General features: G+C 65.1%; 57 protein-coding genes (2 of these 57 running past the window's edge). 32 read left to right on the top strand and 25 right to left on the bottom strand.

The genetic code is table 11. The annotated features are described in order from the left end of the window. The 3 genes from TZ00_RS02685 to TZ00_RS02675 form a co-directional block, all read right to left on the bottom strand. A protein-coding gene (locus tag TZ00_RS02685) for an ATP-binding cassette domain-containing protein (protein WP_044439007.1) crosses the window boundary here: on the bottom strand, positions 1-342 show its beginning. The gene continues 453 nt to the left of window position 1, outside the view; the window shows 342 of its 795 coding nt (coding positions 1-342); its start codon is at positions 340-342; its stop codon lies beyond the left edge, outside the window. Further along, entirely contained in the window at positions 339-1385 is a 1047-nt protein-coding gene (locus tag TZ00_RS02680; RefSeq protein WP_152631056.1) for an ABC transporter permease, read from the bottom strand. The genes TZ00_RS02685 and TZ00_RS02680 overlap by 4 nt, the downstream gene beginning before the upstream one ends. 69 nt (positions 1386-1454) lie before the next feature. Continuing rightward, entirely contained in the window at positions 1455-2555 is a 1101-nt protein-coding gene (locus TZ00_RS02675) for a substrate-binding domain-containing protein (protein WP_044439005.1), read from the bottom strand. 109 nt (positions 2556-2664) lie between these two features. On the opposite strand from TZ00_RS02675, the gene TZ00_RS02670 reads away from it, so the two are divergent. Both TZ00_RS02670 and TZ00_RS02665 read left to right on the top strand, forming a co-directional pair. Next, entirely contained in the window at positions 2665-3714 is a 1050-nt protein-coding gene (locus TZ00_RS02670) for a LacI family DNA-binding transcriptional regulator (protein WP_044439004.1), read from the top strand. Between the two features lie 57 nt (positions 3715-3771). Beyond that, on the top strand, positions 3772-4347 hold the full coding sequence (locus TZ00_RS02665; RefSeq protein WP_044439003.1) for a dihydrofolate reductase family protein: 576 nt from the start codon (positions 3772-3774) through the stop codon (positions 4345-4347). Between the two features lie 14 nt (positions 4348-4361). On the opposite strand, the gene TZ00_RS02660 is transcribed toward TZ00_RS02665, so the two are convergent. Continuing rightward, entirely contained in the window at positions 4362-5192 is an 831-nt protein-coding gene (locus tag TZ00_RS02660; protein ID WP_044439002.1) for a class I SAM-dependent methyltransferase, read from the bottom strand. A 47-nt stretch (positions 5193-5239) separates the two neighbouring features. On the opposite strand from TZ00_RS02660, the gene TZ00_RS02655 reads away from it, so the two are divergent. Beyond that, entirely contained in the window at positions 5240-5824 is a 585-nt protein-coding gene (locus TZ00_RS02655) for a helix-turn-helix domain-containing protein (RefSeq protein ID WP_044439001.1), read from the top strand. Between the two features lie 19 nt (positions 5825-5843). Here the strand turns inward: TZ00_RS02655 and TZ00_RS02650 are convergent, their stop codons facing one another. The 4 genes from TZ00_RS02650 to TZ00_RS18600 are packed head-to-tail and all read right to left on the bottom strand — an operon-like array spanning position 5844 to position 9024. Beyond that, positions 5844-6329, bottom strand: coding sequence for an SRPBCC family protein (locus TZ00_RS02650; protein WP_044439000.1), 486 nt, complete (start codon positions 6327-6329; stop codon positions 5844-5846). Beyond that, on the bottom strand, positions 6326-6676 hold the full coding sequence (locus tag TZ00_RS02645; RefSeq protein ID WP_044438999.1) for an ArsR/SmtB family transcription factor: 351 nt from the start codon (positions 6674-6676) through the stop codon (positions 6326-6328). The genes TZ00_RS02650 and TZ00_RS02645 overlap by 4 nt, the downstream gene beginning before the upstream one ends. A 51-nt stretch (positions 6677-6727) precedes the next feature. Further along, entirely contained in the window at positions 6728-8209 is a 1482-nt protein-coding gene (locus tag TZ00_RS18605; protein ID WP_052521215.1) for a transglycosylase domain-containing protein, read from the bottom strand. After that, positions 8140-9024, bottom strand: coding sequence for a biosynthetic peptidoglycan transglycosylase (locus tag TZ00_RS18600; protein WP_084605862.1), 885 nt, complete (start codon positions 9022-9024; stop codon positions 8140-8142). Before TZ00_RS18600 ends, TZ00_RS18605 begins: the two co-directional genes overlap by 70 nt. A 108-nt stretch (positions 9025-9132) precedes the next feature. On the opposite strand from TZ00_RS18600, the gene TZ00_RS02635 reads away from it, so the two are divergent. Both TZ00_RS02635 and lpdA read left to right on the top strand, forming a co-directional pair. Beyond that, positions 9133-9705, top strand: a complete 573-nt coding sequence (locus tag TZ00_RS02635; RefSeq protein WP_078714941.1) for a flavin reductase family protein — start codon at positions 9133-9135, stop codon at positions 9703-9705. Between the two features lie 78 nt (positions 9706-9783). Continuing rightward, positions 9784-11184, top strand: a complete 1401-nt coding sequence (gene lpdA, locus TZ00_RS02630; RefSeq protein ID WP_044438998.1) for a dihydrolipoyl dehydrogenase — start codon at positions 9784-9786, stop codon at positions 11182-11184. Between the two features lie 18 nt (positions 11185-11202). On the opposite strand, the gene TZ00_RS02625 is transcribed toward lpdA, so the two are convergent. The 3 genes from TZ00_RS02625 to TZ00_RS02615 are packed head-to-tail and all read right to left on the bottom strand — an operon-like array spanning position 11203 to position 17113. Then, on the bottom strand, positions 11203-12768 hold the full coding sequence (locus tag TZ00_RS02625; protein ID WP_078714939.1) for a deoxyguanosinetriphosphate triphosphohydrolase family protein: 1566 nt from the start codon (positions 12766-12768) through the stop codon (positions 11203-11205). Between the two features lie 10 nt (positions 12769-12778). Next, on the bottom strand, positions 12779-14911 hold the full coding sequence (locus tag TZ00_RS02620) for a RecQ family ATP-dependent DNA helicase (RefSeq protein ID WP_044439349.1): 2133 nt from the start codon (positions 14909-14911) through the stop codon (positions 12779-12781). Positions 14912-14956: 45 nt separating this feature from the next. Further along, the gene (locus TZ00_RS02615) at positions 14957-17113 is read right to left on the bottom strand and encodes an Ig-like domain-containing protein (RefSeq protein ID WP_161793717.1); all 2157 of its coding nucleotides are present in this window, start codon (positions 17111-17113) and stop codon (positions 14957-14959) included. 128 nt (positions 17114-17241) lie between these two features. Here TZ00_RS02615 and TZ00_RS19570 point away from each other — a divergent pair, with 128 nt between their 5' ends. The 8 genes from TZ00_RS19570 (at position 17242) to TZ00_RS02575 (ending at position 25369) form a co-directional block, all read left to right on the top strand. Then, a complete protein-coding gene (locus TZ00_RS19570) occupies positions 17242-17829 on the top strand; it encodes a TetR/AcrR family transcriptional regulator (protein WP_052521213.1) in 588 nt (195 codons plus the stop codon). After that, positions 17826-19091, top strand: a complete 1266-nt coding sequence (locus tag TZ00_RS02605) for an MFS transporter (protein WP_044438995.1) — start codon at positions 17826-17828, stop codon at positions 19089-19091. Before TZ00_RS19570 ends, TZ00_RS02605 begins: the two co-directional genes overlap by 4 nt. Before the next feature lie 3 nt (positions 19092-19094). Beyond that, positions 19095-20327, top strand: coding sequence for an alanine racemase (locus tag TZ00_RS02600; RefSeq protein WP_044438994.1), 1233 nt, complete (start codon positions 19095-19097; stop codon positions 20325-20327). Then, complete coding sequence (locus TZ00_RS02595) at positions 20324-21658, top strand: D-arabinono-1,4-lactone oxidase (protein ID WP_044438993.1); 1335 nt, start codon at positions 20324-20326, stop codon at positions 21656-21658. The genes TZ00_RS02600 and TZ00_RS02595 overlap by 4 nt, the downstream gene beginning before the upstream one ends. Beyond that, complete coding sequence (locus TZ00_RS02590; protein WP_044438992.1) at positions 21655-23097, top strand: glycoside hydrolase family 1 protein; 1443 nt, start codon at positions 21655-21657, stop codon at positions 23095-23097. The genes TZ00_RS02595 and TZ00_RS02590 overlap by 4 nt, the downstream gene beginning before the upstream one ends. A gap of 18 nt (positions 23098-23115) precedes the next feature. Beyond that, entirely contained in the window at positions 23116-23826 is a 711-nt protein-coding gene (locus tag TZ00_RS02585) for an esterase/lipase family protein (protein ID WP_044438991.1), read from the top strand. Between the two features lie 61 nt (positions 23827-23887). Beyond that, entirely contained in the window at positions 23888-24454 is a 567-nt protein-coding gene (locus TZ00_RS02580) for a LemA family protein (protein WP_044438990.1), read from the top strand. An 18-nt stretch (positions 24455-24472) separates the two neighbouring features. Beyond that, complete coding sequence (locus tag TZ00_RS02575; protein WP_044438989.1) at positions 24473-25369, top strand: M48 family metallopeptidase; 897 nt, start codon at positions 24473-24475, stop codon at positions 25367-25369. On the opposite strand, the gene TZ00_RS02570 is transcribed toward TZ00_RS02575, so the two are convergent. Continuing rightward, positions 25366-26556, bottom strand: coding sequence for a winged helix-turn-helix domain-containing protein (locus tag TZ00_RS02570; RefSeq protein WP_044439348.1), 1191 nt, complete (start codon positions 26554-26556; stop codon positions 25366-25368). The genes TZ00_RS02575 and TZ00_RS02570 overlap by 4 nt on opposite strands. A 155-nt stretch (positions 26557-26711) precedes the next feature. Here TZ00_RS02570 and TZ00_RS02565 point away from each other — a divergent pair, with 155 nt between their 5' ends. The 6 genes from TZ00_RS02565 to ilvA are packed head-to-tail and all read left to right on the top strand — an operon-like array spanning position 26712 to position 32978. Further along, on the top strand, positions 26712-27851 hold the full coding sequence (locus TZ00_RS02565; protein ID WP_044438988.1) for an ABC transporter substrate-binding protein: 1140 nt from the start codon (positions 26712-26714) through the stop codon (positions 27849-27851). Continuing rightward, on the top strand, positions 27851-28726 hold the full coding sequence (locus tag TZ00_RS02560; RefSeq protein ID WP_044438987.1) for an ABC transporter permease: 876 nt from the start codon (positions 27851-27853) through the stop codon (positions 28724-28726). Before TZ00_RS02565 ends, TZ00_RS02560 begins: the two co-directional genes overlap by 1 nt. Continuing rightward, positions 28723-29529, top strand: a complete 807-nt coding sequence (locus TZ00_RS02555; protein ID WP_044439347.1) for an ABC transporter permease — start codon at positions 28723-28725, stop codon at positions 29527-29529. The genes TZ00_RS02560 and TZ00_RS02555 overlap by 4 nt, the downstream gene beginning before the upstream one ends. Further along, positions 29526-30584: an ABC transporter ATP-binding protein gene (locus TZ00_RS02550; protein WP_044438986.1), complete on the top strand. Its 1059-nt coding sequence runs from the start codon at positions 29526-29528 to the stop codon at positions 30582-30584. Before TZ00_RS02555 ends, TZ00_RS02550 begins: the two co-directional genes overlap by 4 nt. Before the next feature lie 37 nt (positions 30585-30621). Further along, on the top strand, positions 30622-31725 hold the full coding sequence (locus TZ00_RS02545; protein WP_044438985.1) for an AI-2E family transporter: 1104 nt from the start codon (positions 30622-30624) through the stop codon (positions 31723-31725). Then, positions 31722-32978, top strand: coding sequence for a threonine ammonia-lyase (gene ilvA, locus TZ00_RS02540; RefSeq protein ID WP_044438984.1), 1257 nt, complete (start codon positions 31722-31724; stop codon positions 32976-32978). Before TZ00_RS02545 ends, ilvA begins: the two co-directional genes overlap by 4 nt. On the opposite strand, the gene greA is transcribed toward ilvA, so the two are convergent. Then, positions 32979-33470, bottom strand: coding sequence for a transcription elongation factor GreA (greA, locus tag TZ00_RS02535; RefSeq protein ID WP_044438983.1), 492 nt, complete (start codon positions 33468-33470; stop codon positions 32979-32981). Between the two features lie 56 nt (positions 33471-33526). Next, positions 33527-33925: a DUF4307 domain-containing protein gene (locus TZ00_RS02530; RefSeq protein ID WP_052521212.1), complete on the bottom strand. Its 399-nt coding sequence runs from the start codon at positions 33923-33925 to the stop codon at positions 33527-33529. 87 nt (positions 33926-34012) lie between these two features. Here TZ00_RS02530 and mca point away from each other — a divergent pair, with 87 nt between their 5' ends. After that, positions 34013-34888, top strand: a complete 876-nt coding sequence (gene mca, locus TZ00_RS02525; protein WP_174436056.1) for a mycothiol conjugate amidase Mca — start codon at positions 34013-34015, stop codon at positions 34886-34888. Then, complete coding sequence (locus tag TZ00_RS02520; RefSeq protein WP_078714928.1) at positions 34875-35129, top strand: hypothetical protein; 255 nt, start codon at positions 34875-34877, stop codon at positions 35127-35129. Before mca ends, TZ00_RS02520 begins: the two co-directional genes overlap by 14 nt. Here the strand turns inward: TZ00_RS02520 and TZ00_RS02515 are convergent. Then, on the bottom strand, positions 35126-35695 hold the full coding sequence (locus TZ00_RS02515; RefSeq protein WP_044438980.1) for a TetR/AcrR family transcriptional regulator: 570 nt from the start codon (positions 35693-35695) through the stop codon (positions 35126-35128). The genes TZ00_RS02520 and TZ00_RS02515 overlap by 4 nt on opposite strands. A gap of 150 nt (positions 35696-35845) precedes the next feature. On the opposite strand from TZ00_RS02515, the gene TZ00_RS02510 reads away from it, so the two are divergent. The 3 genes from TZ00_RS02510 to TZ00_RS02500 are packed head-to-tail and all read left to right on the top strand — an operon-like array spanning position 35846 to position 39176. Beyond that, complete coding sequence (locus TZ00_RS02510) at positions 35846-37180, top strand: MFS transporter (RefSeq protein WP_084605859.1); 1335 nt, start codon at positions 35846-35848, stop codon at positions 37178-37180. 41 nt (positions 37181-37221) lie between these two features. Then, positions 37222-38049 carry a sugar phosphate isomerase/epimerase family protein gene (locus TZ00_RS02505; protein ID WP_044438978.1) on the top strand — a complete coding sequence of 276 codons (828 nt, stop codon included), beginning with the start codon at positions 37222-37224 and terminating at the stop codon, positions 38047-38049. Beyond that, entirely contained in the window at positions 38046-39176 is a 1131-nt protein-coding gene (locus tag TZ00_RS02500) for a Gfo/Idh/MocA family protein (RefSeq protein ID WP_044438976.1), read from the top strand. The genes TZ00_RS02505 and TZ00_RS02500 overlap by 4 nt, the downstream gene beginning before the upstream one ends. Before the next feature lie 17 nt (positions 39177-39193). Here the strand turns inward: TZ00_RS02500 and trhA are convergent, their stop codons facing one another. Further along, entirely contained in the window at positions 39194-39895 is a 702-nt protein-coding gene (trhA, locus tag TZ00_RS02495) for a PAQR family membrane homeostasis protein TrhA (protein ID WP_044438974.1), read from the bottom strand. Positions 39896-39965: 70 nt separating this feature from the next. On the opposite strand from trhA, the gene TZ00_RS02490 reads away from it, so the two are divergent. The 3 genes from TZ00_RS02490 to TZ00_RS02480 all read left to right on the top strand — a co-directional run bounded on the left by TZ00_RS02490 (position 39966) and on the right by TZ00_RS02480 (position 43016). Next, complete coding sequence (locus TZ00_RS02490) at positions 39966-40751, top strand: isoprenyl transferase (RefSeq protein WP_044438972.1); 786 nt, start codon at positions 39966-39968, stop codon at positions 40749-40751. A gap of 272 nt (positions 40752-41023) precedes the next feature. Further along, on the top strand, positions 41024-42352 hold the full coding sequence (locus TZ00_RS02485; RefSeq protein ID WP_044439342.1) for a PhoH family protein: 1329 nt from the start codon (positions 41024-41026) through the stop codon (positions 42350-42352). A gap of 88 nt (positions 42353-42440) precedes the next feature. Then, a complete protein-coding gene (locus tag TZ00_RS02480) occupies positions 42441-43016 on the top strand; it encodes a prepilin peptidase (RefSeq protein WP_152631054.1) in 576 nt (191 codons plus the stop codon). Positions 43017-43047: 31 nt separating this feature from the next. Here the strand turns inward: TZ00_RS02480 and TZ00_RS02475 are convergent, their stop codons facing one another. The 5 genes from TZ00_RS02475 to xseA form a co-directional block, all read right to left on the bottom strand. After that, the gene (locus tag TZ00_RS02475) at positions 43048-44463 is read right to left on the bottom strand and encodes a class II fumarate hydratase (RefSeq protein ID WP_084605858.1); all 1416 of its coding nucleotides are present in this window, start codon (positions 44461-44463) and stop codon (positions 43048-43050) included. A gap of 67 nt (positions 44464-44530) precedes the next feature. Further along, positions 44531-45166 (bottom strand): carbonic anhydrase, encoded by a 636-nt coding sequence (locus tag TZ00_RS02470; RefSeq protein WP_044438969.1) that lies wholly within the window; start codon positions 45164-45166, stop codon positions 44531-44533. Beyond that, a complete protein-coding gene (locus TZ00_RS02465) occupies positions 45163-45828 on the bottom strand; it encodes a DUF4245 domain-containing protein (RefSeq protein WP_044438967.1) in 666 nt (221 codons plus the stop codon). The genes TZ00_RS02470 and TZ00_RS02465 overlap by 4 nt, the downstream gene beginning before the upstream one ends. 2 nt (positions 45829-45830) lie before the next feature. Continuing rightward, complete coding sequence (locus TZ00_RS02460) at positions 45831-46061, bottom strand: exodeoxyribonuclease VII small subunit (RefSeq protein ID WP_044438966.1); 231 nt, start codon at positions 46059-46061, stop codon at positions 45831-45833. Between the two features lie 10 nt (positions 46062-46071). Beyond that, the gene (gene xseA, locus TZ00_RS02455; protein ID WP_044438965.1) at positions 46072-47334 is read right to left on the bottom strand and encodes an exodeoxyribonuclease VII large subunit; all 1263 of its coding nucleotides are present in this window, start codon (positions 47332-47334) and stop codon (positions 46072-46074) included. Between the two features lie 93 nt (positions 47335-47427). Here xseA and TZ00_RS02450 point away from each other — a divergent pair, with 93 nt between their 5' ends. Next, positions 47428-48468 carry a 4-hydroxy-3-methylbut-2-enyl diphosphate reductase gene (locus TZ00_RS02450; RefSeq protein ID WP_044438963.1) on the top strand — a complete coding sequence of 347 codons (1041 nt, stop codon included), beginning with the start codon at positions 47428-47430 and terminating at the stop codon, positions 48466-48468. A 6-nt stretch (positions 48469-48474) separates the two neighbouring features. Here TZ00_RS02450 and TZ00_RS02445 read toward each other — a convergent pair whose 3' ends face one another. Next, the gene (locus tag TZ00_RS02445) at positions 48475-49002 is read right to left on the bottom strand and encodes a DUF6264 family protein (protein WP_044438962.1); all 528 of its coding nucleotides are present in this window, start codon (positions 49000-49002) and stop codon (positions 48475-48477) included. Positions 49003-49015: 13 nt separating this feature from the next. Beyond that, on the bottom strand, positions 49016-50044 hold the full coding sequence (gene fbaA / locus TZ00_RS02440; protein WP_044438960.1) for a class II fructose-bisphosphate aldolase: 1029 nt from the start codon (positions 50042-50044) through the stop codon (positions 49016-49018). A gap of 163 nt (positions 50045-50207) precedes the next feature. Between fbaA and glpX the strand changes: the two genes are divergently transcribed. Beyond that, positions 50208-51194 carry a class II fructose-bisphosphatase gene (gene glpX / locus TZ00_RS02435; protein ID WP_044438959.1) on the top strand — a complete coding sequence of 329 codons (987 nt, stop codon included), beginning with the start codon at positions 50208-50210 and terminating at the stop codon, positions 51192-51194. Between the two features lie 30 nt (positions 51195-51224). Here glpX and TZ00_RS02430 read toward each other — a convergent pair whose 3' ends face one another. Together TZ00_RS02430 and TZ00_RS02425 are read right to left on the bottom strand one after the other, a co-directional pair. Continuing rightward, a complete protein-coding gene (locus TZ00_RS02430; protein ID WP_044438957.1) occupies positions 51225-52469 on the bottom strand; it encodes a DNA recombination protein RmuC in 1245 nt (414 codons plus the stop codon). Positions 52470-52520: 51 nt separating this feature from the next. Continuing rightward, positions 52521-53111: an exonuclease domain-containing protein gene (locus TZ00_RS02425; protein ID WP_044438955.1), complete on the bottom strand. Its 591-nt coding sequence runs from the start codon at positions 53109-53111 to the stop codon at positions 52521-52523. 74 nt (positions 53112-53185) lie between these two features. On the opposite strand from TZ00_RS02425, the gene ychF reads away from it, so the two are divergent. The 3 genes from ychF to TZ00_RS02410 form a co-directional block, all read left to right on the top strand. Beyond that, complete coding sequence (gene ychF / locus TZ00_RS02420; RefSeq protein ID WP_044439338.1) at positions 53186-54259, top strand: redox-regulated ATPase YchF; 1074 nt, start codon at positions 53186-53188, stop codon at positions 54257-54259. A 201-nt stretch (positions 54260-54460) separates the two neighbouring features. After that, positions 54461-55447, top strand: coding sequence for a phospholipase D-like domain-containing protein (locus tag TZ00_RS02415; RefSeq protein WP_084605856.1), 987 nt, complete (start codon positions 54461-54463; stop codon positions 55445-55447). Positions 55448-55720: 273 nt separating this feature from the next. Further along, positions 55721-56028: the 5' portion of an alpha/beta fold hydrolase gene (locus TZ00_RS02410; protein ID WP_044438951.1), read on the top strand. 244 nt of this gene lie beyond the right edge of the window; 308 of the gene's 552 nt are visible here — the first part of the coding sequence; the start codon lies at positions 55721-55723; the stop codon falls past the right edge of the window.

Raw genomic sequence — 56028 nt, 5'->3', positions numbered from 1 at the left:
GTAGAGATTCGATGCCACGTCGAGGGCGGGGGAGACGGCGAGGTTCTGATAGACGGTCTCGATGCCGGCCACGCGAGCATCCTGCGGGCGTTTGAAAGAGACCCGCTTGCCGTCGAGGAAGATCTCGCCCTCGTCGGGAATCTCGGCGCCGGTGAGGCACTTGATGAGCGTCGATTTTCCGGCTCCGTTGTCGCCGATGATGGCGAGTACCTCGCCCGGGTAGAGCTCGAGGCTCACACCGTCGAGGCCCACGACGCGGCCGAAGGTCTTGACGAGCCGACGAGCCTGCAGAACGGGCGTGCGCGTCTCGGCCTCCGGAACGACGTTGTCTGTGATGGTCACTTGCGTACCTTTCGAATCCACTGGTCGACGCCGACCGCGACGATGATGAGAATGCCCACGGCGAGCGTCTGGTAGAGCACGTCGAGTCCGGCGAGCGACAGCCCGTTGCGGAAGACACCCACGATGAGTGCGCCGAGCAGGGTGCCCCAGATTGTTCCGCGTCCACCGAACAGACTCGTTCCGCCGATCACGACGGCCGTGATCGAGTCGAGGTTGAGGTCTGCGCCGGCGTTCGGGCTGGCCGCGTTGCTTCGGCCGATCTGAATCCAGGCGCCGATGGCCAGGATGGCGCCGGCAGCGATGTAGACGCTGACGAGCACGCGGTTGACGCTGATTCCGGCGAGGCGCGCGGCCTCTTTGTCGTCGCCCACCGCGTAGACGTGGCGTCCCCAGGCCGTCTTGCCCAGAATGAAGGCGACGACGATGTAGAGCGCGAGCATGATGACTACGCCGAAGCTGACCCGCACACCGAAGAGGTCGAAGGTCTGGCCCGTCGACGGCAGCAGTGCCGGCATGTCGGAGCCGCGAACGGTGGAGCCGGACGAGTACAGCAGGGTGAGAGCCACGAAGATGTTCAGGGTTCCCAGGGTCACGATGAACGGAGGCAGCCTGAGCTTCGTGACGAGCAGGCCGTTGAACAGTCCGGCGGCAACGGCGACCAATACGCCGATCAGCAATGCCAGGAACGCCGGAACACCGTTCTGCGTCGCGGTCTGGGCCATCACCATCGACGCCAGCACCATGACCGCGCCGACCGAGAGGTCGATGCCCGCGGTGAGAATGATCAGCGTCTGCGCCACGGCGAGGGTTCCCACGACGGCGACCTGCTGCGTGATCAGCGACAGATTGGCGGGGGCGAGAAACCTGTCATTGAGGATGCCGAAGACGATGACGGCGATGACGAGTACCACGGCCGGGCTGACGGCCGGGTAGCGGTGCAGAACGCCTCGCACACGATCGATGGGTGTGCGGCGGTCGAGAAACTCAGAAGCGAGGGCGAGTGAAGACGTCGGTGGGTTGGTCACCGGATTGGGAGAAGTCACGAGGGCCTTTCTGGGGGAGGAGAAGCAGAGTTGGGCCGGGGGTGGAGAGCTCCACCCCCGACTGTCGGACTATTTGCCCCAGCAGATTTCGGTCGCCGCGGCGGCCGTGATGCTGTCGAGTCCGTCGACGGGCTTCTCGGTGACCAGCGCTGAGCCGGTGTCGAAGAAGTCGAGTCCGGCGCTGGTCGAGGGCTTGGTGCCGTCGGTGGCGAGCTTGGCGATGGCTTCGACGCCGAGCTGGGCCATCTTCACCGGGTATTGCTGTGCCGTCGCTCCGATGACGCCGTCGGCCACATTCTTGACACCGGCGCATCCGCCGTCGATCGAGACGAGCAGCACGCCCTTCTCTTTGCCCGCAGCCTGGAGCGCCTGGTATGCGCCGTAGGCTGCCGGCTCGTTGATCGTGTAGACCACGTTGATGTCGGAGTTCTTCGACAGCAGGGTCTCCATGGCCGTGCGGCCGCCGTCTTCGGCTCCGTCAGTCGCCTCGTTGCCGACGAGCTCGTAGTCGCCGCCGCTGTACTTGCCGGTCTTGGCCTCGTCGCCGTTCTTCTTGTCGTCGGCGGTGTCGATGCCCATTCCCGTCAAGAAGCCCTGGTCGCGGTTGTAGTCGACCGAGACGACCTTGTCGTTGAAGAGGTCGAGCATGGCGATGGTGGCTTTCTTGCCGCCGAGCTGAGCCGCGGTCCACTTGCCGATCGACTCTCCTGCCTTGAAGTTGTCGGTGGCGAAGGTGATGTCGACGGCATCGGCCGGGTCCGGGGGAGTGTCGAGCGCGATGACGTAGAGCCCCGCGTCACGAGCCTTCTTGATGGCGTCGACGACCGAGGGGCCGTTGGGCGTGATGAGAATGCCCTTGTCTCCCTTGGAGATCGCGTTCTCGATGGCCTGGATCTGCGTGTCCTCGTCGCCGTCCTCCTTGCCGGCCGCCAGGGTCAGCTTGACGCCGGCCTTGTCTGCCGCTGCCTTCGCTCCGTCTTCCATGGCGACGAAGAAGGGGTTGGTCGTGGTCTTCACGATGAGAGTGACGCCGACGTCACCGCCGCTGCCCGCTGAGTCGGTGCTGGTGGATGCGCCGCCGCTCGAGCAGGCGGCGAGACCCACGGATGCGACGAGCGCGATGGTGCCAAGGCCGGCAAGCCGGGCGATGGGCGATGTGCGTGTGTTCATGGAGTCCTCATTGGCTCAGGGGGCGATCTGCCCGACAACGATGTCAGGTATAGGTATAGGCGCCTTCGATTAGTAGAGTCAAGTTAATCGTCGAAGAAGAAGAGCAGTTATGACATCGTTATCAGATCCCAAGCGAAGCGACGCCCTTCGCCGCCGTCCCACTATGAAGAACGTGGCCGACCTGGCCGGGGTGGGGATCAAGACCGTTTCGCGAGTGATCAACCGCGAACCGCATGTCTCGGAGGAGACCATCGCTCGGGTGCGTCGGGCCGCCGAACAGCTTCAGTACCAACCCGACATCCACGCAGGCAATCTGCGGCGGGCCGACCGCCGAACCGACACGCTCGGATTGCTCGTCGGCAGTGTCGCCAACCCGTTCTCCGCTGCGGTTCACCGTGCGGTCGAAGACATCGCCCTCGAGCGCCATGTCGCGGTGTTCGCATCGAGCCTCGATGAAGATCCCGAGCGCGAGCTCTCGTCGGTGAACGCGTTTCTTCGCAGACGGGTCGACGGGCTCATCCTCACGACGATCCAGCCGAGTCAGGCCTATCTCGGGGCTCAACTCGACCAGGGAATCCCCATTGTGTTCGTCGACCGCAGGCCCCACGGCATCGAGGCAGACACGGTGATCACGGAGAACGCCGAGGGGGCCTCCGGCGCAGTCGAGCATCTTCTTGCGATGGGTCACCGCCGCATCGCCTATCTGGGCGACGACGCGAAGATCTTCACCGCGAGAGAGCGTAAGCGCGGCTATCTCGATACGCTGCGGCGCGCCGGCGTTGCTCCGGATGCCCGGCTTATGATCGACAATCTCGATGACGAGGCGAAGGCATCCGCTGCAGTCGCCGATCTGCTTGCGCTCGACGACCCGCCCACTGCCATTTTCAGTGCCCAGAACCTCATCACGGTCGGGGTGATCACGTCGCTGAGATCGGCAGGGGCGTCGACGCGGGTCGCTCTTGTGGGGTTCGACGATGTGCCGATGGCGGCCCTGCTCGAACCTGCCGTCACGGTGGTGGCGCAAGATCCGGCATCCATCGGAGAGATCGCGGCCCGCCGCGTTTTCGATCGTCTCGACGGGCTCGACGAGCCGGCGCGGGACTTCGTTGTTCCGACCCGGCTTATCGTGCGAGGCTCTGGAGAGATCCGTCCGTCATGAGTCGCCACACAGGCGACCCAGGTCGCGGACTATGCCGAATAGCCTGAGGAGGCACCCATGGGCAAACTGATCTACTCGATGATCATCTCCCTCGACGGCTATGCCATCGATGCCGAGGGGCGGTTCGACTTCCTAGAAGCAGGCGAAGAGGTGCACGACTTCTTCGGTGAGCAGCTGCGCTCGGTCGGCACGTACCTCTACGGCCGGCGCATGTACGAGACGATGCTCTTCTGGGAGACCGCGCACCTGCTCGAGAACGCACCGTCGTTCATTGTGGACTTCGCTCGCGCCTGGCAAGCAGCCGACAAGGTGGTCTACTCGACGACGCTGCAGGAGGTTGCGAGTGAACGAACACGCATCGAGCGCTCGTTCGATGTCGACGCGATTCGCACCCTCAAGGCAGCCTCCGACAAGGACATCACCATCGTCGGCCCCAATATCGCTGCGCAGGGCATTCGAGCCGGGCTCGTCGACGAGTACCATCCCGTTCTCAGCCCGAAGGTCGTCGGTGGGGGTACACCCTTCTTTCCGGCCGACATCCGTCTCGATCTCACGTTGCTCGACGAGCACCGTCTGGCGAGCGGAGGGATGTGGCTTCGCTATGTGCCCTCGGCGCCGATGGCAGAGGTCTGACACCACCCGGTCGGCTACTCGGTGACCTCGGGTCGCACGGCCACCCAGATGGCGCGGCCGGATGCGACAGCGACTCTCGAGTGGCCGGTTCTCAGCGTCGTCATCGCCGCGTCGACGGCGGCGAGGTTGTCGGAATCCATGCCATCGCCGAGCAAGACGCGATTGAAGGTCAGCTGCAGTTCGAGGTAGCGGGATCCCTCGCGGGTGTCGGCCGACGCTGAAAAACTGGCCTCGCGGCGGTTCACCGGCGCGAAACCGGCGGAGTCGAGAGCGTCCGTCCAGTCTGCGGTGACCGGGTAGCCGCGTGCGGCGAGGACGCGCACGATTCGGTCTCCGAGCCCGGCGCGTTCGGTGCCCAGGTCTGCCGGTTCATACGTCGTCTCGCCTGTCATCTCGATCACGACCAGCACCCCTCCCGGGCGCAGCGCGTGGAAAACCTGGCGGAGAAGGAGGGCGGGGTCGCCGACGTGGTGCAGGGAGAGCGCAGCCCAGGCCAAGTCGATGCTTTCTGGCAGCTCAGCGACCCACTCGCCGTCGAGATCGGCCAGATGCGCCTGCACGTTCTCGGACACGCCCGCCGCGGCGGACGCCTCGCGCAGGCGGTCGAGCATGCCAGCGGAGGCGTCGATGCTGTGGACTCGGGCTGTGCTGAAGCGATTTGCGAGGGCGACAGTTCCCGTTCCGGTTCCGGCCCCGAGATCGACGATCGTGCGGGGCTCGGTCTTGAGTGCCTGCGACGCGTCATCCATGGCCCGCGATAACACCGATGCGCCGAGCTTCGCGTCGAGATCGAGCAGCTCTTCGAGCTCGGCATTGTGTGCGGGTGCGTGGGCGGCGTGCGTCATACGACAACGCTACGCGAATCATCCGAATTCGACATATGCTCTTGCGTATGACGCAAGAAATGATCGACGATGTTGTGCGCCAGCGCATCCGGAGCCTTCGGCTCTCGCTCGGCTGGACTCTCGACACGCTCTCGAGTCGGTGTTATCTCTCGCCGTCGACCCTGAGCCGCATCGAGACAGGTCACCGGCGCATCGCCCTCGACCAACTGGTGCCGATCGCTCAGGCGCTTGGAACGACCCTCGATCAGCTCGTCGAACCGGAAGGCGACGACGACGTGGTGATCAGGCCGGAGCCGGAGACCGGCGTCGGGTCGACGATCTGGCTTCTCTCTCGCGAGCGTGACCGGAGGGGCGTCATGATTGCCAAGATGCGCATCACAGCTGAGCGCGAGAAGACCGAGCAGCAGGTGCACCCCGGCTACGAGTGGTTCACGGTTCTTCAGGGAGTCCTCACGCTGCGCCTCGGCGAGCGAACCATCCTCGTGCGCGAAGGCCAGGCCGCAGAATTCTCGACGATGACGCCGCACGCGCTCGAAGCGAACGATGGGCCTGTCGAACTGCTCACGATCTTCGATCACGACGGGGAGCGTGCGCACCTACCCGGTCATCGACCCGCGAAACGGCAGTCCTGACACGCCTGGCCGGCCGTCGTCAGGCGGCCAGCACCTCGTCGATCTGCCCCATGGCCAGCGTCATGCCCTCCTCCATGCCCATCTCGACCATCTTCTCGAGCTGCTCGATGCTTGCGAACCGGGTCAGGGTGGTCATGCGTGTCTCGCCGTCGATCGATTCGAGCGTGACCGTCATCGTGACGGCTTCGATCGAGTCGTCTGGTTCGCCGTTCTCGTCTGCGAAGCCGTCGTCGAATTCGAGGAGCGTGGGTGCGTCGACCGCGGTGACCAGCCACCACCCGTGGGCCTTCGTGCCGTCGGGGCCGGTCATGTAATACGACGAACGCGAGCCGACCGAGAGCTCATGCCGCGTGAACGTCGCCGGCCACGTAGGCGGACCCCACCAGCGTTCGAGCTGGCGCGGGTCTTCCCAGACCTGCCAGACCCGATTGACATCGGCCGCGAATTCGGCGGCGAACGTGAGGGTGAGTGCGTCGGTGTCCTTCTCAACGCTGATGACGGTCATGACTGCTCCTTGAGGGTGTCTTCGGCGAGAATGTCGTCGATGCGGAGGGCGCGCTGGGCCCAGATCTGCTCGTAAGCCTGCAACAGCGTCGCTGCGCGGCCTATCGTGTCGATTCGGCTGTTTACGAGTTGCTCACGGCCATGCCGTTCCTTCGTGACAAGGAGGGCGCGCTCGAGAACCTGCACATGCTTCTGCACGGCGGCGAAGCTCATGTCGTAGTGCTCGGCGAGGGCGGTCACCGAGTGCCCGGCCGTGAGCACTCGGCTCACGATGTCGCGCCTGGTCGCATCCGCCAGTGCCTGGAAGATGCGGTCGATCTCGGAATCCGTCAGTTCATATACAACCATTTGGTTGTACGTTATAGCGTGCAGAACGCGGAAGCAAGGGCGTAGGTGACTCTAATTGCCGCCGTTGCCGTTGCCGATACCGGGGACGATGCCCGTTCCGGTGCCATTGTCTCCTGCTGGTGGCGCGACGGTCGGATCGGGTGTCGGCGCGACGCCCGTGGGGGTTGGCTGGATTGAGGGCGCCGGGGTAGGCGTCGGAGTGTTCGTTGCGCTGCCGGAATCCGAACCGGAACTCGATCCCGAACCGTAGACGAGGGTGTTGTCGGGGTCGGGGAAGTCGGCCGCCCCGGGAAGCACCTCGTCGTTCGCCGTCATCACCGACTTCCAGATGCGATGCCTCACGCTGTAGCCCGAGTATCCGTTGGTTTCGACATCGGTCATCGAGACATCGCCCGAGACGTTGCCGACCCAGACGGCCGTGGCCGCCTTCGTGCTGGCCCCGATCATCCAGGTGTCTTTCTCGTTGTCGGTCGTTCCCGTCTTGCCGATGTGCTCGATGTCGTCATAGGGGTTCGATGCCGTCGCCGTTCCGCTCTGGATCGGACCCTTCATGGCGTATGCCAGGGTGGCGGCGATCTTCGGGTCGAGAGCCTGAGTGCACCCAGCCTGGGGCGGCTGCAGTTGGGCACCCGTCGCATCCACGATGCGGTCGATCGCGATCGGCTTGCAGTAGATGCCGTTGGCGGCGATGCCGGCATAGGCAGCGGCCATCGTGAGTGGGGCGATGGTCTGCGTACCGATCACGTCGGCCAGATCAGATCCGAGTTCAGCGCCGTCGGCGCGGTGCACGCCCAGAGCCTGCGCATCGTTGCGAATCTGGCAGAGGTCGAGCTTCTGTGCCATGGCGAAGAAAGCGTTGTTCACTGAGTCGGTGAGCGCCGTCTGCACCGAGATCGTTCCGGGCCGCTCGCCGCTGTCGTTGCTGGGCGAGTAGTCGGGTCCGCTGACGTCGGCACAGGTGTTGGTGAAGTTCGCCCGCTTGAAGGTCTGGGGGTTGCCGTTGACTCTTTCGCTGAGCGTGTGACCCTGCTTCAGCCATTCGGCGAGCGTGAAGACCTTATAGGTCGAGCCGACCTGGAATCCGGTCGAACCGCCATAGCCCTGATCGGTGTTGTAGTTCAACGATGTGCTGCCCGGGTCGGTTGTGTCGCCGGCCACGTAGTTCTTGTTCTGCGCCATCGCGAGGATGCGCCCCGTTCCGGGTTCGACGGTGACGATCGTCGAGCCGAGGTCGAGTTCGTCGCTCGACGCTGGAATGTACTCGGTCATCGTCTCGTGGGCGTTGGCCTGAAGTTGTGGATTGAGCGTCGTATAGATCTGAAATCCGCCGGTCTTGAAGTTCGACCAGCGTTCGTCGGCCGTGGCGCCGAACGTGGGATCGTTCTTGACGATCCAGGTCACGTAGTCGCAGAAGTAGGCTGCCCCGTCGGCCGCCGTCTGGCATCCGGTCGACGGCTCGGTGATCACGGGGGTGACGGGGGTCGCGACGGCCTCGTCGTGCTGGGCCTGCGTGATCGTGTGGTGCTTGAGCATCGATGCGAGAACGTCGACGTCGCGCCGAGCCTTGTTGGCGTCGATGTTCTCGGGCTCGTCGATGCGCAGCCCATTGGGCTCGTTGACTGTGGCGATGAGGCTCGCCGCTGGGCGACCGTCAGCTGAGCCGCCGTCGTGCCGTAGTAGTAGTTCGCCGCGGCCTCGATGCCGTAGACCGAGCCGCCGAAGTTGGCGATGTTCAGGTAGCCGAGCAGAATCTGGTCTTTGCTGTACTTCTTCTCGAGGCCGATGGCGAGCCGCATCTCGGACAGCTTGCGATCGAGCGACGTGTCGGTCGCCTCGGCGTAGGCCTTCTCGCGGTCGGCCTCGTTGTCGAGGGCTTCGGCCCGCTGCACGAGGATGTTCTTCACGTACTGCATGGTGATGGTCGATGCGCCGCTCTCGACGCCGCCGGAGGTGACGTTTTTGAGCGCCGCACGGAGCGTCGACGTGAGGTCGACACCGTTGTGCTCATAGAACCGCGGATCCTCTGTCGAGACGACGGCATCTTTCACCGCGGGAGCGATCTCATCCCAGCCCACTTCTTGGCGGTTTTGATCGAAGACCGTGGCGAGCAGGGTGTTCGATCCGTCGGTGTTCGTCGAGTAGATCTCGGACTTCTGCGAGAGTGCGCCGATATCGAGGGTCGAGGGCAGATCCTCGAAGAGCCCGACCGAGCGCGACACCGTGGCGCTCGTGAGCGAGACGGCCGGCACGGCGAGAGCGGTGACCAGGACACCGGCGACGACGCTCGCCCCGAGCAGCTTCAACCAGGGCTTCGCCGCAGACATAAGACGTGACGAGGAATCAGGCATAACAGTTGAGGATACGTTCGCGCACCTCCGAAGCGCCTGAATCGGCGCCGGCGTCACATGAAGTCACAGAACTTCCTCACGAGGCATCCCGGGTAAAGGCTGGTGCACATGACACTGCACTCCTCCGCTCGCGGTCCCCAGCAGACCGGCTCCGTCGACTCCATCGCAGAGCACGCCGGACTCGACGCCGACTCCTTCAAGGCCGTATTCCGCAATCATCCGGCCGGCGTCGCTGTGATCACGGCGGATGCCGGAGACGGACCGGTGGGCCTCACCGCCACCTCAGTGTTCTCGGTCAGCGCGGAGCCGCCGTTGCTCGTGTTCTCCGTGTCGGGGCAGTCCTCCAGTGCCCCGACGATCTTGGCCGCCGACACGGTCGTCGTGCATTTACTCGGTTCGGAACAGCTCGATCTCGCGACTCTGTGCGCCACCAGCGGCATCGATCGCTTCGCCGACACATCGATCTGGGATCGGTTGATTACCGGCGAGCCCTATTTTCCTGCGGCTCAGTCGTGGATCCGAGGCAAGGTCATCGAGCGCATGGATGCCGGTGGCTCGACCGTGATCGCCGTGCACGCGCTGCAGGCGGGCATTTCAGAGGACGTCGACTCTGCCGAGCCCCTCGTCTATCACAATCGCACGTGGCACCGGCTCGGTCGGCACTCTCGCATCGACGGGTGAGCGGCGGACTTCTTCGCCAGTGCGAATAGAGTTGAACGAGAAAGACCTCGTGCAAACCGAAGGAAGTCCTAAAACAAAATGAGCGCTCACTACAACCTTGTCGTTCTGGGAGCCGGCCCCGGTGGCTACGTCGCTGCCATCCGTGCCGCGCAGCTCGGGCTCAGCGTCGCCGTCGTCGAAGAGAAGTACTGGGGTGGTGTCTGCCTCAACGTGGGCTGCATTCCCTCGAAAGCCCTGCTTCGCAACGCCGAACTGGCGAACATCTTCGCCACCCAGGCGCAGGAGTTCGGAATCTCCGGAGACGTCTCGTTCGACTTCGGCGTCGCTTTCGATCGCAGCCGCAAGGTGGCCGACGGGCGCGTCAAGGGCGTGCACTTCTTGATGAAGAAGAACAAGATCACCGAGTACGACGGTCGTGGGTCGTTCGACGACAGTCACTCGTTGACGGTGGCCAAGTCCGACGGCACTGCTGAGCAGCTCACCTTCGACAACGCCATCATCGCCACGGGCTCGACCGTGCGCCTGCTTCCCGGTGTGACCCTCAGCGACAACGTCGTCACCTACGAGAGCCAGATCCTCACCCGCGAGCTGCCCAAGTCGATGGTCATCGTCGGCGCCGGCGCCATCGGCATGGAGTTCGCCTACGTTCTGCGCAACTACGGCGTAGAGATCACGATCATCGAGTTCCTCGACCGCGCGCTTCCCAACGAAGACGCCGACGTGTCGAAGGAGATCGCCAAGCAGTACAAGAAGCTGGGCGTGACCCTGCTCACCTCGACCAAGGTCGAGAGCGTCGTCGACAACGGATCGTCTGTCTCGGTCTCGTACACCGGCAAAGACGGCGCGGCCGGCTCGATCGAGGTCGACAAGGTCCTCATGTCGATCGGCTTCGCTCCTCGGGTCGAGGGCTTCGGACTCGACAAGACGGGCGTGCAGCTCACCGAACGCGGTGCGGTCGCGATCGACGACCACATGCGCACCAACGTTCCGAACATCTACGCGATCGGCGATGTCACGGCCAAGCTGCAGCTCGCGCACGTGGCAGAGGCCCAGGGCGTCGTCGCCGCTGAGACGATGGCCGGAGCAGAGACTCAGACGCTCGGCGACTACCGCAACATGCCGCGCGCCACGTTCTGCCAGCCACAGGTTGCGAGCTTCGGCCTCACAGAGCAGCAGGCGCGCGACGAGGGTCACGACGTGCTCGTCTCGACCTTCCCCATGACGGCCAACGGCAAGGCGCACGGACTCGGAGAGCCCGCCGGATTCGTCAAACTGGTCGCAGACGCGAAGTACGGCGAACTGCTGGGTGGACACATGGTCGGCCACGACGTCTCCGAACTGCTGCCTGAGCTGACGCTCGCCCAGATGTGGGATCTGACGGCCACCGAGCTGGCACGCAACGTGCACACGCACCCGACCTTGAGCGAGGCGCTGCAGGAGGCGTTCCACGGTCTCAAGGGGCACATGATCAACCTGTGAGACGGGCCGGCACGGGCGCTAGATGCCCGTGCCGCCCTCCCAGAGGTGCTCCGAGGTGCCGCTGATCAATGAGGCCACGCTCATAGCCTGGCTGTCGGTGAGCGACGCGATGTAGTCGACGATTCCCCTGCCGCGTCCTCGCGCGATGAGGCTCTCATCGTCGGTGCTTCCGCGGAGCAGCTCAGGTGTTTCCGATCTCAATCGGAAGTACCCCGCCGTCGCGACCTGCACGAGCTCGACCAGCCGTCGTGGGGCACGTGCGGCATCGTCTTCGTCGGAGAGCCACGCGCGGAAACCCTCGACCAGAGTCTCGAGCACCCGGCCTTGGCCGCGCTGATAGGTGGCGAGGTCTGGGCGTTCGAGAACGAAGCGTGTGTGCACGAACTTGAGCACGACGACGTCGTGCCACGCCTGCTGGCCGAGCCTCACGTGGGCGCTTCTCACATGCGGAGTGCGGTCGACCACGATGGATCGCTGAAGTCGGTTGATCCAGCTGCGCGTGAACGACGAGATGGCCCTCTCGGCACCCATCGAGCCATCGAACGGCACCGACAGCAGTCCGTCGCCCAGATCTTCGCTGACTCTCTGCACAGCGGCCCTGAAGGCGTCGTCCGACGCGATCCATGCGTCTCGGGTGTGGATGCGACGCCGCACCAACTCGAGCGCGTGCCCGGGTGTGCGGGCGCTCGCCTCGAGCGACTGCTCGTCGAGGCGTGACAGGTGTGACTGGTCGCGAAGCCAGCTGCGTAGTTCGGCAGAGACCGACGCCTGCTGCAGGACGCCCGCGCGATAGAAGTCGTCGAGGTCGTGGATCGAGTAGGCGATGTCGTCGGCGATGTCCATGACCGAGCACTCGACGGTCTGGCGCCACCCGCCGATGTTCGGGAACGCGCTCTGAGCATCGCGAAGCTCATCGACATCGAGTGTGTAGACCGAGAACTTGTCGGCACCGCCGTTGCGCTGCGAGCCCACGCCCCGCGGCATGCCATCGGGCATATCGGTGCGCACGCGCGACTGCCATTCGGCACGGAGCCACGGATACTTGAGCACCCCGGCCCGAACGGCGGCGGTGAGGTTGAGACCCTGCTCGGTGGCGTCGCAGGCATCGAGCTCGGTGAGAATACGGAAGGTCTGCGCGTTGCCCTCGAAACCCTCCGACAGGCCCAGGCGTTCGCGGGCGAGTCGGTCGAGCACCTGTTCGCCGAGGTGCCCGAAGGGTGGATGCCCCAGGTCGTGGGCGCTGGCGGCCGCCTGCACGACAACGGGGTCGCAGCCACCGAGCTCGCGCACCAGACGACCCGTGTCACCGCGGTCTTGCTCGAGCATGACAGCGATCGACCGCGCAACAGCGGTGACTTTGACGGAGTGGGTGAGCCGATTGTGAATGACGGGGCCGGCACCGGCCTGTGAGATGACCTGGGTCACGGCAGACAGACGGGAGAAATAGGGCGAGAAGCGGATGCGCTCGAGGTCGACTCTGAAGTCGGGCTGCGGTTCGATGCGCTCGATGTCGTCGAGCTGTTCGGGAATGCGACGCCTGATGCGCGCCTCGGAGGTGTTCTGCAGTGCGTCTGCGGTGCTCATCTGACCGAGATTACATCTGCAGGGCGAGGGCGAAGGGCAGAACCGCGCCCGAACCGTGTCGTCGAAGTTCGCGCCCTGCAACCGTCACGGTCCATCGGCTGTCGACCAGGTCATCGACGAGTAGCACAGGCCTGCCCGCCAGGGCGTCGAGCTGAGACGCCATCTGCTCGGACACCTCAAAGCGCTGCCACACCGATGAGAGTCGGTAGACGCTGTTTCCACCGGGAGCGCCCTCGGGGCCGGCACCCACCAGATCGAGTGAACCGAGATGGGGCAGTCGGCCCAACTGGGACAGCCCCTCGGCGATCGAGCGCACGAGCACGGGCCTGCGTCTAGACGGCATGCTGACGATTCCGGCCGGCCGCTCGCTCCAGGGCCACTCGCCCAAGACCTTCGCGCACGCGTGAATGAGCGCCGGGCTGGCGGGCTCGTCGAGTGCTCCAGTCGCGAACAGTTGCCGCAGGGTGCCTCCCCATCCCAGATCGGTGAGTCTGGCCAGCGCCCGGCCCGGTTCGACGCGCTCGTCGACGGCAATGCGCCCCTTCACCGCCACTCCGCGTTCCGACGCGCCTGTTGGCCACTGCGTTCGCGGTTCGATGACGGCACCAACCCTCTGGAGGGCGGTCTCCGCGGTGGCCTGGTCACCGGTGGAGACGGAGCTGTCGTACCACGCGGTGGTGCATCTGTCACAGCGGCCGCACGGCGCTGCGGTCGGGTCGTCGAGCGCGCGTTGCAAGAATTCCATGCGGCACCCCGTGGTGGTCTCGTAATCGAGCATCGACTGCTGCTCGGCCACTCGCTCGGCAGCGATGCGCTCGTAGCGCTCGGCGTCGTAGACCCAGGGCTTGCCTGTCGATCGCCACCCGCCCTGCACTTTCGACACAGCTCCATCGACGTCGAGAACCTTGAGTAGAAGCTCGAGAGGCGTTCGGCGAAGGTCGACCAGCGCCTCGAGCGCTGGTGTCGACAGGGTGCCGGACTCGGCGTCGAGGGCGTCGAGCACGGCACGGGCCCGTCGGTCGTCGGGCATGGATGCGGTGGCGAAGTAGTGCCAGATCTCGGGGTCTTCTCGGCCCGGCAGCAGCAGCACATCGGCGTTGTCGGTGGCGCGCCCGGCACGCCCGACCTGCTGGTAGTAGGCGACGGGAGACGACGGTGCTCCGAGATGGACGACGAAGCCGAGGTCGGGTTTGTCGAACCCCATGCCGAGCGCGCTCGTAGCGACGAGCGCCTTGACCTCGTTGTTCTTGAGCTTCGCCTCTGCCGCCTCGCGATCAACGGGATCGGTGCGGCCGGTGTACGCCAGCACCTCGTGGCCGGCCTCGCGAAGCAGACGCGCCGTGTCTTCGGCTGCAGAGACTGTGAGTGCGTAGATGATGCCACTGCCCTGCATCTCACCAAGATGGGTCAGCAGCCAGCCGAGCCGGGCCTTCGAGTCGGGCAGCCTCAGGACTCCGAGCCTGAGCGACGCGCGGGCGAGCGGCCCCCGGATCGTGACGACGGTGTTCGCCTCAGGCCCGTGCGCGTCGACGCTGAGCTGCTCTGCCACGTCGGCCACCACCCGGGAGTTGGCGGTTGCGGTGGTCGCGAGCACCGGAACATCTGACGGAAGCTCTGCGATGAGCGTGCGCAGACGCCTGTAGTCGGGGCGGAAATCATGACCCCAGTCAGAGATGCAGTGTGCCTCGTCGACGACCAGAAGACCAGTGCGTCGCACGAGCTCGGGCAGCTGCTCGTCGCGGAAGCGAGGGTTGTTGAGTCGCTCGGGCGAGACGAGCAGCACGTCGACCTCGTTCTTCGCGAGGCGTTCTTTGATCGATTCCCATTCATGCGTGTTGGCGGAGTTCAGGCTTGCGGCGGTGACGCCCGCACGCGCAGCGGCGGCCACCTGGTCGCGCATGAGGGCGAGCAGGGGCGACACGAGAATGGTGGGCCCTGCACCCTGCTGACGCAGCAGGAGAGTGGCGATGAAGTAGACCGCGGACTTGCCCCACCCGGTGCGCTGAACGACCAAGGCGCGACTGCGGTCGGTGACCAGGGCATCGATGGCCTCACGCTGCCCCTCGTGAAACTCGGCGTCGGGGCGGCCGACGAGGGAGCGCAGAATGTCGGTCGCGGTTTGCTGCGGCGGCAAGGATGTCATGACTCGAGCCTGCCACCCACCGCCGACGCTCGTCGTCATCACCGGCTATGTTGTGGGCGTGCTGCTCTCATCGTGAGCGGGTGCCCGCACGAACTTCACCCACAGCCAGATCGCGACACAGACGGCCGCGAACGTCAGAGACGCCAGGGCGAGCAGGATGAGGCCGGCTCCGCCGCCCAGGCCCTCGAGCGCTGACGATAGAACACCGGCGAGCAGCGTGAAGCCCGCGAGGGCGAGGAGTAGCCAGACGATCGGCTTCCACCGCAGGATGTGCCGGCCGGGCAGATCGGCTATCGGGAGGAGCAGGATCGCGGCCCCGCCGAGTGAGGCCAGCGCAACGGTATTGACGAACTCGGACAGGAACGCGCCGGCAGTTCCCGGGCCTGCGGCAGAGGCGATCGACCCTGAGATAAGAAAGGCGGTCGTGCCCACGGCCAAGAGCGCACCGATCTGGAGTGCCGCCAGACGCCCCAGCGCGCGCCGAGAGGCTGTAAGTGAGAGCCCCAGACCGAACACGATGCCGAACACGAGGGCTGGATCGAGATCGAGAACGCGCGACAGTATCGTCGCTCCGACGGAGACGAGAAGAAAGAGCGGGCGAAGGCGGATGCCGACGGTTACGTCGAAGACGCTCCGCGCGAGCAGACGTGGCACGAGCACGGCGACGGCGTTCACCACGAAAATGCCGAGAACGGCGGCTACGAGCAGCCGAAGGTAGGCAGGCTCATCGGTCACGGGGGCGCTGAGCACGGTGATGGTGGCACTGGCGATAAGGGCGAATCCGCCGGTCACGCGAGTGTTCCACGCGAGCTCCGGGGCGGTCTCGTATTCCTGGTAGCGCGATCTGTTGCGACCGGTAAGTCTTCCGGCGCCTTCCGAGCGCGGTTCGGGCGCCGCTCGCAGCCCGCGGAGCGTTCCCGCGAGAAGACGGGCCGGAACGGCGAGCAGAGCGACCATCGCCAGACCGATTCCGAGTGCCAGAGTCCAGTCGATCGAGCCTGCGGTTCCGAAGGCCGGCTGCATCCCGGCGCTGAAGCGAGTAGACGCCGGCCATCCCCCCGATGCGGTCGCCGGCGGCGCATCCGTTGTCGTACCCTGCTGCGCCTGCGGCTGTTGAGGGGCCGCCGCCGTGGGGTCGCCGTCGGGAATAGACGGTATCGCGGTGGAGTTCGACGGAGGCTGAGTTGCACTCGGGGTTGGCTGTTCGGTCGGTGCGGGTGGCGTCGGCACGCCCGCGAACGTCACCGACACTCGCGCACTTTCGTCGCTGATATTGCCCGCCACGTCTTGCTGGATGGCCGAGACGTCGTAGGTGCCCGCGTCGATCGCGGCGGAGGTGCACGACCACCGGCCGCCCGCGACGACGGCCTGACACAGGGAGTGCGGACCCGCGAAGAGTGTCACGGTGGCGCCGTCTTCACCGTCGCCCGAGAAGGTGGCGCCGGATGCCTGAATCGAATCGGCAGGAATGGTCACGCCCGGGGGAGCGGGCGCATCGACATCGATCGTGAGGGTGCTTGGTCGACTCGATGACGATGAGCGTCCTCCACTCCACGGCGCAACCTGACTGGCGGTGAGCTGATAGGAGCCGCTCGTGAGTCCTATGGGCAGGGCGCAGAACCAGGTTCCTGTCGAATCCACCGTCGCCGTGCACGACACCTCTCCGACGACGGCCGTCACGGTAGCGCCTGCCAGTCCCTCGCCCATGATCGTTCCGTTCGAGACGGTGCCACTGCCTGCCGCTCCCGCGGTGGGTGCGTTGAGCACGGAGATCCCGACGCTCGTCTCCGTCGACTGCCCGGCGACGCTTTGAACCGCACGCACTGTGACCGATGGCGTAGACGGGAGTGTCACCTCACACGACCATGCTCCCGACTTGTCGGTGATGACGCTGCAGAGGGGCTGTCCGCCGGAGTCGGAGTAGAGGTCTATGCCGCTGTCAGGCTCGGCCGTTCCGCTGAACGGAATCTCGTCGCCGACCAGGGCGGATGCCGCAGGTTTCTCGATCACGGGCGTGGCGACCACCGTTGAGTCCGGGGGTGACGTGGGTGGCGGATCGGTCTCGGCGGCGACCGCGGCGGTGCCCGGCGCGACGAAGATCATGGCGAGAAGGCACACGCCGAAGAGCGCCGATGCCGTCGACAAAGCGGCAGCACGACGGCGCTGTGCTGCTGACGAAGGCGTTCCGGGCAAGTGGGTCACGTACCTCCCATTTAGGGGTGTTCTGCGCCAGAAGCCAAAAAATTCACACGCCTGAAACGCTCTCCGCGCCATACTGGGCACGAGTGGGACGATCGACCCACTTGGCGAGGGGGCGGAACATGGCCAGGATGTCGGCACAGGAACGTCGTGTCGAGCTTGTCGCCGCGGCCTTTCGTGTGGTCGCCGCCCGTGGGGTCGGGGCGGCGAGCGTTCGAGCGATCTGCCAGGAGGCGGGCATGGCCCTCGCGAGCTTCCATTACGCATTCAGTACGCGCGACGAGCTGATGGCCGAACTGGTGAGTGTCGTCATCGAGGCCGAGCGGCATGCCATGCTTCCGCCCCTCACTCCGGGGGAGACGTTCCGCGACACCGTGCGACTCGGCCTCGAACGGTATCTACAGCACCTGCGCTCCGACCCACAAAGGGAGAAAGCCATGCTCGAGCTTACCCAGTACGCCTTGCGCACCCCTTCGCTCGAGGTCGTCGCCTCGAAACAGTACGAGCGTTACCACGAGCTCGCCCAAGAGGCCCTTGCCACCGCGGCGGAGCGCTGGAACATGACCTGGACGATGCCTGTCGACGAGATCGCCCGCATCCTCGTGGTGGTCACAGACGGGGTCACGATGTCGTGGCTCGTGACGCGCGACGACGAGGCAGCCGCTCGCGCGCTCGATTTCGCGGCCGACTCGGTCGTCGGCCTGGCGGTGGCCGCATGAGTACGACGGATGCCGCTGCCGCGGGCGTGTTCTCGGAGCCGGTGCGCCGAGTCGGGGGTGGCTGGATCGCCTTGTTCGCCGCAGCCTGGCTCGGCGTCTGGATGGCGCAGCTCACCCCGGTTCAGCTTCTCCTGCCCGTGCAGATCGAACAACGCCTCGGCGCCGCATCGTGGGTCGATAACGTCGTGGCGTTCGGTGTCATCTCCGGAATCGCGGGCGTTGCGGCGTTGATCACCTTTCCGGTCACCGGACTCCTCTCCGACCGCACGACCTCGCGCTTTGGTCGACGGCGTCCCTGGATCGCCGGCGGCGCGCTGCTGTTCGCCGTCTCGCTGCTGCTTCTTGGTCTGCAGGAGGGCTTTGTGGGAATCGGAGTTTTCTGGACCCTGTCGATCATCGGGTTCTGCATTCTCACCGCGGCGCTCACGGCGACGATCTCCGACAGTGTGCCGGTCGGCCAGCGAGGGTTCGTTTCCGGGTGGATCTCGGCCCCGCAGGCAATCGGCACCATTCTCGGCCTGGTCCTCGTGCTCACCCTCTTCACCGGGCAGTTCGGGGGATACGCGGCGATGGCAGTGCTGCTCGTCGTGCTGGTCGCGCCGTTCCTCATCTTCGGGCGCGACGAGGTGTTGACCCGTGAGGCGGCCCGGCGCATCCCTCGCGGTCGGCTGCTCGACGAACTGTGGATCAGCCCACGCCGCTATCCCGACTTCGGGTGGACGCTGCTCGGGCGCGTGCTCGTGAACACGGGCAACGCGCTCGGCACGACCCTCCTGCTCTACTTCCTGATGTACGGGCTCGGCGACGACAACGCCGAAGACGATCTCATCGTCTTGACCCTGATCTACATGGTCTTCGTCGTGCTCTCGTCGCTCGGGGCTGGGGCGCTCAGCGACAGGCTCGGCAGGCGCCGCATCTTCGTGTTCGTGTCATCGTCACTCCAGGCCGTCGCGGCGCTCCTTCTCGCGTTCGTGCCCGAGCTCTCGGTCGCCATGGTGGCGGCCGGCCTGCTGGGCGCGGGCTACGGATGCTTCCTCAGCGTCGATCAGGCGCTCGCCACTCAGGTTCTTCCTGACCCTGCCACCCGCGGCAAAGACCTCGGCATCATGAACATCGCCACCGCCGTGCCCCAGGCGATGGCGCCTCTGCTCGGTGCGGCGGTGGTCGCCTGGCTCGGCGGCTTCCAAGGCCTGTTCATTCTCTCTGCCCTCTTCGCCTTCGGCGGTGCACTGGCCGTCGCTCGAATCAGATCCGTGAGGTAAACAATGATTCCCCCTCTTCAGCGATCCAGCGCCGAACCGTGGCGCACGCCCTCGTCGTGGTGGCCCCGCATCGACGCGGCCACGGCGCACCTCGAAACGCCGCTCGCCGCGGTCAGCCTCGAGGCGTTCGCCCACAACGCCTTCGACATGACCGACCGAGCCGCCGGCAAGACGATCCGCGTCGCATCCAAGTCGGTGCGCATCCGGTCTCTCGTCGACGCCGTTCTCGCCCTCGACGGCTACGCGGGCATCCTCGCCTATACGCTGCCCGAGGCGCTCTGGCTGGCCGAGACTGTCGATGACGTCGTGGTGGGCTACCCGAGCGTCGATGTCACGGCGATTCGTGAACTGGCCTCGAGCCCGGAACTGGCCGCTCGAGTCACGCTGATGATCGACAGCCTCGACCACCTCGACTTCATCGACGAGGTCGCTCCTCCCGGCACACGCGAGAACCTGCGGCTCTGCCTCGAGATCGACATGTCGTACGTCACGAAGGCTCTCGGCCATGTCGGTGTCTGGCGATCGCCTGTGCGGGAGGTCGCACAGGCACGGCGCATCGCCGAGGCAGTGGCCAGGCGTCGCGGCTTCACGCTCGTGGGCATCATGGGCTACGAGGCCCAGATCGCCGGCGTCGGAAACCGGCCGAAAGGCAATCCCGCGCGAGCGGTCGTGCTCGACTGGATGCAGAAGCAATCGGTGGCCGAGCTCACCGACAGGCGGGGCGCCATCGTCGACGCTGTTGAACGCATAGCTTCGCTCGAGTTCGTGAACGGCGGCGGCACCGGCTCTCTCGAGAGCACATCGGCGGATGCATCGGTAACAGAGATCGCCGCGGGCTCAGGTCTCCTGGGCGGTCACCTCTTCGACACATACTCGCGGTTCCGACCGGCGCCGGCGGCGGCCTTCGCCCTGTCTGTCGTGCGCAAGCCGACGCCTGGTATGGCGACGTTTCTCGGCGGCGGCTGGATCGCATCCGGCCCCCCGCAGAAAGACCGCACGCCGGAGATCGTCTGGCCCGAGGGTCTCGAGTTGCAGGCCCGGGAGATGGCCGGAGAGGTGCAGTCTCCTGTCTCGGGTGCGCTCGCGGCCGATCTGCGCATCGGCGACCGGGCGTGGCTGCGGCATACGAAGTCGGGGGAACTCGCCGAACACGTCGCCGAGGTGGCGATCGTCTCGGGCGACGAGGTGGTCGCCATGGTTCCGAGCTACCGGGGCGAAGGGAAGTCCTTCCTGTGACCGCGAGCGGTGCCGTCTGGCGAAACTGGGGGCGAACCGAGGCGGTTCGCCCGCAGCGCGTCGAACGTCCGACGAGCGCGGGCGCTGTGCAGCGCGCGGTCATCGCTGCGGCGCGCTCGGGCCTGAGCATCAAAGCGGTGGGAGCGGGCCACAGCTTCACCGGCATCGCGGTGGCTCCCGGTGTGCAGCTCGATCTCACGGCGCTGACCGGCCTGATCGGGGTCGACGCCGACCGCAAGCGGGTGACGCTCGCGGCCGGCACCCGCCTGTTCGACATTCCGGCTCTCATCGAACCGCTCGGCCTCGCCATGCCGAATCTCGGCGACATCGACCGGCAGAGCATCAGCGGCGCGATTTCGACTGGCACGCACGGAACGGGCGCCGAATTCACCGGCATCGCGGGGCAGGTGCGGGGAGCCGTCATCGTCACGGGTGACGGCAGCCTGCTGCGTATCTCCGACACCGAGAACGCCGAGTTGCTGCCCGCAGTCGCCCTGGGGCTCGGCGCCCTCGGCATCCTCGTCGAGGTCACCCTGCAATGCGTCGACTGCTTTGCTCTGCACGCCCGCGAGCGTCCGATTCCGCTGGACGGTCTGCTCGACGCCGATCCGGGTTCTGAGGGCTCGCTCGCCGACAGGGTGCGATCGAGCGACCACTTCGAGTTCTACTGGTTTCCACACACACGCACGGCGGTCTCCAAGGCGAATACTCGGCTGCCGGCGTCGTCACGATTGCAACCTCTGAAGCCCATGGCGCACTGGCTCGAAGATGTGGCTCTGACCAACGGCGTCTACCGGGCGACCTGCGCGGCAGCCGTGGCCGTGCCCACCATCATTCCGCGTGTCAACGGAATGGCAGAACGTCTGATGGGCAACCGCGAGTTCACCGACCGCTCGCATCGGGTCTTCGCCACGAGGCGCACCGTGCGCTTCCGTGAGATGGAATATGCGATCCCCGCAGAGGCGGTACCCGATGCGCTTCGCGATGTCATGAAGCTCATCGACGACCGTGGCTGGCGCATCTCGTTTCCGATCGAGGTTCGCTTCGCCCGAGGCGACGATCTGTGGATGTCGACGGCGCACGGCAGAGACAGCGGCTATATCGCCGTGCATCGCTACTACCGCGAAGACCCTACCGAGTACTTCGAGGCGGTCGAGCGGATCATGCTCGGCTACGAAGGGCGCCCGCACTGGGGCAAGATGCATACGAGGCAGTCAGACGATCTGCGCGCGATGTACCCGCGCTTCGATGACTTCCTCGCTGTGCGTGATCGACTCGATCCCCAGCGTGTCTTCGCGAACCCCTATCTGAATCGAGTACTCGGAGAATGACGAGCAGGGCAACCCGCTTCCCCAGCGCCGAGACACTCGCCGCCCAACTGCCCACAGACTTCGCGCTGGGCGTCGCGACGAGTGCATTCCAGATCGAGGGCGCCACTCGGGAGGGTGGGCGCGGAGCGTCGACCTGGGACGTCTTTACGCACCAGCCCGGCCGCATACGCGGCGGGGCGACCGCGGATGTCGCGGCCGATCACATCCATCGGCTGGGCGACGACCTCGACCTGGTGCGCGACCTGGGGGCGGATGCCTACCGCTTCTCGATCTCGTGGCCCCGGGTGCAGCCGGGCGGCTCGGGTCGCCTGAACGAACGAGGCATCGCCTTCTACGACCAGCTCCTCGACAGGCTGCTCGCCGATGGGATCAGCCCGATGGCGACCCTGTTCCACTGGGACACACCACTCGAACTGCCCGGCGGCTGGCGCTCGCGCGACACGGCGCGACGGCTGGGCGAGCTCGCCTTTCTGCTGGGCGAGCGCTTCGGAGACCGCGTCGATCGCTGGGTCACGGTCAACGAGCCGGCCACGGTGATGCTCAACGGATACGCCCTGGGAATCCACGCGCCGGGGGAGACGCTGCTGTTCGACGCGCTCCCTGTCGCCCATAACCTTCTGCTCGGTCATGCCTACGCGCTGGAGGGGCTTCGAGGAGCGGACGTCAGAGGCGGCGTCGGCATCACGAACGTTCACACACCCACAACACCGGCCACCTCGTCTGACGAGGACACCGCCTTCGCCTGGCTGTTCGACGTGCTGCACAATCGCATCTTCGCCGACCCAGTGCTGCTGGGGCATTACCCCGAGCCGCTCGACGACTTCGCCTCGGTGCTGAAGCCCCTGATCGAGGTCGATTCGCGCGATCTGGCCCTCATCTCTCAGCCCATCGACTTCTATGGACTCAACTACTACTTCCCCACACGCATTGCCGCGGGAGCAGGCCGAGCCGTGTCTCCCGACGGAGATTCGGAGGCGATGGCGTCGCTGCCCTTCCATCTCGCACCCTGGCCCGAGTTCGCGACCACGGGCTTCGGATGGCCCGTGGCGCCGGAGTTTCTCGAGACGACTCTCGCCGAGCTGGCCCAGAGATACGGCGCTGCGCTCCCTCCCGTCTTCATCACCGAAGGGGGAGCGAGCTTTCCTGAGTCGCTCGTGCTCGATGAGCGCAGCGGCGAGCGGGTCGTCGCAGACCCGAGGCGCATCGACTACCTGGCCCGCCATCTGGAGGCGGCCCTCACAGCGACCGCGCCTGGAGGTGTCGCGGAATCGGTCGATCTGCGGGGCTACTTCGTCTGGACTCTGCTCGACAACTTCGAGTGGGCCGCGGGGTACAGTCAACGGTTCGGGCTCGTGCATGTCGACTTCGCCACACAGGAGCGTACGCCGAAGGATTCGTTCCGCTGGATGCAGGCGCTCGCGGGGGACCGCAGACGCTAGACGCCTAGGATGGCGGGCATGGCGCCCCGCATTCGAACACCCCGGTCGCTTCGCGATCGCGCCGGAGTGTGGATTGGCGACTACGCCTATGCGCTGCAGGCGGAACGCAGGAGCGCGCGGTCGCGGCCCGATCCCGTTCCCCTTGAAGAAGGCACGGAGCGTCCGGTTCTTCTGATCCCCGGAGTCTACGAGAAATGGGAGTATCTGCTTCCTGTGGCGCAGGCGCTGAACGAGCACGGGCACCCGTGCTTCATCGTTCCCCAGTTGCAGCGCAACAGCATCCCGATTCCCGAGGCCGCGCGGCTGGCCGGCGCCGTGCTGCGTGAGCGCAACCTCGCCGACGTGGTGATCGTGGCCCACAGCAAGGGTGGATTGATCGGCAAGCATGTGCTCGCGTTCGACGATCCGGATGGGCGGGTCGCCGGCGTCGTGGCGATCGCATCGCCCTTCCAGGGCTCGACCCTCTCGAGGCTGCCGCTCACGAAACCTCTGCGGGAGTTCGCTCCCGGGCAGGGCAGCATCGCCGTGCTCGCGGCCGAGAAAGTGATCAACGAGCGCATCGTCTCGATCTACCCCTACTACGACACCCACATCCCGAGCGGCAGCGAACTCGCCGGCGCGACCAACATCGCGCTGCCGCTGAGCGGCCACTTCCGGGTGCTCGCCGAGCCTCTGGTGATCGCTGAGGCGCTGCGCGCGGTGTCGGCCTTCCCGCCCGTGCAGCCGTGATCTCTGGGAGCTTGCTCCACAGAGAACGAGGTCTGCTGAGCGCTGGCTTATAGTAAACGCTATGGAATGGCTTATCCCGGTAATCGTCGTCGTTGTCCTCGCAGCCATCATCGGCATCTACCTGTGGGCCACGTACAACTCTCTCGTGACGCTGAAGGTGCGCGTCGACGAGGCATGGAGTGACATCACGGTGCAGCTGAAGCGCCGCGCCGACCTGATCCCCAACCTCATCGAGAGTGTGAAGGGATACGCGGCGCACGAGAAGGGCGTCTTCGAGGCGGTCACCGCCGCGCGTGCAGAAACCCTGCAGGCGCAGGGGCCGGTCGACGCGTCGGTTGCCGAGAACCACATGCAGACCGCTCTGAAAAGCATTTTCGCCGTGGCCGAGGCCTACCCCCAGCTGCAGGCCAGCCAGAACTTCTTGCAATTGCAGGCCGAGCTCGTCGACACCGAAGACAAGGTGCAGGCGTCGCGCCGCTTCTACAACGGCGGGGTACGCGAGCTCAACACGAAGATCCGCGTGTTCCCCAACAACATCTTTGCCAAGAGACTCGGTTTCACTGAGCGCGACTTCTTCGAGGTGGCCGACCTCGCGGCCATCGCAGAGCCGCCGCGCGTGCAGTTCTAGCCCCGGGGCGAGGGCTGAATGTATCGGGCGATAGCCAAGAACAAACGCAATACCGTCTTCATCATCATCATCTTTTTGGGGATCATCGGCGGTCTGGGATATCTGGCCAGCGTGATCTACACCAACACGACGATCGTGATCGTCACCGTGGTCGTCGCCATCGCCTACGCGGTCTTCCAGTACTTCTTCGCCAGCGGGCAGGCGATCATGTCGAGCGGCGCGGTGCAGATCGAGAAGGCCGACAATCCGAGGCTGTGGCGCATCGTCGAGAACCTGTCGATCACCACGGGCACACCCATGCCGGCCGTCTACATCGTGAACGATCCTGCGCCGAACGCCTTCGCCACCGGACGTGATCCGCAGCATGCCAGCGTCGCCGCCACCACAGGCCTGCTCGACATCATGACCGATGCCGAGCTCGAGGGCGTCATGGCCCACGAGCTCGGGCACGTGCGCAACTACGACATCAGGGTCTCGATGATCGTCTTCGGACTCGTCGTGGCCGTGGGTTTCATCGCCGACATGTTCCTGCGCTTCGCCTTCTTCGGCGGAGGCCGCAGCAACAACAACAGCAATGGCGGAGGCGGCGGAAATCCGGTCGTGCTTATTCTTGGCCTCGTCGCCATGCTCATCGCACCGCTCGTGGCCGGGCTCGTGCAGGCGGCGGTGTCGCGCCAGCGCGAGTACCTCGCCGACGCCACGGGCGCCTTGACGACGCGGCATCCGGACGCGCTGGCCAGCGCCCTCGAGAAGCTCGCGGCCTATGGGCGACCCATGCAGAGGCAGTCATCGTCGATGTCGCACATGTGGATCGCCGACCCCCTGAAGCCGGGTATGCTCACCCGCCTCTTCAGCACGCACCCGCCTATCGTCGACCGCGTCGCGCGACTGGAGAAGATCGGCGGCGAGTTCTAACTCGCGACCTCTGAGGCGAGTGCCGCGGCCAGATTGCCATTCGCCGATACCTCGATGGAGTCGAGGCCCTGCCACTGCATTGTCTGCCGAAGCACGGGCGCCAGTCGGGCGGCCGTCTCGTCGGGCGCACTCTCCTCTGCCCAGGCGGCCCGCACTCTAAGCACACCGGCCTGGCGATCGTTCTTGAGGTCGACCCTGCCCACGACTTGGTCGTCGACGAGCACCGGAAGCACGTAGTAGCCGAACACCCGCTTCGGCTTGGGCGTGTAGATCTCGATTCGGTAGTGAAAGTCGAAGAGACGAAGTGCTCGGGATCGCGCCCAGACGACGGGGTCGAAGGGCGAGAGAATGGCGGTGGCGTTCATGCGCCGGGGGAGTCGCGCGTCGCGGTGCAGCCAGGCCGACTTCGCCCATCCGTCGATGGTGACGGGCAGAAGTTCGCCCGCCTCTTCGAGCTGACGGATGGCGGGAACGGCGTCGACAGCTTTCAGACGGAAGTAGTCGGCGATGTCGTCGGCCGTGCCCACCCCGTGTGCACGAGCAGAGATGGACACGAGACGACGCATGGCCTCGTCGCGAGGAACGTGCAGCTCGCGAACGGAGGAGGGAAGCACCTGCTCGGGCAGGGCATACACACGCTCGAAGCGGGTGCGCCCCGCGCTCACCACGTCGCCCCAGCGGAACAGAGTCTCGAGCCCGCGCTTGACGTCTGACCACCCCCACCACGATCCGCTGCGGGTATTCGATTCGTGCTCGATCTCGCTCGCACGCATCGGGCCCTTGGCGGCCAGCTCGGCGAGCAGCCATTCGGTCATAGGCCTGTTCGCGGTGAACCACGAGTCGGAGTCGGCCTCGGCGCGCTCGCGATACTGCTGCTGCCGCCAGCGCAGAAGCGGCAGAGTGTCGACGGGAATGAACGACGCCTCATGCGCCCAGTACTCGGTGATGCGGGGTGAGTAGGTGACGCGGTCGAGCTGCGCCTTGTCGTAGCTGCCGAGCCGGGCGAAGACGGGAAGGTAGTGGCTGCGCTCGAAGACGTTGACCGAATCGATCTGCAGTAGACCGAGTCTGTCTATCAGCGCACCGAATTGCCTCACGCCGGGAACGACGTCTGTCGGAGGGCGCCCGAAGCCCTGCGCGGCCAGTGCTACGCGACGGGCGAGAGCGGGAGACAGGGATTGAGCCATGTTCTCGAGCGTACCCACGCACCTCCGACATCGAGACACGCGCCGTTCACCTGGGCGATACCGGGCTGTCGCGTCCAGGTCGTACGGCCCCCGTAGCGTCGGCACGTCGGAACCACAGCCCCGTCCGGCGCCCGCCCGATTCACCTGGAGGACTCTTGCTTTCCACCCGCACAGCCATCGCCGGCATCGCCGCAGCGATCGCGCTCACCCTCACGCTCAGCTCCTGCGCGAGCACGTCGTCGACCGACGCTTCAGCAGACGGCGGAGTCGACGCGGCCACCGCTACCAGCGTCTCGGCATTCGGCGACCTCGCGGGACTGGAGAAGGCCGCGAAGGCGGAGGGCGCCCTCAACGTGATCGCGCTTCCGCGCGACTGGGCAAACTATGGCGCAGTGCTCGACGCGTTCACCGCGAAGTACCCCGAGATCACGATCACCGAGGCGTCGCCCGACGCGTCGAGCGCCGAGGAGATTCAGGCGGCCGACAACCTCAAGGGACAAGACACCGCCCCCGATGTCTTCGACGTGGGCGCCGCTGTCGCGCTGGCCAACACGAAGAAGTTCGCCCCGTACCAGGTTGCCACCTGGGCCGACATTCCGGATGCGCTCAAGGAGCAGTCGGGCCTCTGGGTCGGCGACTACGGCGGATACATGGCGATCGGCTACGACCCCGACGCCGTTCCGGCACCGAAGAGCCTCGACGATCTGCTCGGCGACGCCTACAAGGGCAAGGTCGCGATCAACGGCGACCCGACGCAGGCCGGGGCAGCCTTCGCCGCCGTTGGCATGGCATCCGTTCAGAGCGGCGGCTCCACCGCCGACTTTCAGCCGGGGATCGACTTCTTCTCCAAGCTGAACAAGGCCGGCAACTTCGTGAAGATCGATCCGACCCCCGCCACGATCGCCTCGGGTGAGACGCCCGTCGTCTTCGACTGGGACTACCTGAACGTCGGCTACGGCAAGAAGCTCGATGGACAGCGCAAGTGGGAGGTCGTCGTTCTTCCGGGTGACGGCTACGCCGGCTACTACAACCAGGCGATCAGCGCCGACGCTCCGCACCCTGCCGCCGCCCGCCTGTGGCAGGAGTTCCTCTACAGCGATGAAGCCCAGAACCTCTGGCTCGCCGGCGGCGCACGCCCGGTTCGCGCCGACGCGATGGAATCGGCCGGAACGATCGACAAGAAGCTGTTCGACGCCCTGCCGGAGGCTCCGGACAAGACCGTCGTGCCCTCCGCCAAGGAGTCCGAGGCTGCCGCTGCGCTGCTCGGCAGCAACTGGGCCGCGGCCGTCCAGTAATGAATGGGAGTACGTCGCGACGGGCGGCCTTCACCGTGCCGAGTTTTTTCGGCCTCGTTCCCTTCGCGGCGTACATTCTTCTCTTCCTCGGCCTGCCGACCGCGATTGCGCTCTTCACCGGATTCCTCGACGGCACGGGATCGTTCTCACTGACCAACATCGAGGCGCTTGCCGACCCCGTGATTCTCAGCACCTTCGGCAACTCGATCGGGCTCTCGGCCCTCACCGCGGTCATCGGATCGGTCGTCGGGGCGGCCTGCTGCTACGCGTTGATCGGCACGAACCCCACCGGTCTTCTGCGCTCCGTCGTCGACTCCGCGAGCGGCGTGCTAGCCCAATTCGGCGGCGTGATGCTGGCGTTCGCGTTCGTCGCGACCATCGGCATCCAGGGTATGGTCACCGTCTATCTGCGCGATTCGCTCGGTATCAACATCTTCGCCAACGGTGTGTGGCTCTATGAGCTGCCGGGGCTCGTCCTTCCCTACATCTACTTTCAGGTTCCGCTGATGATCATCACATTCCTGCCTGCCCTCGAGGGCCTCAAGCCGCAATGGGCCGAGGCCAACGCCAGCCTCGGCGGGTCTCGGGCGACGTATTGGTGGCGCATCGGCATCCCCGTGCTCACCCCCTCGTTTCTCGGCTGCCTGCTGCTGCTGTTCGCCAACGCGTTCTCGTCGTTCGCGACGGCGGCCGCGCTCACCAGCCAGGGCTCGCAGATCGTTCCCCTGCAGATCCGCTCTGCACTCACGAGCGAGACCGTGCTGGGCCGCGAGAACCTTGCAGGCGCACTCGCCCTCGGAATGATCGTGGTGATGGTCGTCGTGATGACGCTCTACTCGCTGCTCATGAAGCGTTCAGCGAAGTGGCAGCGATGATCGAACCCAGGCCGCTCACACGCTGGCTGATCCTCGGCACAGTGGGGCTGGTATTTCTCGTGCCCATCGTGGCCATGGGGGAGTTCACTCTGCGCCGCGGCCTCGAGGGCGGCTACGACTTCAGCCGGTGGATCGCCGTTTTCTCCGGGGGGCTGACGGGGGAGTACAAGGGCGTGCTGACCGCGCTGGGCAACTCCGTGGTGCTGGCTACCGTCACTGTCGCGGTGATGCTCGTCATTCTCGTGCCGACGATGATCCTCGTGCAGCTTCGCTTCCCGTATCTGCGCCGGGCCATGGAGTTCCTCTGCCTCCTGCCGATCACCATCCCGGCCATCGTGCTCGTCGTGGGGCTCGCCCCCGTGTACTCGGTCGTGGCGAAGATGTTCGGCAGCGGGGTGTGGACCCTATCATTCGCCTACGGAGTCATCGTTCTTCCCTACGCGTACCGCGCCATCCAGGCCAACCTCGCTGCGATCGACGTGATCACCCTCAGCGAGGCCGCGCGTTCCCTCGGGGCCGGATGGCTGACCGTGCTCGTGCGGGTGCTGCTGCCCAACCTGCGCCACGGCATCCTCTCGGCGTCATTCATCTCGGTGGCCGTCGTGCTCGGTGAGTACACCATCGCGGCGCTTCTCAACCGGGTGAACCTGCAGACCGCGCTCGTCATCGTGTCGAAGTCCGACCCCTTCGTCGCGGTGATCTTCGCACTCCTGGCCCTGATCTTCGCGTTCCTCCTGCTGCTCGCGATCGGCCGGATCGGCGCGCCCCGTATTAAACGATCCCTGACCGGAGCATCCTCATGAGTATCGCCACCCGATCCGCCTCAGCAACGGTCGAGTTCCGTTCCGTCGTCAAGGAATTTCCAGGACACCGTGCCCTCGACGGCGTCGATCTCACACTTCGGCCCGGCGAGTTCGTGGCGCTCCTCGGCCCGAGCGGCTGCGGCAAGACCACCGCCCTGCGCGTACTCGCCGGTCTTGAGGACGCGACGAGCGGCAGCATCACCATCGACGGCGCCGACGTCTCGGGCCTGCCTGCCAACAAGCGTGACATCGGCATGGTGTTCCAGTCGTACTCGTTGTTCCCGCATCTCACGGTGCGCTCGAACGTCGAATTCGGGCTCCGGATGCGCAAAGTTCCGAAAGACGAGCGGCGCACGCGTGCGCTGGCCGCCCTCGACATGGTCGGCCTCGGCGTGCACGCCGAGCGCTACGCGCATCAGCTCTCCGGTGGGCAACAGCAGCGGGTGGCTCTCGCCAGGGCGCTCGTCACCGAGCCCCGCGTTCTGCTGCTCGACGAGCCGCTATCGGCGCTCGACGCCCGCGTTCGGGTGCAGCTTCGCGACGAGATCCGGCGCATCCAGATCGATCTCGGAATCACCACGCTGTTCGTGACGCACGACCAGGAGGAGGCCCTCGCGGTGGCCGACCGCGTCGCCGTTATGCGGGCGGGAACCATCGAGCAGATCGGTGCTCCCGAGGAGCTGTATACGCGGGCGAGAACGTCGTTCGTGGCCGAGTTCGTCGGACTCAGCAACCGGCTCGACGGAGTGATCGAGACGCCCGGATTCGTCACGGTGGAGGGCGTCTCTCTGCCACTCATCGACGAGGCAGCGCCTCTCGGGAACGTCTCCGCGTATGTGCGGCCGGAAGACGTGGTCTTCTCGTCGGAAGGCATCTCCGCCGAGGTGGTTTCGAGCAGTTTCCTCGGCAGCTTCCGTCGCACAACGGTTCGCCTGGCATCTGGTGCGCTCGTGCGCATTCAGCATGGAGCGACGGCCCCAGCGGCCGTCGGCGACCGGCTCTTCCTCTCGCTCACGGGGGCGCCTGTGGCGGTGAAGGCTGTCGACGCGTCATAACGAATTCTCCTCAGGTCTGCGCGCCTAGAATGAGGACATGTCTGAGCCTGACGTGAATGCCGCAGCGGTGCCTCCGGGACTTCGCATAGCGGGGGCGTGGTCGTGGCGCTTGCTGGCCATCGCCGGTGCTCTCGGGGTGTTCTTCTTCCTCGTGTCGTACCTCAGGCTTCTCGTCATTCCCCTTCTGGTCGCGACGCTGTTATCGGCCCTCCTGGTTCCGCTGAAGAACTGGCTCGTCAGGCACAAGTGGCCGAAGTGGCTCGCCATCGCGGTGGCCGAGCTCGGCACCCTGATCATCGTCGCGGCGCTCATCTATCTGGTCGTGGCTCAGGTACGGGCTGGATTCGGCGATCTGCGCGACCAGACGATAGCCAGCGCGCACGACCTGCGCGACTGGCTCACCCAGCCGCCGTTCAACGTGTCTGACAGCGATCTCTCCGCCTACCTCAACCAGGCGCTGTCGTTCTTGCAGGCCGACTCGTCGGCCCTTCTCTCCGGAGCGGTATCGGTCGGTTCGACGGTCACAGAGCTGTTCGCCGGCGTGCTGCTGACCCTGTTCTCGACCCTCTTCATCCTGATCGACGGCAAGGGCATCTGGGCGTGGATCGTGCGGATCTTCCCGCGCCGAGCCCGCACGGCTCTCGATGGGGCAGGCAAGGCCGGATGGCTGACGCTGCAGAACTTCATCAAGGTGCAGATCCTCGTCGCGACGATCGACGCCATCGGCATCGGGGCCGGGGCGGCGATCCTTCAACTGCCACTCGCCATCCCTATCGCCGTGCTGGTCTTCCTCGGATCGTTCATTCCGGTGATCGGTGCCGTCGCGACCGGAGCGCTCGCCGTGTTCATCGCCCTCGTCTACAACGGCTGGGTCGTAGCCCTCATCATGCTCGGCATCGTTCTACTTGTTCAGCAGGTCGAAGGCCACGTTCTACAGCCTCTCGTCATGGGAACGGCCGTGAAGGTGCATCCGCTGGCCGTTGTGCTCGCCGTGGCGGGCGGATCGGTTGTAGCCGGTATTCCCGGCGCCCTGTTCGCTGTTCCCATCGTCGCCGTGCTCAACGTCATGATCGGCTACATCGCCCGGGGCGACTGGCGACAACTCCCTCTCCCGACATCGAAAGACACCGTTCTCGAATGACTGATTCTCTGACGCAGCCCGTGCTCACCGCGGTCCCATCGCTCGAAGACATGATGGATGCCCGCGAGCGGGTCTCGCGCATCGTCGACCCCACTCCCATGGAGACGTCGCGCTTTCTCAGTACCGAGCTGGGCGCTCCCGTCTTTCTGAAGTGCGAAAACCTCCAACGCACCGGCTCTTACAAGATTCGTGGCGCCTACAACAGGCTCTCGCGGCTGACGGACGAGGAGCAAGCCCGCGGAGTCGTTGCAGCGTCCGCAGGCAATCACGCCCAAGGCGTCGCCTTCGCGGCGCGTGAACTCGGCATCGCGGCCACTATCTTTATGCCCCTCGGCGTTCCGCTGCCGAAGCTGCAGGCCACCAAGCAGTACGGGGCCGACGTCGTGCTCCGCGGACACAGCGTCGAGGAGGCGCTGCGGGCTGCGGCCGAGTTCTCCGAGAAGACGGGCGCGGTCTTCATTCCGCCCTTCGATCACCCCGACGTCGTTCTCGGCCAGTCGACTCTGGGTCTCGAGATCCTCGATCAAGTTCCCGACCTCGAGACCGTGATCGTGCCGATCGGCGGCGGCGGACTGATCTCGGGCGTGGCCTCGGCTCTCAAGCGCCGAGCTGAGCTGGAGGGACGCACCATCCGGGTTATCGGCGTGCAGGCGGCGAACGCGGCCGCGTACCCGCCGTCACTGGCTGCGGGTGAACCCACTCAGATCGTCACGTCGCCCACGATGGCCGACGGCATCACCGTGGCCAAGCCCGGCATCCTCAATTTTGCGATCGTCAAGGAACTCGTCGATGAGGTGGTCACCGTCTCCGAGGCCGATATGGCCAAGGGGCTCCTGGTGCTTCTCGAGCGTGCCAAACAGGTCGTCGAGCCCGCCGGCGCCGTCGGTGTTGCTGCGATCCTGTCTGGACAGATCGTCGCGACGGGTCCGACGGTTGTCATCCTCTCGGGCGGTAATATCGACCCGCTTCTGATGCTGAAGCTCATCAACTACGGTCTCGCCGCATCCGACCGATACCTCAAGATGCGCATCATGCTTCCCGACCGCCCTGGTCAGCTGGCGCGCATCTCCGAACTGCTCGCGGAGGCGAATGCCAACGTGCTCGAGGTTCTGCACACCCGCCACGGCAAAGGGCTGCAGATCAGCGAGGTCGAACTCGAACTGAGCGTGGAGACGCGCGGGCCGGAGCATCGCCAGCAGGTGCTGGACATGCTGCACGATGCGGGCTTCGACCCGCGCATCAGCGACGACTGATCAGGCGCGGTAGGTCTCGACCTTGACGATCTCGACGTCGATGTTGCGACCGGTCGGGCCGACGAACGAGGTCTTGTCTCCGACCTTGAGCCCGATGATGGCCTGACCCAGCGGGCTCGATTCGCTCCACACGTCGAGGTCGTTGTCGCCCGCGATCTCACGGTTGCCGAGAAGGAAGACCGTCTCGTCTCCTGCGACGAGTGCCGTGATCACGGTGCCGCCCTCGACGACGCCGTGGCTCTCGGGGATCTCGCCGACCTCGGCGGTGCGCAGCAGCAGGGTCAGCTGGCGAATGCGAGCCTCCATCTTGCCCTGCTCTTCTTTCGCGGCGTGGTACCCGCCGTTCTCCTTGAGATCGCCCTCTTCGCGAGCCATCTCGATCTTCTTCGCGATGTCGGTGCGGCCGAACCCACTGAGCTCCTCGAGCTCATTCGTGAGGCGGTCGTAGGCCTCCTGGGTCAGCCACGTGACCTGGGCTGCTTCGTCTGCCATGGGAACTCCCTCGTACAAATATGGCCCGGGAAAGCTCCCGGGCATCGAAGAAGAGCCTAGGTGAGCCAGCAGCGGTAAATCAAACCTGTTACCGACTGCTCTGTGGTGCGAACGGTCTCTGTGATGCCCCGCGTCGCCTCGTCTGAGGCGGGGATGTCGATGACCTTCCAGCCCACGATGGCGAACTTCGCGTTCTGCGCCTGCAGTGCGCAGCTCGAGGTGGATCCCTTGGGAACGGTGAGCAGAAAATCGATCGAGACCGTGTGCTCGTCGATGACCGTGTGGCCCGTGTCCTTCGCCTCGAGCTCGGCGCCGGAGTTGTCGAGGCCGGCCCAGACGACCCAGCCCACGAGGACGACGGCGAAGACGGCCGCGGTGATGAGCGCGATCACGCGCGTACGTCGACTGTTGGCGCGCGTTCGCCCGTAGCGGATGGCAAGGTCTTCACGCGTCACGGAATGGGTGCCTCTCGAAGCAGCGATTAGTCTTAGGTGTTGGCTTAGATGTCTAGGCTAATCGGCAATGCTGAGGAGAAGAGACCGATGACGCTGCGCCTGATGGCCGTGCACGCGCACCCCGACGACGAATCGAGCAAAGGCGCCGCAACCTACGCCTACTACCTCGACCGCGGAGTCGAGGTCATGGTGGTGAGTTGCACCGGGGGAGAGCGTGGCAGCATCCTCAATGAGTCGCTGGCGGAACACCGTCACGCAGAGCGTGACATGGCGGGTCTTCGGCGCTACGAGATGGCAGCGGCCCAGAAGGTCGTGGGCTTCGAGCACCGCTGGCTGGGTTACGCCGACTCCGGCCTGCCCGACGAGGGCGAACCGCTTCCCACGAACGCCTTCGCGGCGATTCCGGTCGAGATCTCGGCCGAACCGCTTGTGCGCCTCATCCGCGAGTTCAAGCCGCAGGTACTTCTGACCTACGACGAGAACGGCGGCTACCCCCACCCCGACCACATTCGCACCCACGAGATCTCGGTGCGTGCTCTCGAGGCGGCATCCGATGCCACGGCATACCCCGACGCGGGTGAGCCGTGGAGCGTCTCCAAGCTCTACTACGACCGTATCTTCAGCTATCAGCGCATGAAGGCGGTCTATGACGAGATCGTGGCGACCGACCCCGAGAGTCCGCTCATCACATCCATGACAGAGATGCGCTCGTGGATGAAGGAGAGCCCGTTCCTCGCGACGACGCAGGTGCCGGCCGGTGCCTTCTTCGACGTGCGTGACAACGCTCTTCGGGCGCACGCCAGTCAGGTGTCGCCCGACAGCCAGTTCTTCTTCTGGCCCAATGAACTTCAACGCAAGGCATGGCCTTTCGAGGACTATCAGCTGATCTCGTCGAAGGTCGAGACGACCATGCCCGAGGCCGACCTGTTCGCCGGAATCGAGGACGACGATGTACAGCTTTGACCTGATCGCCACGGTGCTGACCACCGGTCTGTTGCGTGCAGACGATCAGCCGCAGTTCGATCCAGACACGGTGACTCCCGGATTCGTCGGTTTCATCGCCACGTTCGGAGTAGCCGCGGTCGTGATCCTGCTTGTGATCGACATGGTGCGCCGGGTGCGCCGCGTCAACTACCGAGAGCAGGTTCGGCAGCAGCTCGAGCAAGAGGCCAGGGACGCCGACGGCCCGGCGGGCGGCATCTAGGAGGAGATGGCGTCCCACAGGCGTTCTATGTCGCCGGCCATGTCTACCGAGCGGTCGAGCGCCCACTGAATCTGGATGCCGTCGGCGACGGCGATGAGGATGCGGGCGACGTGTTCCGGGTCGAGGTCCGCCCGAGCCATCCCGGCTGACTGCCGGTCTCGGATGACTTCGGCGAGCGTCAGGCGGAGGAACGCGAAGCGTTCGATGAAAAATGCGTGCGCGGGGTGTGAGGGGTCTTCGGCGGCCGCCGCGAGTGTGATGTAGAGCTGCACGAGCCCAGGCACGTCACGGTTGTGGCGCATGATCACGAGGAGCCCGTCGAGGAAGTCGCCGTCGGCTGGGTGCGCCTCCGCGTCCACCTGGTCGCGCTTCTGCAGGATTGCGGTGAGCAAGTGCTCCTTCGAATCGAAGTAGTGCATCAGCCCGGGAAGACTCACCCCCACTTGCTTCGCGATGTCTCGCAGAGAGGTACCGCGATAGCCCTCCCGTGAGAACACATCGAGTGCCGCCGCGAGGATCTCCTCTCGCCGAACGACGCCCTTCGCGTATGCCCCCCGCTCAGCCATATGTCGATGCTAGGCCACAACGTCACGCACGAAGTTGACTCTTGCGGGCCGACGGGGCGAGCCGCATACTGGATGCCGTACAGTGAACGGTTTTCAATTTCGGACCGCGAGTCTTGTACGTCCGCACTCAACGACGAGAGGAACCGGCACGTGACGACATCAAGTGGATCCGCGGCAGGAATGCCGTCCGGAATGACGACGGCGACAGCCGCCATCCGAGGCGATCAGGCCTTCCCCGCACCGACCGAACCCGCGAAACCGGGCTATATCGCGTGGCTGCTCGTGGCGCAGCTGGTCTTCTTCATCGCGCTTCTCGGGCCCGCGATCGTGGGAATCGGCCTCAAGATCCAGTCGCTCGTGGATGCCGGGGTGATCGCCGAGAACGGGGCCAACGGCGCGGTCGCCGTGCTTGGCGGCTTCGGTGCGCTCTTCGCGACCATCGCGAACGTCGTCTTCGGGCGCCTCTCCGACCGCACAACGAGTCGCTTGGGCCGCCGTCGGATCTGGATTGTCACGGGCACCGTGATCATGACCGTTGCCTTCCTGATCATGGCTGTCGCGCCGAACCTGCTCTACGCCACCATCGGATGGTCGCTCGCGCAGCTCGGCGCGAACATGGCCCTCGCGCCGTTCATCGCGACGATCGCGGATCAGGTGCCGAAGTTCCAGCGGGGCAAAATCACGGCAGCGCTCGGCATCGCTCAGAACGTCGGCGTCCTGGGCGGAACCTACGTCGCGCAAGCCTTCGTCGGCCAGTTGGTCATCATGTTCGTGGCGCCAGCCGTCGTGGCGATCATCGTTATGGTCATCTTTGTGGTTGTGCTGCCGGACCGTCGCCTGCCCGTCGCCCCGCCGCGGGCCACCCTCCGCAACTGGGCCGAGACGTTCTGGGTGAGTCCGCGCAAGAATCCCGACTTCGCGCTCGCCTGGTGGTCACGGTTCCTGATCACCTTCGCGGCCTTCGGATTCACGACCTTCCGCTTCTTCTACCTCCTCAACCACATCGGGGTGCCGGAGGGCGACGTCCTCGGCGTCATCTCGACGAGCGTGCTTATATATACGATCGCGCTCGTGGCCGCGAGCTACTTCGCCGGATGGCTCTCCGACCGTCTGGGGTGCCGAAAGGTGTTCGTGTGGAGCTCGACCGCCCTGTTCGCGATCGGCACGTTCGCGCTGATCTTCGTGCAAGACGTGAGTGGCTTCTATGTGCTCGAGGCGCTGCTGGGCCTCGCCTTCGGCATCTACGTGGGTGTCGACCTCGCCCTCGTCGTGGATGTGCTGCCCAACCCCGAGAACTCGGGCAAAGACCTCGGGGTGTTCAACATCGCCAACGCCCTCCCTCAGACGCTCGCGCCCCTCGTCGGCGGAATCCTTGTCTACGTCAGTGATCCGACCGGTAATAACTACGCGCTCTGGTTCTCGGTCTGCGCGATAGCTGCGATCGTTGGAGCACTCGTCATTTTCCCCATCAAGAAGGTCAGATAGACCGTGGCCTTGCAATACAACGATCGAAAGGTGAATTACGCATGACCCTCCCCGCCGCATCCATCCAGCTCTACACGCTGGCCAAGGAATTCACGGAGGACCCGAGCGGATCGCTGGATAAGCTCGCCGCCATCGGTCTCACGCACGTGGAGGCGTTCGATTTCGTTCGTCGCCCCGCCGAGATCCGGTCCGCCCTCGACGCGAGCGGCCTGTCCGCTCCAACCGGACACGCTCCTCTGCTCTCCGACACGCTGTGGACTCCCGATGGATCCATCCCCACTCCCGCGCCGGAGGTTGTGTTCGAGGCCGCTGCCACACTCGGAATGACGACGGTCATCGACCCGTTCGTCGCCGCGGACCGTTGGCTCACCGAGGATGGCGTCGCGGACATCGCCGACCGGCTGAACGCGTCCGCCGAAGTCGCGGCATCCTTCGGCCTCTCGGTCGGATATCACAACCACGCGCAGGAGTTCTTCGCGTCCTTCGATGGTCAGACCGCGTTCGAGCGGTTCGTCGCGGCGACAGACGAGCGCGTACTGATCGAACTGGACCTCTTCTGGGCACTGACGGGCGGCCAGGACGGGCCGACGCTCGTCTCGAGGCTCGGCTCCCGCCTCGTAGCGGTTCACGTGAAGGACGGCATCGCGCCGGCCGAGAACCCCTTCGCGCCGGGTGCCGCCCCGTTCGGTTCGGAGACGCTGGACCAGCGTCGTCCGGGCGACGGCCAGGTTCCCCTCGTCGAGTCGCTCGCGGCCGGTGAGGGCGCCATCAAGTACGCCGTCATCGAATACGACAACGCCCCGGGAGACGTCTTCGCCGACATCCAGGCGAGCTACGACTTCCTCATCAAGGGCGGGTACGCCGCATGAGCGGGCCCGTCGGAGTCGGTGTCATCGGTGCGGGTGTCATCAGCGACACGTATCTCGAGAACCTCCGCTCTTTTCCCGACGTGACCGTCGTCATCGTCGGCGACCTCATCGAGGAGCGGGCGAAGAGTCAGGCAGAGAAACACGGTGTACCCGCATGGGGGTCCGCCGCGGACGTGCTCGGCCACGCGGATGTGCAGGTGGTTGTAAACCTGACGATCCCCGCTGCGCACATTGAGGTCTCCTCCGCCGCGATCGCTGCCGGCAAGCATGTGTGGAGCGAGAAGCCCCTCGGCCTCGACCGGGTCGGTGCCGCGCAGCTGCTGACAGACGCGGCGGCGCGGGGCCTTCGTGTGGGTTCGGCGCCGGACACCATCCTGGGACCGGGATTCCAGACGGCGAAGCGCGCCATCCAGGAGGGCCTCATCGGGGAGCCGATGTTCGCGACGACCACGTTCCAGACCATCGGTCCAGATCTCTGGCACCCGAGCCCGGAGTTCCTCTTCGCCGAGGGCGCCGGCCCGCTGCTCGACATGGGGCCGTACTACATCAGCGGTCTCGTGAGCCTCTTCGGCCCGGTCGACCGCGTCGCAGCGCTCGGTCGCAAGAAGGCCGAACGGCGCGTCATCCACGCGGGCCCCGACGCGGGAAAGACTTTCCCGGTCGAAGTGCCGACATCCCTGCAGCTGCTCACGTCGTTCGCAGCGGGCCAGCAGGCCGCGAGCCTCCTGAGCTTCGATTCGGCACTCGAACGACACGGCGTCTTCGAGGTGCACGGGTCGGAAGGTTCGCTCATCGTCCCCGACCCCAATCAGTTCGAAGGCCGCATCGCCTACCTCACGGCCCGGACATCTCTCGCCGATGGTGACTGGGGCGAGCAGGAATGGACCGAGCTGGAGCAGAAAGGCACCGTCGTCGGGCGGGGTCTCGGCCTGCTCGACATGGTGCGTGCGATCTCCGAGGGCCGCCCGCACGTCGCCACCGGGGAGCTCGGCTACCACGTGCTCGACGTTATGCTCTCCGCTCAGGAGTCGGTGGCGAGTGGAGAGTTCGTCGCGATCGGCAGCTCACTCGCTGCGCCGGTTCCGCCGGTACCAGTCGACTTCGACCCCTTCGCCCGCACCTTGTAGGGCTGGTTGAGTCGCGGTCAGCCCCCGTAGGCGGGCTTCAGAACGATGAGGAGGATCGCCGTCCAGTGGCAGAGGAACGCCACCAGTGTGAGCGCGTGGAAAATCTCGTGGAAGCCGAAGCGGCCAGGGAACGGGTTAGGTCGCTTGAGCGCGTAGACGACGGCGCCGACCGTGTAGCAGAGGCCGCCCACCAAGACGAGAATCATGGTCGCAGCGCTCGTCGCGAGAAGGTCGCCCAGGTACATCACGGCGGCCCAGCTCAAGACGAGGTAGAGCAGCACGTAGAGCCAGCGCGGCGCGTCGATCCAGAAGACACGGAATCCGATTCCGAACAGCGCGCCAGCCCACACCAGGCAGAGCAGGAGAATGCCCTTCTCAGGAGGCAGGGCGATAACCGCGATCGGCGTGTACGTGCCTGCGATCAGCAGGAAGATGTTGGCGTGGTCGATGCGCTTGAGCAACCGCTTCATGCGGGGCTTCCAGTTGAAGCGGTGATACAGCGCCGAGTTGCCGAACAGCAGCAGCGAGGTCGCCATAAAGACCGCGCTGGCTGCTTTCGCCGCCGCGCCGTCGGCGAGGCAGATAAGCACTATGCCCAGGACGATGGCCAGAGGGAACGTGCCCGCATGGATCCAGCCGCGCCAGGTGGGTTTGACCTCGGTGTTGTGCTCGAGCTCGTCGTCGAGCAGAGGAATGTTGGGGATGTCGGCCGCGGGCATTGCCCCAGCGTACGCGTCAGGTGTTTCGCGTCGCTGGGAGTTTTTCGTAGAAGACGGGTAGCGTATCCGTGTGTCCATCGAAGAGACCCCACGGGGAAGCGGCTTCCTCTACGGCCTCTACCAGAAGCGCCTGCGTCGAGAGCTCGAGGTCGACGCGCTTCCTCACCATGTCGCGATGATCATCGACGGCAACCGGCGTTGGGCCAAGCAGCGTCTTCTCGGCACGGCCGCGCACGGGCACAGGGCGGGCGCGGCGAAGATGCGCGAGTTTCTTGTCTGGTGCGACGATCTCGGCATCCAGGTCGTCACGCTCTACCTGCTGTCGACCGACAATCTCACGAGCCGCAACAAAGACGAGCTCGACGAGCTCGTCGAGATCATCGCCGAGCTGGCCGGCGCCCTCTCTCACTTCCGCGACTGGCGCATCAAGCACGTTGGCAGCGACGTCGGCCTGCCCCCGACGCTGGTCACCGCCCTCGATGAGGCTGAAGAGCGAACGGCAGGCCACACGGGTCTGCACGTCAACCTGGCCGTAGGCTACGGCGGTCGCACAGAGATTGCGGATGCCGTGCGCAGCATCATCCGCGCGCACCAGGAGCAGGGCCACACGCTCGAAGACTTGGCCGAGAGCATCGATCAGGAGCTGATTGCCGAGCACCTCTACACGGGTGGCCAGCGCGATCCCGATCTGGTCATCCGCACCTCGGGCGAGCAGCGACTCAGCGACTTCATGCTGTGGCAGAGCGCGCACAGCGAGTTCTACTTTATGGAGGCGCTGGGCCCGGACATCCGCGAGGTCGACTTTCTGCGCGCCCTCCGCGACTACTCGCGTCGGCACCGTCGTTTCGGCGGCTGAGCCCGACGCATCCCGACCCCGCTCGTTTACATGAACGTAACCGAACACGGGGCGTGTCGTCACCACTTGAAACACAGTGGCACGTAGCGTCAAGCACATCAGGTATGGCACCTGGTCGAGTCGGCCACATAAGTACGACTCGAGGAAAACCTGAGACTTGAGAAAGGCTTAGGGGCCGGCTCGCCACAGTGATCCGAGTGCATTGCGCGCTCGGGGTTGGAGTAGTCGTGGCCGATCGCAATTCCCACCAGTCAGCCGACACCGGAACCCGCGTGCGGGCATCCGATTCGGCGCCGGCAGCCGTGAGCCAGAAGGAACGCACCTACGTTCTGGATACCTCGGTTCTGCTGTCCGATCCGAAAGCGATCTTCCGTTTCGCGGAGCACCCGGTCGTTCTTCCCGTCATCGTCATTACCGAACTCGAATCCAAGCGGAACGACCCGGAGATCGGGTACTTCGCCCGCCAAGCCCTGCGCAACCTCGACGAACTCCGCGTACTCCACGAACGACTCGATTTTCCGATCGCGGTGGGTGAGGGCGGCAGTCTGCGGGTCGAGCTCAACCACTCCAACATGTCGGTGCTTCCCTCGGGACTGCAGCTGAACGACAACGACTCACGCATTCTCGCCGTCGCCCTCAACCTGGCCAACGACGGACTCGACGTGACCGTTGTCTCGAAAGACCTGCCGTTGCGGGTCAAGGCGGCATCCATCGGTCTTGCGGCAGAGGAGTACCGGGCAGAACTGGCCGTCGACTCGGGATGGACTGGCCTTGCGGACATCACCCTCGGTTCCGACCAGATGTCGTCGCTCTACGAGTCGGAGTCGATGGACACCGACCTCGTCGAGGGTATTCCGGTGAACACCGGGCTGGTCATCCACTCCGACCGTGGATCTGCGCTCGGCCGAGTCACGGGCAAGCGCAGCTTCCAGCTTGTTCGGGGCGACCGCGATGTCTTCGGGCTGCACGGCCGTTCAGCCGAGCAGCGGGTTGCCATCGACATGTTGCTCGACCCTGAGGTCGGAATCATCTCGCTGGGAGGTCGAGCCGGAACGGGAAAGTCGGCTCTGGCCCTCTGCGCGGGACTCGAGGCCGTTCTCGAGAAGCAGCAGCACCGCAAGATCATGGTCTTCCGGCCTCTGTATGCCGTCGGCGGGCAGGAGCTCGGCTTCCTGCCGGGCGACGCGTCCGAGAAGATGAATCCGTGGGCGCAGGCCGTCTTCGACACACTCGGCTCGATCGTGTCGCAGAACGTCATCGACGAGGTGATCGAGCGCAACATCCTCGAAGTTCTGCCGTTGACGCATATCCGCGGTCGTTCGCTGCATGACGCGTTCGTGATCGTCGACGAAGCCCAGTCACTCGAGCGCAATGTGCTGCTCACCGTGCTCAGCCGCATCGGGCAGAACTCGCGGGTCGTGTTGACGCACGATGTGGCTCAGCGTGACAACCTTCGGGTAGGTCGGCACGACGGCGTCGCATCGGTCATCGAGACGCTGAAAGGGCATCCGCTGTTCGGGCACATGACGCTGACCCGATCGGAGCGCTCGGCCATCGCGGCGCTCGTCACAGAGATGCTGGAGTCGAACGAACTGGCCTGATGGTCTCGGTGCGGGGCATGCTCGTCTGACGGAGTCACTTGTGGATAACTTCTGACGGCATGCCCCGCACCCCGTTACCGTGGGGCGCATGACCTCGGAGCCCCTCCCTCTCGTGCGGTGCGCACATCCCGCTCAGGCTCTGATCGTTGGCTTGCTGCTCTGCCTGTCGTTCGCCGCGGTCGGCATCGCTCCGGGCGTCGTCACGCTCGTCTGGCTGGCCATGGTGACCCCGAGTCTGGTCATCATCGACCTTCGTCTACGGCGACTGCCGAACGTACTGGTTGTTCCCGGTCTCGCAGCCGCGTTTGTCGACGGCTGCTGGGCGACCGTTTCATCGGGGGAGTTTCCCGTGGCTGCGTTGTTGACGACATCGACCGTCGCGGTGGTGATGCTGGTGCTCAACCTCGTGGGAGGGCTGGGCATGGGCGACGTCAAGCTGAGCGTGGTGATGGCAGGATGCCTGTCGCTCGTCTCGCCGCTTCTCGCCGTCTTGGCGCTGATGCTCGCGTTCTTTGTCGGCGGCGGGTACTCGGCCGCGCTGTTGCTGCGCCGCCGCGAACCGCGCGGCAGGCGCATGGCGTTCGGCCCCCTGCTGCTGGTCGCTTTCTGGGCGGTGGTCGCTCTGCGCGCGCTCAGCAGCATCGGCGTTGTGTCTGTGTCGTGACAGACACAACGCCCGGCGGCGTCGTGTCGGATCAGGCCGCGGGCGGCGCTGTCATCGAGAGGACGTCGAGCGCCGTATCGAGCTGCTCGAGCGTGACCTCGCCTCTCTCGACGAACCCGAGTTCGATGACGGCCTCACGAACCGTCACCTTGTTGGCCACAGAGTGCTTGGCGATCTTGGCGGCCGCCTCGTAACCGATGATGCGGTTGAGGGGGGTGACGATCGAGGGAGACGACTCGGCGAGTGCGCGTGCCCGATCGAGGTTGGCTTCGAGACCTGAGACCGTCTTGTCTGCGAGCAGCACCGACGAGTTCGCCAGAAGTCGAATCGACTCCAGCAAAGCGGTTCCCATCACCGGAATGGCGACGTTGAGCTCGAAGGCGCCCGAGGCGCCCGACCAGGCGATGCTCGCGTCGTTGCCGATGACTCGGGAGCAGACCATGAGAACGGCCTCGGGGATGACCGGGTTGACCTTGCCGGGCATGATCGACGATCCGGGCTGCAGGTCGGGGATGTGAAGCTCACCCAGACCAGCGTTGGGCCCCGAGCCCATCCAGCGAAGGTCGTTGCAGATCTTCGTGAGGCTGACGGCGAGCACCCGGAGGGCGCCGGATGCCTCGACCAGCGAATCGCGCGCCCCCTGGGCCTCGAAGTGGTCGCGGGCCTCCGTGATGGGCAGCCCGGTCTCTTCGGCGAGCAACCGGATGACGAGCTGGGGGAACCCGGCGGGCGTGTTGATTCCGGTGCCGACTGCCGTGCCGCCCAACGGCACTTCGGCGACGCGGGGGAGTGCCGACTGCACGCGCTCGATACCGAGTCTGATCTGCATGGCGTAACCGCCGAACTCCTGGCCGAGAGTCACCGGAGTGGCGTCCATCAGGTGAGTGCGCCCGGCCTTCACCGCGGATTTCCACAGTTCGGCCTTGGCCTCGAGCGCGACCGCCAGGTGATCGAGAGCAGGTAGCAACTGGGCGATGAGGGCGCCCGTCACGGCAACATGCACAGAGGTGGGGAAGACGTCGTTCGACGACTGCGATGCATTGACGTGGTCGTTCGGGTGAACTGGGCTGCCGAGGCGCGCGGTGGCGAGCGTGCTGAGCACCTCGTTCATGTTCATGTTCGACGATGTGCCGCTGCCGGTCTGGTAGACATCGATGGGGAACTCGTTGTCGAGGGCGCCCGAGATCACCTCGTCGGCTGCTGATGCGATGGCATCGGCGATGGATTGGTCGAGAACCCCGAGCTGTGCGTTCGCGAGGGCCGCGGCCTTCTTGATTCGCGCCAGCGCTGAGATCTGCGCCGATTCGAGGCCCGCGCCGGAGACGGGAAAGTTCTCGACGGCTCGCTGCGTCTGCGCGCCGTATTTGGCGTCGACGGGCACGCGCACTTCGCCCATCGTGTCGTGCTCGATTCGGAACTGCTCGGCTCCGGTTGCTGTGTCCACCACTATGTGGCCTGCCTTCCTGTGTTTCGCCTTGTGGGCGCTGAATGTCGGTCTGAAAAGTAGTGGAGTGCTAGACCGCGCCGATCACGAGGTCGGCAACTGCTCGGCCTTCGGCCAATCGGTAGTTGGCGCCCACGATCGCGAGTCGACCCTCTGCGACGGCCTCGCTGATCAACTCGGAACTCTCGAGAAGCTCTCGCACGGTGTCTCGCAGATGCAGCCGACCGACCTCGTAGGGGTCAACGACCTCGGTCTTGTCGGCTCCCTGATGCTCGGCGGCATGCACCGCGGGCGTGATCTTCTCGATGATGCCGCGGATGTGGACCGGCAGCGGCGGTGCATCCGGACCGACCGACTCGATGGCCGCGGCGACGGCGCCGCACTCGTCGTGGCCTAGCACGACGATCAGGGGCACCCCGAGAACTCCGACGGCGTACTCGAGACTGCCGAGTACCGAGTCGGAGATGACCTGGCCGGCGTTGCGCACAACGAAGAGGTCGCCGAGGCCCTTGTCGAAGATGATCTCGGCGGCGAGTCGCGAGTCGCTGCAGCCGAACAGCGCGGCACGGGGCGCCTGGCCCGCAGCGATTTGATGCCGACGCTCGACGTCTTGGCGCGGGTGGCGAGGCGTACCGTTGATGAAGCGCTCGTTGCCGCGCACCATCTCGCCCCAGATCTTGGCCGGTGTAAGGAGTGAATCGTTCATGATGTCGCCTCTGTCGTCTGCTTCTGGATGGCGTTCGTGATGGTGGACGCCAGTGCCTGTGCTTCTTCTGGTGTGGCGGTTCCTGCCACGATGAACGTGCTGCGACCGGACTCTGTGGTCAGAGCGTATTTCACATTTCCGACGTCGCGATCGGCGTCGCGGTTGTCGTAGACGATCCAGTCGATGCCATCGATGTTAACGGAGCCTGTGGGGATCGTCTGCTGCATCTCGTTGACGAGCCAGCTCGGATTTGCGTCGACAGCCTGAGTGATCGAGAGGAACTGTTTCGACGGTGTGATGAGGCCGATGAACCACGAGCTCACCTTGTCGAGACTCCCGGTGCGGATCTCGGCGACATTCGACGACCAGGTGTCGGGCAGTTCGGGAACGGCCAGCGGAACGGGAAGCGTGCGTTGCGCGCTGACCGCGACAGAGTGGTAATCGACCGCCTGAAGCCGCGAGGAGTCGTCTCGCGGAACGATCAACACCATCAGGGCGACGATGGCGACCGTGACGCCGACGGCGACCCAGAGGTTGCGGATCGTCTTGCTGTCGCGGTAGTTCTTGGAGTTCTGGGCCTTGCGAGCCGCCTCTTCTTCGGGAGTCTCGGGTCTTCCGAGCTCCGCCACAATGGGGCGGGGTTTCGGTTCGCGGCGTGCCACCTCTACTCGGCGACCGACTGGCGGGCGGCGTCAAGGCGAGCCTTGGCCCCGATCAGCCACTGCTCGCATCGGCGGGCGAGCGCCTCGCCGCGCTCCCACAGCGCAAGCGACTGCTCGAGTGTCGACGATCCCTGTTCGAGTTCGGTGACGACGCGCACGAGTTCGTCACGAGCCTGCTCATAGCTGAGAGCGTCGATGTCTTCTGTCGACGGTGTTGTCGCTGTGGAGGGCATGGTTCCAATCTTATTCTGCGGGAGAGGGGGCGGCGGCTGCGGAGAGGCTGCGAGCACCGGTCGACGTTGCGCCGATCGTTCCATCGGAGACGGTGATCGTGAGGGTCGCGCCACTCGGCGCCTCGTCTCGACCGCGAACGATCGAGGCGTCGTCGCGCTGCACGATGGCGTACCCACGGTCGAGGGTTCGTTGCGGCGACAGAGCTCGCAGATGCGCGACCAGTTGACGGGTGCTGTCGTCTGCGCGTTCGACTACCCGCGACGCCAGCTCGCTGCCGCGCGCGACGTATCGGGTGAGTTCTTCACTGCGCACATCGACAAGCCAGCTCGAACTGGCAAGCACGGGTCGGCTTCGCAGCTGCGCAAGCCTGTCGATTTCGTTCTTGATGACGTGGTTGACGCGCACGCCCAACCGCGCCCTGGCCTGGAGCACTCGGGACAGCTCCTCAGCAACGTCTGGAACGACACGTTTCGCGGCATCCGTCGGGGTCGACGCGCGCAGATCTGCCACATCGTCGAGCAGAGGGCGATCGGCCTCATGACCGATCGCGCTGACGATCGGCGTCGACGCAGCGGCCGCGGCACGCACCACGCCCTCGTCGCTGAAGCCGAGCAGATTCTGGAAGTCTCCGCCGCCTCGAGCGATGATGATGACGTCGACCTCGTGGTCGGCATCGAGCTGCTGGATGGCCGCGATGACCTCGCGTGGCGTGCGCTCGCCCTGCACGGCCGCGTGCACGACCCGGAACTCCACCGACGGCCAACGCAGCTGTGCGTTGCGGAGCACGTCTTTCTCGGCATCGCTGTCTTTGCCCGTGATCAGCCCAACGCAGTGCGGCAGGAACGGGAGACGCTTTTTTCTCGACGCGTCGAAAAGGCCTTCGGATGCGAGTTGTCGCCTCAGTCGCTCGAGTCGCTCCAGCAGGTCGCCCAGCCCCACGTGGCGCATCTCGAACACCTGCATCGTGAGGGTGCCGCCCTTGAGCCAGTAGTTCGGCTTCACAAGGGCGACGACTCGGTCGCCCTGTTTGAGGTCGTCGGGAATTCTGCCGCGAACACTCGACCAGATGGTGAATCCGATGGTGACGTCGTCGGTGACATCACGCAGCTTTCCGTAGACATTCGAGCCGGAGACGCCCCATTGCGTGATCTGACCTTCGACCCACGCGGTGCCGAGTCTTTCGATGTAGCCCTTGATCTTGCTCGAGAGCAGTGCGACGGGCCACGGGTTCTCGAGAGTCGCCGGGGCGTCGGCCTGTGGGGCGTCTGTCATGCGGGTGCTCCCTGCGCGTGGTTCTGCGACGGCCGACCACCGAGTTTTCACGGTTACCATGGAGGGGTGAGCCAAGCCACTATAAGTCTGCCGATGCCGAGGATTCCCGGCGTAAGAAACAGGCTAAAGGATACCCCCGTCACCGGGGAGAAGAAGGTGCTGCTCGCAGCACCTCGAGGCTACTGTGCAGGAGTAGACCGCGCCGTTGTCGCTGTCGAGAAGGCTCTTGAGCACTATGGTGCTCCCGTCTACGTGCGCAAGCAGATCGTGCACAACATCCACGTCGTGCAGACGCTCGAGAAGCGCGGAGCGATCTTCGTCGAGGAGGTCGACGAGGTTCCGCCGGGCGCCCACGTGGTCTTCAGCGCCCACGGAGTGTCGCCCGCCGTCGTTCAGGGAGCCGCCGATCGCGGACTTCAGGCCATCGACGCGACGTGCCCGCTCGTCACCAAGGTGCACCGCGAGGCCGTGCGTTTCGCCCGAGACGACTTCGAGATTCTGCTGATCGGGCACGAAGGGCATGAAGAGGTCGAGGGCACGGCCGGCGAAGCTCCCGAGCACACAACCCTCGTCGGCAGCCCCGACGAGGCAGACACCGTCGTCGTTCGCGATCCAGACAAGGTCGTCTGGCTGTCGCAAACCACGTTGTCGGTCGACGAGACGATGGAGACGGTCAACCGGCTCCGCGCACGGTTTCCCAACCTTCAAGACCCGCCCAGCGACGACATCTGCTACGCCACGCAGAATCGGCAGGTGGCCATCAAGAAGGTCGCCAAGAACGCCGATCTGGTCATCGTTGTCGGCTCTGCCAATTCGTCCAACTCCGTGCGTCTCGTCGAGGTCGCGCTCGAATACGGCGCAAAGGCGGCTTACCGGGTCGACTATGCGCACGAGGTGAAGCAGGAGTGGCTCGACGGCGTCAACACCGTTGGTGTCACGAGTGGCGCTTCAGTGCCTGAGGTACTCGTACAGGATCTGCTCGACGAGCTCGCCGGCGCCGGCTACGGTGACGTCGAGACCGTTATCACCGCCGAAGAAGATCTGATCTTCTCGCTGCCGAAAGAGCTGCGCAAAGACATGACCGGCAAGAATGACGCTCGAGCACTCGGCGGACGCCGGTCTGGCGCGGAGTAGAACTGGTCAGCTTGCGCTGAGGCTCGAGAGCAATCCCGGATCTGCCACGAGAGCCAGGGCCACGCATCCGAACGTCACGATCAGGGCGAGGGCGCCCATGAGCAGAGGAACGGGCCACGATCGGCGCCTTTGACCGATGAGTCGAACCGTGAGCCAGATCGTGGCGGCGAGCAGAACGAGCTGAGCGATCGCGGCTATGGCGCCCGCGATATCGACAGCGGAGCCGCCGCCGTAGTCGCCCAGGCCACGATCGGCGTAGAACATCTCGAGCGTGCTGCGCAGATCGAACAGCGAGGGCACGCTCGATGAGCTGATCATCACCGCGGTCACGAGCAGGAACACGGAGATCGAGGCGTCGAGTACGCGGTACGGAGCGGTCGAGGAGGCTGCCGAGGCCACGTTGTCGGCGGCAGCCTCATCCGGAGCCGTGCCTGCGCTTTCGGCCTCGGTCTTGCGCGGATCGACCGGAGGAGACCAGACCCACCCCTCGGGCGCGAGTTCGCCGTAGCGAGGGGTGGGCCTGTTGTCTGTCATCGAAAGCCGCGGTCTACTTGCCCGAGTTGCCGGCGGAGCCGAGCTGGTGGGTCGCCTCGATGACGCGGGCGGCCATGGCCGTCTCGGCCAGCTTGCCCCACGAGCGCGGGTCGTAGACCTTCTTGTTTCCGACCTCGCCGTCGACCTTCAGGAAGCCGTCGTAGTTCTTAAGCACGGTGTCTGCCACCGAGCGGCTGAAGGCGTACTGCGTGTCGGTGTCGATGTTCATCTTGATCACACCGTTCGCGACGGCTTCGGAGATCTCGGCGTCGGTCGAGCCGGAGCCGCCGTGGAAGACGAGGTCGAAGGGCAGGGGGCCGGTTCCGTACTTCGCCTGCACGCCGTCCTGGATCTCTTTGAGGAGTTCAGGGCGCAGCTTGACGTTGCCCGGCTTGTAGACGCCGTGCACGTTTCCGAACGTGAGAGCGGCCATGTAGCGGCCCTTCTCTCCGAGCCCCAGAGCCTCGACGGTCGCGATCGCGTCGTCGACGGTGGTGTAGAGGTGTTCGTTGATGTCGTGGCTGACACCGTCTTCTTCGCCGCCGACGACGCCGATCTCGACCTCGAGGATGGCGTTGATGGCGCGGGTGCGAGCGATCATGTCCTGGGCGATCTCGAGGTTCTCGGCAAGAGGAACGGCCGAGCCGTCCCACATATGCGACTGGAAGATCGGGTTACGACCGGCCTTGACCTCGGCCTCGGATGCCGCGATGAGCGGAAGGACGAAGCTCTCGAGAGCATTCTTCGGGCAGTGGTCGGTGTGCAGCGCGACAGTCACCGGGTAGTTCTTGGCGACTTCGTGCGCGAACGCCGCGAATGCCAGGGCGCCCGTGGCGCGTGCTCCGCTGCGGGTGTGGCCGGCGAAGTAGTCCGCGCCGCCCGTGGTCACCTGGATGATTCCGTCGGACTCGGCCTCGGTGAGCCCCTGGAGGACAGCATTGAGGGTCTGCGACGACGACACGTTGAACGCGGGATAGGCGAATCCCTTCGCCTTCGCGGTGTCGAGCATCTGGGCGTACTGGTCGGGCGTTGCGATGGGCATGATTTCTCCTTGTGTCTACGCGACTTCATCCTAGGGGAGGCTCATCTTGTGGAGTGGGAGAACGTGCACAGCGGGCGGGAGAGGCCCACCGCTACTCTGGAGTAGCCAGGCGATGACGCGCGACAGGAGCCGTCACGTGGCACCGAATTCTGTGAGGTCTGCAATGACGAATACCGAAAACGACGCTCTCTATCTTCACCCCGACCGCAACCTCGCCATGGAACTCGTGCGCGCCACGGAGGCCGCCTCGATTCGGGCCTACCCGTTCATCGGTCGGGGCGACAAGCTCGCCGCTGACGGCGCCGCGGTCGACGCGATGCGCGCCTTCCTCACCACGGTCAACTTCGACGGCGTCGTGGTGATCGGCGAGGGCGAGAAAGACGAAGCGCCGATGCTGTTCAACGGTGAGCACGTAGGCAACGGGCGCGGACCAGCCTGCGACATCGCTGTCGATCCGATCGATGGAACGAGCCTCACGGCCGCCGGGCGCCAGAATGCCCTCTCGGTCATCGCCGTCTCCGACCGCGGAACTATGCTCGACGCCTCGAGCGTCTTCTACATGGACAAGATCGTCACCGGTCCGGAGGGCGTCGGCGTGATCGACATCGACCGCCCGATCGGCGACAACATTCGCGCGCTGGCAAAGGCGAAGGGCAAAGACGTCTCAGACATCAAGGTCGCCGTGCTCGACCGCCCTCGACACGTCGGCCTGATCGAAGAGATCCGTGCCGCCGGCGCCGGAACCCGCCTGCTTCTCGACGGCGACGTGGCCGGCGGCATCAACGCCGCTCGTTACGAGACGAGAACAGATATGTGCGTGGGCATTGGCGGCAGCCCGGAGGGCATCGTCACCGCCTGCGCCATCAAGGCGCTCGGCGGGCTCATACAGGGTCGTCTGTTGCCGAAAACCGACGAGGAGCGCCAGCGCGCGATCGATGCTGGACTCGATGTCGACCGCGTCTACGAGGCCGACGATTTGGTGAGGGGCAACAACACCATGTTCGTGGCGACGGGTGTGACGGATGGCGGCCTGGTGGCCGGTGTGCGTAAGAAGGGCCCCATCATTCGCACCGAGAGCCTGGTTCTGCGCAGCCGCTCGGGAACCATCCGCCGCATCGTGGCCGACCACATCGCCGACAAGTGGTTCTAGGCCCTCGACGGTTCTAGGCCCTCGACGGTGCTAGGCGGCCGGGTCACTCTTCTCGAGTTCGGCCACCAGCTCGTAGCTCGACAGCTCTCGGCGTTGCTCCTCGATCGTGGGGAGCATGCCGAGAACAGTCGACTCGTCGAGCGCGTTGAGCTTTCGCGCCGTCGGGAACACCTGTCGTTCGAGCGAACCCACGAATGAGTTGTAATCGCGCACGCTGCGTTCGATTGAGCGGCCGAGCTTTTCTGCGTGGGTGGCGGTGGTCGCCAGGCGCGTGTACAGCTCACGGCTCAGATCGAAGAGAACCTTTGCGTCGTGAGTCAGCACGTCTTGCTGCCAGCTGTAGGCCACGGTTTTCAGAACCGACCACAGGGTGACGGGCGACGCCAGCGCCACCTTGCGCGAGAAGGCGAACTCCATGATGCTCGGATCAGCCTCGAGAGCGCTCGACACGAGGGACTCGCTCGGGATGAAGGCGATCACGAGCTCGGGGGAGGCCTCGAGGCCAGTCCAGTAGCCCTTGTTGCTCAGCGTCGTGATGTGGTCTCGCACAGCCTTCACATGGCGCTTCATGAGTCGGTCTCTCTCAGCGCCGTCAGCCCCCGTTGCGGTGGCGGGAATCAGGCTGGCCTCGAGGTAGGCGTCGAAGGGAACCTTTGCGTCGACGGCGATGTTCTTGCCGCCGGGAAGATGCACGACCATGTCGGGGCGGCCTGCTCCTGACGACCCCACGATGCTTGTCTGAACATCGAAGTCGACGCGCTCGATCAGGCCGGCGGCCTCGACAACCCGGCGCAGTTGGGTCTCTCCCCATACACCGCGGGTGCTGTTCGACCGCAGCGCCGACGCGAGCGACTCCGCAGTGCTTCGCAGCCGTTCTTCCGACTCGGTCGCGCTGCGCAGCTGCTCGCTGAGTTCGCCGTGCTGCTTCTGGCGCTGCTCTTCGAGCTCGGAGACTTTGCGTTGCACCAGACGCAGGCTCTCGGCCACGGGGCTGAGAGCCAGGAGCACTCGGCCGTCGGAACTCACCCGTTCGGCCTCGGCCTCGCTCATCTCGCGAATTCTCTGTTGGAACTCGCTGATGCGCCCGACCTGCAGGTCGAGCTGTTCGTGCAGACCAGCGATGGTCGCCTCGGCCGCTGCGGAGCGGGCCTGAAGCTCAGCCATGGGCCGGGGGTCGACCTGCGGAATGCGGCTTGCGCGAAGCATCCAACCGATGGCGCCGCCGAGCGCCACGCCGATGAGCAGACCGAGCACCAGAGCGAGTATGGGATCCATGCGGGAAGTCTCGCACCGACCTCCGACATCGCCGGAAGAATCGGCCGCGCGTCAGATAACGGGAGCGACGGCCACCGGTCGAAGCTGCGAGATCTTCACGCCGGCGGCCCCGGCGAGGGTCTCGATCGAGTTCACCTCGTGACGTTCGGCCGCATGAATGATGATCGCCGCGCACGCCTCGGCATCCGCCAACGCGTCGTGGTGTCTGAAGTCTTCGAAGCCCGCCGCCATCGCCGCCACCGGCAGGCGATACGAGTCGAGCGAGTAGGTCTTGCGGGCGATCTGCAGGCTGCACGCGTAGGCGTTCGGCGGGCATTCCACGCGGGCGGCCGCGCTGGCAGCGCGGATGACGGCCATGTCGAAGGCCGCGTTGTGCGCCACGAAGTGATCGTCTCCCACGAAGTCGACGAGCTCGTCGAGCTGTTCCTCCCAGCCGCGAGCATCTTGCACGTCTTCGCTGTAGATGCCGTGGATCTTCGTGTTCCAGGGCAAGAACTCGTCGAAGCCGATCTCAGGCTTGATGAACCACGAAGTCTCGTCGACGACCACGCCGTCGCGCACCTTCACGAGACCCACCGAACACGCGGACTCTCGGTAGGAGTTGGCGGTCTCGAAGTCGATGGCAGTGAAATTCAGGGGCACGCATCGATGTTCTCATGCTGCGCCGACCGTCGTTTCGAAGGGAGCCGCGCGCCGGGCAAGTACGATGGATGCTCGTGGCTCTCACTATTGCAATCGTCGGTCTGCCCAATGTCGGCAAGTCCACCCTGTTCAACGCCCTGACCAAGAATCAGGTGCTCGCGGCGAACTACCCGTTCGCGACCATCGAGCCGAACGTGGGTGTGGTCAATCTTCCCGACGCGCGGCTCGCCGCTCTCGCCGACATCTTCGGAAGCGAGCGCATCCTGCCCGCCCCCGTGTCGTTCGTCGATATCGCCGGCATCGTCAAGGGTGCGAGCGAGGGCGAGGGCCTCGGCAACAAGTTCCTCGCAAATATTCGTGAAGCGGATGCGATCGCGCAGGTCGTGCGCGGATTCACCGACGAAGACGTCGTGCACGTCGACGGCAAGGTCGACGCGGCGAGCGACCTCGAGACGATCAACACCGAGCTGATCCTCGCCGATCTGCAGACTCTCGAGAAGGCGGAAGCCCGTTTCGAGAAAGAGGTCAAGGGCAAGAAGGCCGACCCGTCGACTCTCGTTGCCGTCAAGGCGGCGCGCGAGTGGCTGGACACGGGCAAGCCGTTGTCAGCGTCGACGATCGACCTGGAGCCGATCCGCGAGCTCGGTCTGCTGACCGCCAAGCCCTTCATCTACGTCTTCAACATCGACGAGGGCGTTTTGGGTGACAAGGCGAAGCTCGATGAGCTGGCCGCTCTCGTCGCCCCCGCTCACGCGATCTTCCTCGACGCGAAGCTCGAATCCGAGCTCATCGACCTCGACCCTGCCGACGCGGCCGAGCTGCTCGAGTCGACGGGCCAGGAGGAGAGCGGCCTCGACCAGCTCGCCCGCATCGGCTTCGACACCCTCGGACTGCAGACCTACCTCACGGCTGGCCCGAAGGAGACCCGCGCCTGGACCATCCCGAAGGGCGCCAAGGCGCCTCAGGCGGCCGGCGTCATTCACACCGACTTCGAGAAGGGTTTCATCAAGGCCGAGGTCATCGGCTTCGAGGACCTGGTGGAGACCGGGTCGATCGCTGAGGCGCGTGCCAAGGGCAAGGCGCGTATCGAGGGCAAGGACTACACGATGCAGGACGGCGACGTCGTGGAGTTCCGCTTCAACGTGTAGCTGGCAGTGGCGCTAGGAGTACTTGCGCGTCACGAAGGTCTTCATTTCTGGCGATACGGTGATTGACGCTTATCTCGGTGAGCCGCATGAAGGAAAGATCCTGACTGGGCGCTGAGGCAACCCCATCGACGCCATTGGAAACTTTCGAATAAATAAAAATCAGTCTGACTTCTAAAGCTGCGCTGTGTCTATGCTGCCTATATGACCAACGCCTCACAACTGATCGAGCACGCTCACGCATGGATAAGTGAGGCGCTTTCGGCGCCGGACGGGCCAGTTCTTGTCACGAGCCCTTTTCTCTCGTATGAAGTGTGCCGTCAACTTTCCGATGCTGCCGATAGATCGACGCACTCGTTCGTGCTCTCCACTACTTTGAATCCGAGCGCAGTAGCCAACGGATATCTCTCCGTGCAGGGACTTCACCTTTTGCTCGATGCAGGGGTTGAGATTCGTCACACCGAACGGTTGCACGCCAAGTGCTTCATCGTGGGTTCGAAAGCAATGGTGGGGTCTGCAAATCTCACGGGTTCCGGACTTGGTTTTTCCACCAGCGCGAACCGAGAACTGGGAGTTCATTTGACAAATGAGCAAGCTGACGAAGCGCACCGGATTACCGTTTCGTGGCCCGCAAAAACGGTCATGCGTACGGACCTTGAGGAGTTACTGAACGAGGCGAAGAACGTCGGACGCATCGGGCGGACTCAGGACAAGACGCTGGACGCCAGCTCTGCACTTCAGCTCGCAGAGCGCCTCCTTCTTGACGCGCGGGATCCTCAGAGGTCGTTGTGGCTGAAGCTGGAATACGGCGAACCTGCACTAGATGGATGGCGAGAACAATCCTGGTTCGCAAGTCCCAAGAAGGGCAAGCCCGGATTTCGAGCCGGGGACCTCGTATTCATCTGTGCCAAGGCGACGGGAGACTGTTATGCGATCGTAGAAGTTGTCGATGACCCCGAGTATCAACCGGACTTCTACGTCAAATGGGCTGCTTCGAACGATACAGCTGCCCTTGCGCGGTGGCCGTGGACGAACAAGACGACACCGCGGCTGGTACCCGATTCGCTCATGGAATTGAAACTGAGTGAGATCGGTGTGAGCGGTCAGGCCCTTCAAAACGGCCACGTCCGGTTGAAGCTAGACCAGTTCAGTGCGGGAGTGCGTGCACTGGCTAGGCTCGCCACAGCCTGATTTACTCGGCCGGACCTCACGGGCGACCCCTGGGAACGCGGAGGATGACTGATCGATAGCCTTGACGTCTATCGGATGCTGTTGTGCGCCGTCGTCGAGGACGGATGCGGCGCGCGCGCCTGCCCCGCAACGTGGAGATTGGACGTCGACGAGTCTGAACGCGTCCACAGTAGCTGTGACGCTCAGACCTGATCCACACTTTCCATTTCTCACTCCAGTAGGGTGTCGGAGGCGAGCGGGAGCTTCGCCGTCGCACGAAAGGGAGCCCAGACCATGACCGAAAACCAGATCTTCGAACCCGATGCACGCGCGATCTCGTACGCGGTGGAGGGGAACGGCCCGACGGTCGTTCTGATCGCCGACACGGATCTTCCCATCGACTACCTCGGCACGCTCGCCCACATTCTCGTCGAAGAAGACTTCCGAGTTCTGCGGATCGCCGCAGGCAGCGCCTCGGCGCACGACCTCGCCCGCAGCGTGGTCGACATCATGGATGCCGTGGGCATCAGGGATGCATGGCTGGGTGGCCACGGGTTCGGCGGATCCGTCGCTCGCGCCGTGGCCTTGGATTTCCACGACCG

The organism is Agreia bicolorata (assembly GCF_000938265.1).
GTDB classification, from domain to species: domain Bacteria; phylum Actinomycetota; class Actinomycetes; order Actinomycetales; family Microbacteriaceae; genus Agreia; species Agreia bicolorata.
This window is presented reverse-complemented; position numbering and strand designations above follow the sequence as displayed.

Bases quoted from the DNA above. Each gene is read 5' to 3' on its own strand.
- TZ00_RS02675 (WP_044439005.1), bottom strand. From the start codon at position 2,555: ATGAACACACGCACATCGCCCATCGCCCGGCTTGCCGGCCTTGGCACC.
- TZ00_RS02670 (WP_044439004.1), top strand. From the start codon at position 2,665: ATGACATCGTTATCAGATCCCAAGCGAAGCGACGCCCTTCGCCGCCGT.
- TZ00_RS02665 (WP_044439003.1), top strand. From the start codon at position 3,772: ATGGGCAAACTGATCTACTCGATGATCATCTCCCTCGACGGCTATGCC.
- TZ00_RS02660 (WP_044439002.1), bottom strand. From the start codon at position 5,192: ATGACGCACGCCGCCCACGCACCCGCACACAATGCCGAGCTCGAAGAG.
- TZ00_RS02655 (WP_044439001.1), top strand. From the start codon at position 5,240: ATGACGCAAGAAATGATCGACGATGTTGTGCGCCAGCGCATCCGGAGC.
- TZ00_RS02650 (WP_044439000.1), bottom strand. From the start codon at position 6,329: ATGACCGTCATCAGCGTTGAGAAGGACACCGACGCACTCACCCTCACG.
- TZ00_RS02645 (WP_044438999.1), bottom strand. From the start codon at position 6,676: ATGGTTGTATATGAACTGACGGATTCCGAGATCGACCGCATCTTCCAG.
- TZ00_RS18605 (WP_052521215.1), bottom strand. From the start codon at position 8,209: ATGCTCAAGCACCACACGATCACGCAGGCCCAGCACGACGAGGCCGTC.
- TZ00_RS18600 (WP_084605862.1), bottom strand. From the start codon at position 9,024: ATGCCTGATTCCTCGTCACGTCTTATGTCTGCGGCGAAGCCCTGGTTG.
- TZ00_RS02635 (WP_078714941.1), top strand. From the start codon at position 9,133: ATGACACTGCACTCCTCCGCTCGCGGTCCCCAGCAGACCGGCTCCGTC.
- lpdA (WP_044438998.1), top strand. From the start codon at position 9,784: ATGAGCGCTCACTACAACCTTGTCGTTCTGGGAGCCGGCCCCGGTGGC.
- TZ00_RS02625 (WP_078714939.1), bottom strand. From the start codon at position 12,768: ATGAGCACCGCAGACGCACTGCAGAACACCTCCGAGGCGCGCATCAGG.
- TZ00_RS02620 (WP_044439349.1), bottom strand. From the start codon at position 14,911: ATGACATCCTTGCCGCCGCAGCAAACCGCGACCGACATTCTGCGCTCC.
- TZ00_RS19570 (WP_052521213.1), top strand. From the start codon at position 17,242: ATGTCGGCACAGGAACGTCGTGTCGAGCTTGTCGCCGCGGCCTTTCGT.
- TZ00_RS02605 (WP_044438995.1), top strand. From the start codon at position 17,826: ATGAGTACGACGGATGCCGCTGCCGCGGGCGTGTTCTCGGAGCCGGTG.
- TZ00_RS02600 (WP_044438994.1), top strand. From the start codon at position 19,095: ATGATTCCCCCTCTTCAGCGATCCAGCGCCGAACCGTGGCGCACGCCC.
- TZ00_RS02590 (WP_044438992.1), top strand. From the start codon at position 21,655: ATGACGAGCAGGGCAACCCGCTTCCCCAGCGCCGAGACACTCGCCGCC.
- TZ00_RS02585 (WP_044438991.1), top strand. From the start codon at position 23,116: ATGGCGCCCCGCATTCGAACACCCCGGTCGCTTCGCGATCGCGCCGGA.
- TZ00_RS02580 (WP_044438990.1), top strand. From the start codon at position 23,888: ATGGAATGGCTTATCCCGGTAATCGTCGTCGTTGTCCTCGCAGCCATC.
- TZ00_RS02575 (WP_044438989.1), top strand. From the start codon at position 24,473: ATGTATCGGGCGATAGCCAAGAACAAACGCAATACCGTCTTCATCATC.
- TZ00_RS02570 (WP_044439348.1), bottom strand. From the start codon at position 26,556: ATGGCTCAATCCCTGTCTCCCGCTCTCGCCCGTCGCGTAGCACTGGCC.
- TZ00_RS02560 (WP_044438987.1), top strand. From the start codon at position 27,851: ATGAATGGGAGTACGTCGCGACGGGCGGCCTTCACCGTGCCGAGTTTT.
- TZ00_RS02555 (WP_044439347.1), top strand. From the start codon at position 28,723: ATGATCGAACCCAGGCCGCTCACACGCTGGCTGATCCTCGGCACAGTG.
- TZ00_RS02550 (WP_044438986.1), top strand. From the start codon at position 29,526: ATGAGTATCGCCACCCGATCCGCCTCAGCAACGGTCGAGTTCCGTTCC.
- TZ00_RS02545 (WP_044438985.1), top strand. From the start codon at position 30,622: ATGTCTGAGCCTGACGTGAATGCCGCAGCGGTGCCTCCGGGACTTCGC.
- ilvA (WP_044438984.1), top strand. From the start codon at position 31,722: ATGACTGATTCTCTGACGCAGCCCGTGCTCACCGCGGTCCCATCGCTC.
- greA (WP_044438983.1), bottom strand. From the start codon at position 33,470: ATGGCAGACGAAGCAGCCCAGGTCACGTGGCTGACCCAGGAGGCCTAC.
- mca (WP_174436056.1), top strand. From the start codon at position 34,013: ATGACGCTGCGCCTGATGGCCGTGCACGCGCACCCCGACGACGAATCG.
- TZ00_RS02520 (WP_078714928.1), top strand. From the start codon at position 34,875: ATGTACAGCTTTGACCTGATCGCCACGGTGCTGACCACCGGTCTGTTG.
- TZ00_RS02515 (WP_044438980.1), bottom strand. From the start codon at position 35,695: ATGGCTGAGCGGGGGGCATACGCGAAGGGCGTCGTTCGGCGAGAGGAG.
- TZ00_RS02505 (WP_044438978.1), top strand. From the start codon at position 37,222: ATGACCCTCCCCGCCGCATCCATCCAGCTCTACACGCTGGCCAAGGAA.
- TZ00_RS02500 (WP_044438976.1), top strand. From the start codon at position 38,046: ATGAGCGGGCCCGTCGGAGTCGGTGTCATCGGTGCGGGTGTCATCAGC.
- trhA (WP_044438974.1), bottom strand. From the start codon at position 39,895: ATGCCCGCGGCCGACATCCCCAACATTCCTCTGCTCGACGACGAGCTC.
- TZ00_RS02480 (WP_152631054.1), top strand. From the start codon at position 42,441: ATGACCTCGGAGCCCCTCCCTCTCGTGCGGTGCGCACATCCCGCTCAG.
- TZ00_RS02470 (WP_044438969.1), bottom strand. From the start codon at position 45,166: ATGAACGATTCACTCCTTACACCGGCCAAGATCTGGGGCGAGATGGTG.
- TZ00_RS02460 (WP_044438966.1), bottom strand. From the start codon at position 46,061: ATGCCCTCCACAGCGACAACACCGTCGACAGAAGACATCGACGCTCTC.
- xseA (WP_044438965.1), bottom strand. From the start codon at position 47,334: ATGACAGACGCCCCACAGGCCGACGCCCCGGCGACTCTCGAGAACCCG.
- TZ00_RS02450 (WP_044438963.1), top strand. From the start codon at position 47,428: ATGCCGAGGATTCCCGGCGTAAGAAACAGGCTAAAGGATACCCCCGTC.
- TZ00_RS02445 (WP_044438962.1), bottom strand. From the start codon at position 49,002: ATGACAGACAACAGGCCCACCCCTCGCTACGGCGAACTCGCGCCCGAG.
- fbaA (WP_044438960.1), bottom strand. From the start codon at position 50,044: ATGCCCATCGCAACGCCCGACCAGTACGCCCAGATGCTCGACACCGCG.
- glpX (WP_044438959.1), top strand. From the start codon at position 50,208: ATGACGAATACCGAAAACGACGCTCTCTATCTTCACCCCGACCGCAAC.
- TZ00_RS02430 (WP_044438957.1), bottom strand. From the start codon at position 52,469: ATGGATCCCATACTCGCTCTGGTGCTCGGTCTGCTCATCGGCGTGGCG.
- TZ00_RS02415 (WP_084605856.1), top strand. From the start codon at position 54,461: ATGACCAACGCCTCACAACTGATCGAGCACGCTCACGCATGGATAAGT.